This window comes from Gemmatimonas sp. (genome assembly GCF_044376735.1).
In the GTDB taxonomy this organism is placed as follows: Bacteria; Gemmatimonadota; Gemmatimonadetes; order Gemmatimonadales; family Gemmatimonadaceae; genus Gemmatimonas.
Genome location: NZ_JBILKJ010000020.1, coordinates 1 through 46,561, shown reverse-complemented (window position 1 = coordinate 46,561; position 46,561 = coordinate 1). Strand labels below are relative to the sequence as shown.

The following is a 46,561-nucleotide window of genomic DNA, read 5'->3' as shown; positions in this document are numbered from 1 at the left end:
ACTGCCAACGCTTCGCTACAGCTACTTCGATCCGTATCGCGGTGAGTACGTCTATGCGGAAACGGCACCGCGCGCGCTTGCGGTCGAAGATGGCTCGCTGGCCACGACGACTGAGGGGGATAACGTCTCGGTGGTGCCGCTCCGAGCGTGGCGTGGCGCGTCCAACGCGTCGCTCGCCGAACAGGTGGCCACGTGGCGCGTACCGCTCATCGTCGTGCTCGTGTTGGCCCCGCTCCCGTGGCTCGTGCTCACGATCGGCGCGCGCGTCGGCGGCGCCCGTCGCGCGCGCCAATCCGTGACCGTGACGGCGGCGCGGATGGACTCGCGCCGCACAACCGGCGATGACGCCGGTGAGCATGCACGCGACACCCGTCGCACACTACTCGATGCGCTCGCGCAGCGACTGCAGGTGTCGCCCCAAGCGCTCGTGTCGCGCCGCGACGTCGAACGCGCTGCCCGACGCCGTGGTGTCACGCGCGCCACGACCACGGCGTTACTCACGCTGCTCGACGCGCTGGCGGAGCAGGGATTCAGCGCGGCGCCACCGCAGGTGGCCAGCCGCGACGCCCTGATGGCACGAGCCCAAACGTTGCTCGCGCGCATCGACGCCGAGGCGGTCAGGCACGCGCGTTCGATCCGTGCGGCCAGGCACGCGCAGGCACGCTTCGCGTTGTACCTGGCGCTGGGTGCCGCCGCCGTCGGCGCCCCGCTGCGCACGATGGCGGCCCTCCAGCGTGCATCGGTATCGGCGCCGGTACAGCGACCTGCGCAAACCGTACCGGCGCCCCCCGTGCTGCCGGCAGTCGATTCTGGTCTAGCCCCCGGCGCGCTCGAGGCCACCGTCGCGCGCGCTACGGCGTTATACGAGCAGCGGCAGTATTCGCGCTCGGCGGAGCTGTTTGCCGAAGCGGCTGACGCGCGCCCCGCCGATGCAGATCTCCTGACCAACTGGGGCGCCGCCGCGTGGGCCGCCGGCGATACCGTCGCGGCGGTGATCGCGTGGCAGCGTGCCGCCCGTCTCGAGCCCGTTGCCGTCGACTTACAGGAGCGGCTCGCGTCCCTCCCCGCCGGCGCGCGCGGTGGCGTGGCGGAAGTGCCAATGATTCCGGTGCCGCCACTGGTGCTGGCGACCATCGTGGCCTGGCTGTTGGGATGGATACTGCTTGCCGTCGTGCGTGTTCGTCGACGTCGGGGCAACGTATCGGCGTGGATGGGATTCGCCTCGACCGTGGCCGTCTTCGCGCTGCTGCTCGCTGTCGGGACCGGGGCCGCGGCCGCCTGGGGGTATCGTGAACTCGATGCCACCGGTGTCCTCGTCGTTCGACGTCCGGACACCATGCGCACCGCCCCGGGCGATGACGCGAATGCCATGGGTGGTCTGGCCACGGGTGACGTCGTGCGCGTGGAAGCGGCCCGCGACGGATGGTTACAGGTCCTGCACGCCGATGGACGTCGCGGCTGGATCCCGGCGGGACGAACGACCCCGCTCGTATCGCCTGCGGTGATTCGGTAGCTTGCCGTATGTCCCGGATCGCCATTCTCTCCAGTGCTGTTGCCGACCAGATCGCGGCCGGTGAAGTCGTGGAGCGGCCCGCGTCGGTCGTCAAGGAACTCGTGGAGAACGCGCTCGATGCCGGTGCCACTACGGTCGATGTCACCATCGAGGAAGGTGGCCGCGCACTGATCCGCATCGCCGATGACGGCAGTGGCATGGATCGCGAGGATGCCGTGCTCTGTCTCTCGCGCCACGCCACATCGAAGATCACGGCGGCCGAGCAGCTCGTTGGCGTGCGGAGCTACGGCTTCCGCGGTGAAGCGTTGCCCGCGATCGCCTCCGTGTCCGAGGTGCTGATCGAGACGGCATCGGAAGACGGCGGCGGCACGCAGGTGCGCGCCGCGGCTGGTGCCGTGCTCGAAACACGCGACGCGACGCGTCGTCGTGGCACCACCGTCTCGGTGCAGCGCCTCTTCTACAACACGCCAGCGCGCCAGAAATTCCTGCGCAGCGCACGATCGGAATGGCGCGGCATCATGGACACCATGCACGCCATTGGCGCCCTGCGTCGTGACGTGCACTTCACCGTGCGACACGATGGCAAAGTCGCGCTCGACTTGCCGGCCGTACCCACGCTGCGCGCGCGACTCGCCGAGCTCTGGGGACATCGCGACGTGCAACGGTTCGTCGATATTGACGATGTCCAAGGGCCGATCCACATCACGGGTATGGTTGAGCGCCCGGCCGATGTCGGTACGGCCACACGTCGCGTGTTGCTCATCATCAATGGACGTGTCGTGCGCGATCACGGCATCGTGCGCGCCGCCGAAGCTGCCTACCGGTCCACACTGCCGTCCGGTGTGCGCCCGTCGCTCGTGCTGTCGCTGCACGTGCCGGGAGGGGATGTCGATGTGAACGTGCACCCGGCCAAATCCGAGGTGCGCCTTCGCGATCGATGGCCCACGGAGCGGGCCGTGGAGAATGCGGTCCGTCGCGCGCTCGGCCTGTTCGATGCCAGTGCCGGGATTGGCTGGCGTACCTGGGCGCCCGCCGCCGCCCCCGCATGGCGTGATGACGTGCACGGCATCGAGCCCGCGGCGCTACGTGCCACGCCGGCTGCCGAAGGACTGTTCGCCACACCGGAGGCGCCGGAACCCTATCCGTCGGCCCGCGGGAGCGACGCGCCGGCCGGGACGGCGGCGGCCGCCGTCGATTCCGGTGCGGCCGGGGTCATCGACGCGCCAATCGCGGTGCCCCCGCTGCTACAACTGCGGCGTATGTATCTCATGTTCGAGCATGAGGACGGCGTGATCCTCATCGATCAGCATTCGGCGCACGAACGCGTGCTGTACGAGGACTTCCTCGGCGTGCTCGAGCGCGGGGAAGCGCCATCGCAGCGGTTGCTCTTTCCCATGACACTGCACCTCGGTCCCGACGAAGCGGACGCATTCGAGGCGAACCGCGCGTCGTTCGAGAAGCTCGGGTTCGAGATGGAAGGATTCGGCGGACATTCGCTGCTCGTCAACGCCGTGCCCATGCCGCATCCGCGGTTTGATGCCGAACGGTGTCTGCGCGAAACGCTTGCCGCGCTCACGGGCGATCGCGCGGCTGGCGACGCCAAGCGACATGAGCGGCTCGCCGCCACGTTCGCCTGTAAAGCGGCCATCAAAGCGGGCGATGTCATGTCGCCGGGCGAGATGCGCGCCCTGTACGTCGCGCTGGCCAACACCAAGTTGCCGGCGCACGACGTGCACGGTCGCTCCACCATTGTCCGTTTGTCGTGGGACGAGCTCGACCGGCGTTTCGGCCGGAAGTGACCGTCGTGCACACCGGCCCGCCCGTTCTGTCGTCGGCCATGGGACGTCGGATCATCGTGGGCCCGACGGCCGCCGGAAAGTCGGCGCTGGCCATGCATCTCGCGCGGACGCGCGGCTTGGCGATCGTGAGTGCGGACTCACGGCAGGTCTATCAGGGCTTCGACATTGGCACCGCAAAACCCTCGCGCGCCGACCGACAGGCGATCCCGCACTACGGGGTGGACGTCGTGCCACCCACCGACCGCTACTCGGCGCATCGCTGGGCGGCCGATGCGGGTCACTGGTGCGACGAGGCCGTCTTGGCGGGAACGCCGCCGCTGATCGTCGGCGGGACCGGGCTGTACGTGCGGGCGCTGCTGTCGCCCTTGGATGCCGTGCCGGCACTCGATCCTGACCGACGCGAGGCACTGGCCGCTTGGCTGGCCGCGTGTTCGCTCGACGAACTCATGCGCTGGTGTCGTCGGCTCGACCCGGCGCGCGCCCATCTGGGCCGCACGCAACTGCTTCGGGCCGTGGAAACGGCGCTGCTTGCCGGAACACGTCTCAGCGATGCCCTCCGGCCAGACAGCGGCCCCTGCGCCGCACCAGATGCCAGCGCCGAAGGCTCGATATCGGCATCCACACGGTATCTTGTGGTGGATCCGGGCCCCGTGCTGGCCGACCGGATCACTCACCGCGTGCACCAGATGATCGCTGACGGATTCGTGCAGGAAGTTGAACGCTTGAAGCACACGATCGCCCCCGACGCACCGGCATGGTCGGCGAGCGGCTACCGGGTTGTGCGCGATGCGCTCGAGGGCACCGGCGGACCGCGCCCGCTCGATGCCGCCATCGATCGGGTGATCATCGAAACGCGGCAGTATGCCAAACGGCAGCGGACGTGGTTCCGGCATCAGCTGCCGGCGGAGCAGGTGACGCGCATCGACCCGGAGGCGCCTGACGCGCTCGAACAGGCGCTCGCCTGGTGGGATCACGAGGAATCCGTCGCGCACCACGCGATGCAGTCGAGGAACACATGAAGATCGGGATCACCTGCTATCCGACCTATGGTGGATCGGGCGCCGTCGCGACCGAACTCGGTATTGCCCTCGCCGCGCGCGGCCACGAAGTGCACTTCATCACCTATCAGCAGCCGTTCCGCCTGCCGAGTTTCCTGCCACGGGTCTGGTTTCACGAGGTGGATGTCGGGCGTTATCCGCTCTTCGAGTATCCGCCGTACGATCTGGCCCTCGCCGTGCGCATGCACGAAGTCGTGCGCGATCACCAGCTCGACATCCTGCACTGCCACTACGCCATTCCGCATGCCACCAGCGCGTGGATCGCGCGCGAGATGCTGCGTGAGGGGAACGCTGATGTGCGCGTCGTGACCACGCTGCATGGTACCGACATCACCATCGTCGGACAGGAACGCTCGTTCTACACCATCACGCGCTTTTCCATCGAAAAGTCCGACAGCGTGACCGCCGTGTCCGACTATCTGCGCGATGAGACCTATCGCGCCTTCGGGTGCGTGGGCTGTGAGGTCGACGTCATCCCGAACTTTATCAATCCGGCGCTGTACGATCGCAGCCGTCACCAGTTCCCGATCCCGGCCGAGATCACGACCGGACGAAAGGTGCTGATGCACATTTCGAATTTCCGTCCGGTCAAGCGCGTGCGCGATGTCGTACGCGTCTTTGCGGGGGTGAACGCGCACGTACCCTCCGTGATGGTGATGATTGGCGATGGTCCGGAGCGCGTCGAGGCCGAAGCGGAAGCCCGCGATCTCGGCATCGCCGAACACGTGCTGTTCCTCGGGAAGATCGACGCGATCGCCCCGCTCCTCGCGGGGGCCGACCTCTTTCTGCTCACCAGCGACCAGGAGTCGTTTGGCCTGAGTGCGCTCGAGGCCTTGGCGTCCGGCGTCCCGGTCATCGGCGCGCGGGCAGGTGGTCTCCCGGAAGTCGTCACCGACGGTGAAACTGGCTTCCTGTGTGAGGTCGGCGATGTGGACGCGATGGCGGCGGCCGGTGTGCGCCTGCTCACGGACGCCGTAATGTGGCAGCGCATGAGCACCGCGGCCGCGGCCGACGCGAGAACGCGCTTCTCCGAAGACGCGGTGGTCGCCCAGTACGAAGCGCTCTATGAGCGTACCCTCGCATCGGCGGTTGCCGGTCGATGAGTGCAGGTTTCTCCCGCGGGTGGATGACAGCGTGACGATCTTTCAGGCCGTGGTGCTCGGCGTTGTGCAGGGACTGGCCGAGTTGCTGCCGATTTCGAGCTCGGCCCATCTGGCGCTGACCCCCTACTTTCTCGGGTGGACCGATCCCGGTCTCGCCTTCGATGTTGCCCTCCATCTCGGTACCCTCATCGCGCTCGTGTGGTACTTCCGCGCCGAGTGGATCGATATGACGAAGAGCGCGTGGCATATCGCGTCCACCCGTCGTGTAGACACGGTGCATGACCGGCGTCTGGTCTATCTCGTGGTCGCCACGATCCCCGGCGGTGTCGGTGGCCTGCTGCTCAACGATCTGGCGGAAACCACCTTCCGTTCGCCGATGATCATCGGCACCACCCTCGTGGTGATGGGGGTGCTGCTCTGGGCCGTCGATCGCTGGAGCACGCGCGCCCGGATGATCGAGGAAGTCACCATGCGCGACGCCATCATCGTCGGCTGCGCGCAGGTGCTCGCGCTCATCCCCGGCGTGTCCCGCTCCGGTTCCACCATTACGGCGGGGCGCTTACTCCGGCTCGATCGCCCCAGCGCGGCGCGCTTCAGCTTCCTCATGAGCATGCCCATCACGCTTGCGGCCGTCGTCCTGAAGGTGCCGGAGGCGGTGCGCTCCGAGGGGATTTCGGCACCACTGGTCGCCGGTGTTGTGGCCGCCGCGATCAGCAGTTGGTTGGCGATTACCGTGCTCCTGCGCTATGTGAGCAAGCACAGCTTCGGTGTATTTGCCGTGTATCGGATCGTCCTCGCTGCCGTGGTCTTTGCGACGATCGCGACCCGCGCGTGATGCACGCGCCGTCCCCCACGCTCGCCAGCGAATGCGGGCTCGTCCTGCTCGAACACCGTCTTCGGGTCGGATCCACCATGGACGAGGCGCATCGCCTTGCCCAGGCCGGGGCGGAAGCGGGCACCCTCGTGCTCGCAGATGCGCAGGATGGCGGTCGTGGGCGCGGAGGCCGAACCTGGGCGTCCGAACCGGAGGCCGGCATCTGGATGACGCTCATCGAACGCCCGAGTGATCAACGCGCGCTCGACGTCCTCGCGTTGCGCACCGGTCTTGCCCTCGCCGAATCACTGCAGCCGTTCTGCGACGGACGCATCACGCTCAAGTGGCCCAACGATCTCTACATCGGGGCCGGGAAGCTGGCCGGCATTCTGATCGAGGCGCGCTGGCGTGAATCGCTCCCCGAATGGGTGGCGATCGGCGTCGGCGTGAACCGGCGCGTGCCCGACGCATTCCCCGGGGCGGCATCCGTCCGTGCGGACGAGCCGCGAGATGACCTGCTGCGCGCGATGCTGCCGGCCATGCGCAAGGCCGCCGCACAGGGCGGCAGCCTGACCGCCGAGGAGTGCGCGCAATGGGCCGCGCGGGATCTGGCGTACGGCCGCGACATTACCGAGCCACGAGTCGGACGGGCCATGGGGATCGATGCCACCGGTGCACTCCTGATCACCGAGCCGCGCGGCGCCCTGTATGCCGCGAGAAGCGGTTCGCTGGTGTTCGCCGGCGAGCCGTAAGCGGCGCCACCGCGCGGATTGTCGTCGCCGGGATTTCTCCGACAGACGATGCTGTCTTTCTGGCATGCCGCCCCGGGTGTGTCATGCCATTTCAGCGAGGGCGATGTCGATTCGGCAGCGGGAAGTGCTCTGTAACTGATTCTATCGCTTCATGTTACGAGATGACGACGGTGCCACGGTCCGCTTGACGGGTGTGGACGCGCCGCTTACCTTCCCATCGTTAGCACTCGACTCAGGTGAGTGCTAACATCGAGCTTGTTCCTCGTTCGATCCCTGACACATACGCAGGAGACACAGTTATGGCCTCTCAGAGTGCCGCCAAGGTCGCGCCGCTCGCGGATCGCGTCGTCGTGAAGCCGAGCGAAGAAGCGGAACAGATGCGCGGTGGACTGTACATCCCCGATACCGCCAAGGAAAAGCCGCAGCAGGGTTCTGTCGTGGCCGTTGGCCCGGGCCGCTTCGAGAAGGAGACCCGCGTCCCGATGGACGTGAAGGTCGGCGACAAGATCCTGTACGGGAAGTACAGCGGGACGGAAGTGACGATCGATGGTGAGCAGCTGCTCATCCTCCGCGAGTCGGATGTGCTCGCGGTCATCAGCTAATCGTCTTCGAACCACTCAACGGTAAATCGCAACTATGGCTGCCAAGGAACTGCATTTCAACGTAGACGCGCGCGCGGCACTCAAGCGTGGTGTCGATCAGCTCGCCGAGGCCGTGAAGGTCACGCTCGGACCCAAGGGCCGCAACGTCGTCATCGACAAGAAGTTCGGTGCCCCCACCGTGACCAAGGACGGCGTCACGGTCGCGAAGGAAATCGAACTCGCTGATCCGATCGAGAACATGGGCGCGCAGATGGTGAAGGAAGTCGCGACCAAGACGTCGGATCTCGCCGGTGACGGCACGACGACCGCCACGGTGCTCGCCCAGGCGATCTTCCGTGAAGGCCTCAAGAACGTGACCGCCGGCTCCAACCCGATGGCGCTCAAGCGCGGCATCGAGAAGGCCGTTGCGAGCATCGTCGAAGAGCTCAAGCGGATCTCCGTGCCCACCACGGGCCGCAAGGAAATCGCGCAGGTCGGTACCATCTCGGCGAACAACGACCCCGAGATCGGAAACCTCATCGCAGAAGCGATGGAAAAGGTCGGTAAGGACGGCGTGATCACCGTCGAAGAGGCCAAGGGCCTCGAGACGACGCTGGAGACGGTCGACGGTATGCAGTTCGACCGCGGCTACCTCTCGCCGTACTTCGTCACCGATCCGGAGAAGATGGAGGCGGTCCTCGAGAACGCCATGATCCTGATTCATGACAAGAAGATCTCGGCCATGAAGGATCTCCTCCCGGTGCTCGAGAAGGTGGCCCAGCTCGGTAAGCCCCTCCTCATCATCGCGGAAGACATCGAAGGCGAAGCCCTCGCGACGCTCGTCGTGAACAAGCTCCGTGGCACGCTGCGCGTCGTCGCCGTCAAGGCGCCGGGCTTCGGCGATCGTCGCAAGGCGATGCTGCAGGACATCGCGACGCTGACCAAGGGACAGGTCGTGTCCGACGAAGTCGGCTTCAAGCTCGAAAACGCGGTCCTCACCGACCTCGGCTCGGCCAAGCGGATCGTGATCGACAAGGACAACACCACGATCATCGACGGCGCCGGCGATACGAAGGACATCGAAGGACGCGTCAAGGAAATCCGTGGTGCCATCGAGAAGAGCACGTCGGATTACGATCGTGAGAAGCTCCAGGAGCGCCTCGCGAAGCTCGCCGGTGGTGTGGCCGTCATCAATGTCGGCGCCGCGACCGAAGCGGAAATGAAGGAGAAGAAGGCCCGCGTTGAAGACGCGCTGCACGCCACGCGTGCCGCGGTCGAAGAGGGCATCGTCCCGGGCGGCGGCGTCGCGCTGATCCGCGCGCAGCATGTGCTCAAGGACGTGAAGGTCGCCGAGCGCGACGAGCAGATCGGTGTTGACATCGTGCGTCGCGCGATCGAAGAGCCGCTCCGCATGATCGTGCAGAACGCCGGTGGTGAAGGCTCCATCGTCGTCGAGAAGATCCGCACGGCGAAGGAAACCAGCTTCGGCTACAACGCGCTGACCGACGTGTACGAAGACCTCGTGCAGGCCGGCGTCATTGACCCGACGAAGGTGACCCGCACCGCGTTGCAGAACGCGGCGTCGATCGCCGGGCTCCTGCTCACGACCGAAGCCTTGATCGTCGAGAAGAAGGAAGCGGCGGCACCTGCCGGTGGCCACAGCCACGGCGGTGGTGGCGGCATGGGCGGCATGTACTAAGCCGTTCAGGCTCTCGCAGGAAACCGAACGGGCGCCCGAGAGGGCGCCCGTTTTGCGTCCAGGGCCGCGATCGCCGGGCTAGAAGCCGAGCGACAACTGCGGCGCGCGCACCACGCGCGCCGTGTCACCCGACGACGTCATCGGCGGGAGCGGGAGCTGTTGCGACGCGGCCGCCACGGCATCTCGGGTCCACCCCGCTCGACGGAGCGCCTCCCGCGTTCGCTCAATCGCCAGGGCGGGCAGGTTGTTGGTCTCGCTGAGATGCGCGAGCAGCACACCGCGCAGCCCGCGATGCGCACACCTGCCCACGAATGCGGCGGCCGCACCGTTCGACAAGTGACCGAGTCCCCCGCTGATCCGCTGCTTCAGTATCCACGGATACGGGCCCTTCGCCAACATCTGTTCGTCGTGATTCGACTCCACGACCAACACATCGAGACGTTCGAACGCCGCGGGCAAGTGGTCAGGCACGCGTCCCACGTCCATCGCAATGCCGACGCGCGCGCCGCTGTGCGCATCCGTGATCACCAGCGCACGGCAGTCGCGCGCATCGTGCGGCACTGAGGTCGTCTCGATCAGAAACCCTTCGACGGTCGTGGCACTGCCGTCCACATAGGCCCGCGCGTCGAGCGGCCGTGAGGCGGCGTCGGACGCGGTACCCAGCGCGTCGAGGGTGCCGGCGGACCCGTACACCGGCCACCCCCAGCGCGCGCACGCCGCCGCCGCGCCACTGGCGTGATCGGTGTGCTCATGCGTCAGCAGCAACGCGGCCACTTCGTTGGCATGACGGCCGGCCGCCTGCAGACGACGCGCGAGCGACCGTGGGCCGAAGCCCGCGTCCACGAGGACCGCGCCGTTGGTGCCGTCGATCAGCATGGCGTTGCCGCGGCTCCCGCTGCCGAGCACCGTGACGCGAAGCATCGCGATCAGTCTCGCGGCCACCGCCGGTCGGCAGTACCCATCAGGTGAACGGCTGTCCACCACGCGCGCGCGTCATCGGTGAGTGCGACGTCGCGTCGCGCCATCATGCGCTCGGCCGTCTGTACGAACTTCGCCGCGTCGAAGGCCGCATACGGTTCCCGACCGCCCCAGGAAAACGGGGCAACCGCCTTCGGCGGCATCGTGTCAAACACATTGGCGCCGGCCCCGAGCACACAGCCGGTGGTCAACCGCAGTCCGATACCGGTCTTCACGTGATCGCCGAACAAGGTGCCGAGAAATTGCAGGCCTGTGTCGCGCACGCCATCGGGGGTCCAGAGGGCGACCGCGCCGTACGTGTTCTTCAGGTTGCTGGTGATCGTGCCGGCCCCCAAGTTGACCCACCGACCGAGCACGGAGTGCCCCACGAACCCGTCATGCCCCTTGTTCGCATGGCCGATGAAGATCGACGTCGACAGTTCGCCGTGTACACGACAGCGGTCACCGATCGACGACCCGGCGATACGGTCGGTGGTGATTACGCTGTCCCGGCCGACGTAGCACGGACCGATGATGCGCGTGAACGCCTGCACCTGTGACCCGCGTCGCAGCAGCACCGGCCCCGCACTCGTGTCGAACACCGACATCGGTTCAATCGTGGCGCCCGCTTCTGCATACACCGGGTGGCTGCCAAGCACGGTGGCCAATGCACTGGTGCCGCCGTGCAGCGTGGCCACCGTGAGTCGCGAGGCAAGCGCCGGAATGTCGCGTTGGAGCAGCGGCTGCAGGGTGCCGATCAGATCCCAGACGGCGTCCAGCCACACGCCGTCGAGCTCGAGTGCGTCGGCGGCATCACCGGTGCCGTCGGGGAGCGCCCGGTCGCCCGTCAGCGCGAAGGAACCATCCGCCAGCGCTGCGAGGGCGCGCTCGTCCCGCATCGCCACGTCCAGTCGGAGCGCGGCGATTCGGCCGCTGATCGTGACCACCAACGCCGTCGGCGCCGGGGCGGTCGTGCGACCATCGAGGAAAGGCAGCGCGCGCGTATTCACCAGCCAGGTGCCGGCGGGCAGCGCCTGACCGTTCAGGAACGGCGGTGCGTCGAACTCCGCGAAACCGTGGAGATGCGGTGCCGACACGAATCCACGGCTCTCCACCCCGAGCGCCATCTCCCATCGCTCGCGAATCAGCAGTGCGCCCGCCCGCATCTCGCCCAGCGGTCGGCTGGTGGCGAATGGCTCGAAGCGTCGGGCGACCGCGTCATCGAACAGCGCGATCACGACCCGCGCACCTCGGCGGGGAGCGCGTCGAGCAGCGTCTTGAGGTCGGCGGCCTTCTCGCGGGTCGTCACCATCACCAGCCCCTCACGCGCAACCACCACGAGGTCGTCTACGCCATAGAGCACCACCTGGGTGCCGTCGGCGTGCACCACGTTCCCCGTCGCCTGCAGGGCGAACGTGGGGCCGAGCATCGCGTTGTGCTGCGCGTCCAGCGCCCGGACGCGATGCAGCGCAGCCCAAGTCCCCACGTCATCCCATCCGAACTGCCCCGGGAGCACCAGGACACGGGCGCTCCGCTCGAGAACCCCCACGTCGATGGCCACGGATTCGACCCGTGAGAAATACGTCGCCAGATCATCGCCGGCCGCCGCGAGCGCCGGCTGCACCTCGGGCGTATGCACCCGAATCTCCTCGAGCAGATCACCCACGCACCACGCGAAAATGCCCGAGTTCCAGAGGAAGCCATCGGCGACCATCTGCGTCGCTCGCGCGCGGTCCGGCTTCTCCACAAAGCGCGCGACGCGCTGAACGCCCGCCCGTACCGGAGCTCCGGGCTGGATGTAGCCGAACCCTGGATCCGGGCGTGAGGGCACGATGCCGACCGTGACCAGTGCCCGCTCCTCGTACGCCACCCGGGCCGCCTCAGCCAGTGTGTCCCGGTAGGCGTCGACATCCCCGATCGCCCAGTCGGCATGTACGCAAATCATCACGGCGTCGGCGCCCGCCCGCTGCGCGATGACCCGCGCCGCCCACGCCAGCGCCGCGCACGTGCCCGCGGGTCGCGGTTCGGCGATCACATTCTCCGGGGGCAAGTCCGGCTCGAGCGCCAGCACCGCATCCCGGAGCGACGCGTTCGTCAGGACCAGTGTTTGCGACAGCGGGGCCAGCGGCCGCATCCGCTCGATCGTGTCCCGGAGCATCGGCGAGGCACTGACCAGCGGCAGCAACTGCTTCGGCCGCTCGGGCGTGGACAGCGGCCAGAAACGGGAGCCCACGCCACCGGCGAGGACCACGTTCCAGCGGTTCATGGGACCACCGGCGTAGGAGCGTGCGTCGGCAGCGCCGGCGCGGTCGGTGTGGTCTCCAGGTGCGCGCGGACCCGCTCCAGCAGACGCCGAGGGCTGAAAGGCTTCGTCATGATTTCGGAAACGCCAAGAGATTCGACTTCGCGCAATTGCGCATCCTGTCCTGCTGCCGTGAGGACGATGCACGGAACGGCCCGCCACCGATTGTCGGCGCGCAGGATGCGCAGGACTTCCGTCCCGGAGATCCCGGGTAGCATCAGGTCGAGCACCACCAGCGCGATCGCCGACGTCGACTCCAGTCGCGACAGGGCGTCGGTCCCGCGCTCCGCCAGCAGGACCACGTAGCCGGCTTGCTCCAGGCGCGTACGGATGATACGACCGATGTGCGGCTCATCGTCCACCACGAGCACGGTCACGCCGGTGGCCGGCTCAGCACGCATCGGGACGGGCGTGCGCGCTCAGACCAGCGAGGCGATCTGCGCCCGGAAGCGACGGAGATCGTACAGCAGCGCCGCCAGATTCGCCTCCGGGCGCAGGAGCACGAGGAGAAACGCGTCGGCGGACACCGCGGTCACGACGACGGTGCCGAGGGCGTACTCGAGCACCATGAGGCCGAAGTCGCCACGACCGCCAGCGGCGCCCATTTCGACGGCGGCGAGCGCCATCGGTGGCACGAAGGCCGCCAAGCCGTCGGGGTCGAACGCGGCATCGGTGGCGCCGTCGATCAGCAGACCGTCGCGCCCGAGAACGATAGCGGCGTCCACACCGTCGCGGTGGCGCAACGCACTGACGAGATCGCGAATGGTGGGCATGGCGGAACGCTGGTTGCGAAGCGGGGTGAAGTCAAGCGAGGATGCGCACGCGGTGGCGGCCGCAATGCGGCACCAAGCGCTTGCCCGGACACGAGTTGAGCGGTAACCTCCACATTCGCACCGCTATCGCTTCCGACCATGGGAGTCACCCTGCTCGCTCGTTTCCTCGGCGCGCCTCGAGTCGCTCGGCGCGCCATGTCGTTTCCGGCCCTGATCGTCGCGGCCGTCGCCCTCGTCGCCTGCGGCGACTCGAACACCCTGCTCAACGCAGCGTCGTCCGAGAACACCGCGCGCAATTACAGCGTGTACGCGCTCACCGGCACCGCATCGGCGCTCCCAGCCGCGTACAAGTTCACGTCCGAGCTCTTGGCCCGTCCCCAATTGCTGTCGAATGGCAGCGTCAACTTCGACGTGGCCTTCGATCTGACGGCCGACAATAAGGTCAAGCTACTGCCGGTCCGCGAGGTCGTGCCGCTTCCCCCCGCCGGTGTCGCGAGCGTCGGCATGCTCAAGTCGTCGACCGCCTACAGCGCCCTCGAGCGCGCGCCCGAGCGCGGCTACACGGTCGATTCCACGCTCGTCGTCGGCATCGGCGAAACGGTCGTTCTGCAGCTGCCCGGTTCCGGCTGCATTTACGGCGAGCCGTATTATGCGAAGCTCGTCGTCGATAGCATCATCGCCGCGCAGCGGCGCATCGTGGTCGGCTCACTGGTGAACCGCAATTGCGGTTTCCGTGGGCTGACGGTTGGTATCCCGAAGAACTGATTTGCGCATGCATGATATTCGGTTGTTGCGCGACCAGCTCGAGCACCTGCGCGATGGCATGCGTCGTCGCGGGAAGCTCGCTGAACTCGCGCCCATGCTCGACCGCGCCGAGTCTCTCGAGCGGGAGCGCCGCGCCGCGATCACCGAGCTCGAGGCCCAGCAGGCGCGTCGGAACAAGGTGACCGCGGAGGTTGGGCAGCGTCGCAAAGCAGGTCTCGACGCCACCGAACTCATGGCGGAGGGGCGGGCGATCGGCGAGCAGATCGCGACGCTCGAACAGCGTCGGGCCGAAACCGAGGCGGCCGTGTCGGTCATGCTCTACGAGCTCCCGAACATCACGCTGCCCGACGTCCCGGAGGGTGATGAGACCGCCAATACCGTCGTGCGTAGCTGGGGCACCCCGCGCACACCCGACGCGTCCATCGTGCCGCATTGGGAGAAGGGCGAGGCGTTCGGGATGATCGACCTCGCGCGTGGCGCGAAAATCAGCGGATCCGGCTTTATCGTGTATCGTGGCCGGGGCGCGCGTCTCGTGCGCGCCCTGATGAACATGATGCTCGATATCCACACCGAGGAACACGGCTACGAGGAGACCTGGGTCCCCCTCGTCGTCAATCGCGCCTCCATGACCGGCACCGGCAACTTCCCCAAGTTCGAGGAAGACGCCTACGCCGTCACTGAAGACGAGTTGTTCCTCATTCCGACCGCTGAAGTCCCGGTCACGAATCTCTACCGTGACGAGATTCTCGATGCGAGCGAGTTGCCGAAGCGCTTCTGTGCCTTCAGCGCGTGCTTCCGTCGTGAGGCTGGGGCGGCCGGCAAGGACACGCGCGGCCTGCTGCGCGTGCACGAATTCGACAAGGTCGAATTGGTTCGCTACGCCCATCCCGACTCGTCGCTGGACGAGCTGGAACTACTCACGGGTCAGGCGGAGACCATCCTGAAGCGGCTTGAACTGCCGTATCGCGTCGTGCTGCTCGCTGCGGGCGATACCGGCTTCTCGAGCGCCAAGACCTACGACCTCGAAGTCTTCGCGCCCGGTGTTGGGAAGTGGCTGGAAGTCTCGAGCTGCAGTCTCTTTACGGACTTCCAGGCGCGACGCGCCAACATTCGCTTTCGTCCGGCCCCCGGTGAGAAGCCGAAGCTGGTGCATACGCTCAACGGGTCGGCGCTCGCCTTCTCGCGGATCATCGCGAGCCTGCTCGAGCATCACCAGCAGCCCGATGGCTCCGTCCGCATTCCCGAGGCGCTGCAGCCGTACCTCGGGCGCGCCGAACTGCGCTAGGCGCGGTTTCCGATGCGTCGTCGCCGATGGCCCGTCGTTGTCATGGCGCTCGGCGTGCTCGGTCTGCTCACGTGGTACGTCGTGTATACCCAGAGCGTCGTGCGACAGCTTCGCGTCGCCGCGGCGGGACAAGGGCAGATGTACTCCCGGATCTTCCGGGCGCTGCAGGACACCAGCGCCACCCAGGATCCCACGGTGACCCTGCTGGAGCTCTCTCAGCAGATTCGTGAATCGGGGCTGCCCCTCGTCCTCACCGATCCCGACGGGCATGTGTCGGCCGTCGCGAACTTGCCGTTCGACGAACCGCTCGACGGCGTACGCACGAAGGCGTACGTGCATGAACTCGACCGCCGGAACGCGCCAATCCTGCAACCCGGCGTGGGCGGCGTGCACTACGGCGACAGCCCGATCGTGCGCGGCCTGCAGATCATTCCGGTGCTGCAGGCGATCGGCATCGGCTTGCTCGTCGCCTTCGGCATTTATGCGCTCGTCGAACGAGGGCGTGCTGATCGCGAGAAGCTGTGGGCCGGAATGGCACGCGAGGCGGCACATCAGCTCGGCACACCGCTGTCGGCCATGGCGGGATGGCTCGAACTCCTGCGCGACATGGTCACGACGGCCAGCGCGACCCGCGCCGTCGACGCGATGGAGCAGGATCTGCAGCGCTTGGAGCGGGTGTCACACCGGTTCGAGCGGATCGGCCGTCCGCCGCGCGACGAACAGGTCGATTGCGCGGCACTCGTCGATCGCCTGGCGGCGTACTTCGCCGCCCGCGCGCCCACCCTCGCGCGCACCGTCCGCATTCGCAGTGAGCACCCCGACGGCCCGTTGATGACCCGTGGTGACAAAGTGCTGTTGGAGTGGGTCATGGAGGTGCTGATCAAGAACGCCATCGATGCCCTCGCCGGCCGGGACGGGGAGGTCGTCGTGTCGGCGGTGCCGCTGCCGGAGGGTGGTGTGCGCATTCGCGTACAGGACGATGGCCCCGGCGTTCCCCGCAAGCTGCGCCAGCGCATCTTCGACGCCGGCTTCACCACCAAGGATCGCGGCTGGGGCATCGGGCTGTCACTCGCGCGGCGGATCGTGCAGGAGAATCACGAGGGGAAGCTGCTCCTCGCCGACACCGACCGCGGCGCAGCGTTCGACGTTATCTTGAACGGATGAACACGACGGCGTGGTCCGGTTCTCTGTTTGACGCGGTGCCTGTCGCACCCGCGCTCGATCTCGAAGCGCTCACACGTGGGCTCAATCCGGGGCAGCGCGAGGCCGTCTTCCACGACGACGGTCCGGCGCTCGTGCTCGCCGGTGCGGGCTCCGGCAAAACTAGAGTCCTCACCACCCGCATCGCCCGCCTGATAGGTGATCGCGGCGTGGCGCCCCACGAGATCTTGTCGGTCACCTTCACGAACAAGGCGGCCGGCGAGATGCGGGCGCGTATCGCCAAGTTCCTTGGCCACGAACCGAAGGGCATGTGGTGCGGAACATTCCACGCCCTCGGCGCCCGCATGCTCCGCGGGGTCGCGCCGATCGTGGGACGCGAGCAGAACTTCACGATCTACGATGAAGACGATACCATCGGCGCCGTCAAGCGCGTGATGGAGCGACGCAAGCTCAGCCCCACCCAGTTCGCGCCGAAGGCGATCCTGAGCGCGATCTCCAGTGCCAAGAATGCGCTCGTCTCGCCAAGCGAATACGCGCGCACCGCACGCGACACCTTCACCACCGCCGTCGCTGGCGTGTACACCGATCTCGAACACGCGCTGCAACAAGCCAACGCCGTCACGTTCGATGATCTGCTCGTGCTGCCCGTCCGCGCGCTCGAGCAGGACGAGGCGTTGCGGGCGCACTATCAGCGTCGCTTCAAGTATGTGCTCGTCGACGAGTATCAGGACACGAATGCCGCGCAGTTCCGCTTCGTTCAGCTCATGGGCGGCGGCTACCGCAACGTGATGGTCGTCGGCGACGACGACCAGTCCATCTACGGATGGCGTGGCGCGGACATTCGGAACATCCTCGACTTCGAGCGCGCCTTCCCGGGGGCGCGTATCGTGCGTCTCGAGGAGAACTACCGCTCCACGCCGAACATCCTCGCGCTCGCCAACGCCGTGATCGCGGAGAATACCGAACGGCGCGGGAAGACGCTGCGTGCCACACGGCCGGCCGGCGAGACGGTCACGCTCACGGAGACGCTCGACGAGCGTGACGAAGCCGACTTCATCGCCGACACGATCGCCGCACGCATGTCTCGCTCCGATCTCTCGAGGCGCGATTGCGCGGTGCTGTATCGCACCAACGCGCAGAGCCGCGCGATCGAAGACGCGTTCCGTCGTCGCAATATCCCCTATCGCCTCGTCGGCGCCGTTCGCTTTTATGATCGTCGCGAGATCCGCGACATTATGGCGTACCTCAAGCTGGTCGCGAATCCTGCCGACGATGAGGCTTTTCGTCGGGCCGTCAATGTGCCCAAGCGTGGCCTCGGTGACGCCACGATCACGCTACTCGTCGAGCGCGCGCAGCGGGAAGGCGTATCCCTGCTCACCATCGCGTCCCGCAGCGATGTGGTGGCCGAGTTGCGGCCCGCCGCGCGGACGGCGCTTGCCGACTTCGTGTCGCTCGTGCAGCGGCTGCGCGCCGCCGCGGTGGATTCGGCCGTCGACGAGTTGCTGCGCGATCTCGCCGCGTCGATCAAGTACGCCGATCACCTGCGCGCCGAAGGGCCCGAAGGGCAGGAGCGTATCGAGAACGTGCGCGAACTGATTGCCGGCGCCGCGGAAGTCGTGGCCGACGAAGGCGGTGAGGTGGGACTCACGCCGCTCGATCACTTCCTGCAGTCGTCCACGCTCGTGGCCGGTATCGACAAACTCGATCCCAACGCGGACGCCGTCACCTGCATGACCATGCACAACGCGAAGGGGTTGGAGTTCCCCCTCGTGTTCGTCTCCGGGCTCGAGGACGGACTCTTCCCACTCGCGCGGGCGGCCGAGGATCCGGGGCAGCTGGAGGAGGAGCGCCGGCTGTTCTACGTCGGCATCACGCGCGCCGAAACGAAGCTGTATCTCACCTGTGCCGAACAGCGACGCCGGAATGGCGAGATGATGTTCTCCATGCCGTCGCGCTTTCTCAAGCAGGTCACGATCTCGCTGGCGGAGCGACAGAAGACCGCCCGAGCCAAGGCCGAAGGCCGAGGGGGGTTCGCTTCCGTCGGCGGTGGCCAGTCTGGGCGCGACGCGGACGATTCGTGGGGACGCAGCAGCTACAGCGCCAACGGCGGTGGCGCCAAGCGCGCGGGCGGAGCGTATGGCAGCGCATCGTACGGCGCCGGTGGCACCTCGTTCGGCAAGTCGGCCGGCGCGTTCTCCTCGCCGGCGCGCCGTGATCGCCCCACCGAGCCCGAGGATGAATCGCAGGATGCGCCGATGTTCGCCGTCGGCGAGAAGGTGAGGCACGCGAAGTTCGGATCGGGCACCATCGCTGAACTCACCGGCAGTGGGCGCGACCTCAAGGTGCGGATCGATTTCGAAGACGAGGAGATCGGCCGGAAGACGTTGGTGCTGGCGCAGGCCAAACTCGAACGCGGGTGGGAGTAGGTGTCAGTTACGAATGAAGACGTCCTCCACGTGGCGCAGCTCGCGCGCCTCGCCATCGACGAGGCGCGTCTGCCCGGTGTGGTGGCTGAACTGAACGGCATCCTGCAGCACATCGATGCGCTGCAGCAGGCCACGATCCCCACCGACCTCGGCGAGCAGACCGTGGCCGGCATGCCCTTGCGGGCCGACGACGCGCCGCCGGTTGTACTTCAGCGTGCCCGGGAGGCGTTTGCACCAGCGACTCGCGACGGATTCTTTCTGGTGCCGCGACTGGCCACGCATGGTGAGGCGGGCGCATCGGCCGGCGCCATCGATGCCGAAGGCGACGCATGAGCGTGGAATCGTTGCAAGCGCATTCGGTCGAAGCGGCCTGGACACAATACGACGGGGTCGATGCCGGCCCCACCGGGCTGAACGCGTTCCTTTCGGTCGATCGGGAAGGATCGCTCGCGGCCTCGGTGTCGATCGCCGCCGAACCACACACGCGTAATGGCCACGCGGCAGAACTCGCCGGCGTGCCGGTCGCCGTCAAGGACAATCTCGCGACCCTCGTGCTGCCGACCACCTGTGGTTCCCGCCTGCTCGAGGGCTACGTGAGCCCGTACGAGGCGACCGCGGTGCGCAAGCTGCGTGACGCCGGGGCCATCGTGATTGGCAAGACGAACATGGATGAATTCGCCATGGGGTCGTCCACCGAGAACAGTGCATTCGGCCCAACGAAGAATCCCGTCGACCGCTCCCGGGTTCCCGGCGGGTCCTCCGGCGGGTCGGCGGCGGCGGTGGCGGCGGGTGTGGTCCGCCTCGCGCTCGGTTCCGAAACCGGCGGCTCCGTCCGGCAGCCCGCGGCGTTCTGTGGAATCGTCGGCGTGAAGCCCACGTACGGGCGCGTCAGTCGATTCGGCTTGGTCGCCTATGCCTCGTCGCTCGATCACGTCGGCGTGTTTGCGCAGAACGTCGTCGACGCCGCGCTTGGCCTCGAGATCATCGCCGGCCACGACCCGTACGATGCCACCTGTTCCTCGCGGCCCGTGCCTGCTTTGCGGCAGGCGGCGGTCATGGCCGACAGCAAGCTGCCGCTCGCTGGACTCGTGGTCGGTCGGCCGGTCGAGTACTTCACCGACGCCCTCGATCCCCGTATTCGCGCCCACTGCGACGCCTCCCTCGAGCGCCTGAGGGCGCTCGGTGCTGACGTGCGCGACGTGTCGCTCCCGCATACGTCGCTCGCGATTCCAGTGTACTACGTGCTCGCGGCGGCCGAGGCATCCAGCAACCTCGCGCGATACGACGGTGTCCGATACGGGCGACGGGGAAACGCCGACGGCCTGCGCGAAATGTATGAACGGACGCGTTCGGGCGGCTTTGGTGCCGAAGTGACCCGCCGAATTCTGCTGGGCACCTACGTGCTGAGCGCGGGCTACTACGATGCGTACTATCGTCGCGCCCAGACCGTCCGTGCGCTCATTACACGCGATTTCGAGCGCGTCTTCGCCGAGGGGGTGCAGGTGTTGTTCACGCCCACGGCACCGACGCCCGCGTTCCGAATCGGTGCGGTGTCCGATCCGTACGACATGTATCTCAGCGACATCTACACGGTGACAGCCAACCTTGCCGGTATTCCGGCCATGTCGCAGCCCATTGGGCGCGTTGACGGCCTGCCCGTCGGCGGCCAGTTCATGGCGGCGCGCTTCGATGAAGCCACGATGTTCAAGGCGGCCGCGGCGCTCGAGGATGCGTTGGCCCGGGAGGCCGACGCATGAGCAGCGAACGACAGGCCACCGGCACGGCCGTCGACTGGGAGCTGGTCATCGGGCTCGAGGTCCACTGCCAGCTGAAAACACGCAGCAAGATCTTCTGCGGCTGCCCAACGTCGTTCGGCGACACGCCAAATCGTAACACCTGTCCGGTGTGCCTCGGCTTACCCGGAGCGCTTCCGGTGTTGAACGCGCACGCCGTCGAACTCGCCACGCGGGCATCACTCGCGCTTGGCTGTACCGTCCACAACACGTCGGTCTTCGCGCGCAAGAACTACTTCTATCCCGACTTGCCGAAGGGCTATCAGATCTCGCAGTTCGACCAACCCATCGCGACGGGCGGAACGATCGTCGTGGAGGACACGGCCACGCCGCCGCGCGCGATTCGCGTGCATCGGGTGCACATGGAGGAGGATGCCGGCAAGTCGGTGCACGATCGCTTCCGCGATGCCACGGCGATCGACCTGAATCGCGCCGGTACGCCACTCATCGAGATCGTGTCCGAGCCGGAGATTCACTCCGCCGCCGACGCCGTCAGTTATCTCCGTCGCCTCAAGCAGATCCTCGAGTATACCGAGGTCTCCGATGCCAACATGGAGGAAGGCTCGCTGCGCGTGGATGTGAACATCTCGATCCGCCCGCGCGGTCAGCAGACGCTCGGCACCAAGACGGAAGTCAAGAATCTCAATTCATTCTCGTCCGCCGAGCGCGCCATCGACGTCGAGTTCGCACGCCAGCGCGCCATCCTCGAGAGCGGTGGGCGGGTCGAGCAGCAAACCTTGCTGTACGACGAGAAGCGCAATCAGGTGCGCTCCGCGCGCAGCAAGGAAGGCAGTCACGATTACCGGTACTTCCCCGAACCGGATCTACCGCCTCTCGTGCTCACCGACGAGTTCGTGCAGCGCCAGCATGGCGCGCTCCCCGAGTTGCCCGCCGCCAAGCGCGATCGGTTTGCGTCGCAGTACGGTCTGGGCGCCGCTGACATCGATCAGCTCATTGTGAACCGCACGCTGGCCGACCGGTTCGAGGCCGTCGCCTCGTCGTCGGGCGATGCACGGCGCGCTGCCAACTGGATGCTCGGCCCCGTCCTCGCCGCGGTGAACGCGTCGGGCGGGCTGCTGCTCGATCATGCCGTCGATCCTGTCCGTCTCGGTGCGCTCATCACGCTCGAGGCGAAGGGGGACGTCTCCAACACGGCGGCCCGTCAGATCTTCGCGGTAATGGAGCGCGAACCGGCTGGGCCGCTGGAAATCGCTACGCGCGATGGGTTGCTACTGGTATCGGACGACTCGGCACTCGTAGCTTGGATCGACGAAGTCTTCGCGGAATCACCGACCGAGGCGGCACGCTTTATCGCCGGTGAGCGCAAGCTGCAGGGCGTGCTGGTCGGTCAGGTCATGAAGAAGTCGAAAGGGGCCGCCGACCCCAGAAAGGTCAATCAGCTGCTGGCCGCTCGCGCGGAGTGAACAGCGGTGTTGGCAGCGACGCCGCGTGCCGAAGGGCCGTTTCCGGCATGCCGAACAAGCGATCGGCTTCCAGCGCCGCGCGGACATCGCCTCCCTCTCGCCTCGCCTGACGACGGACCTTTTTCGCGTCGCGCAGTGGACCGTCACCCGACGGATCGAAGCGAAACGCATCGCTCTGGTCCCAGCGATTGAACACGTCGACGAGATAGTCGAAGGAACGCGCCATGTAGCGCCCGACCTCGGCATCGCTCAAGTCCCAGCGGCTCTTCTCCGAGACGAGCTGAAAGATGCGCTGCCACGATTCGCTGTCGGTCACATACACCATACCGCGGAAGATGCGACGGTTGGTCTGGGTGCCGAAGAGCGTTGGGCTCAGGATTCGATCCAGATGGTGATCCGCCGTCGAGTGATCGACCGACAACAGCTCGCGAGCTCGACGCGGCCACGGATCGCCCAGATGCGTATCGATTCGGCTTTCCCAGTAGCTGTGGCCGAGCGCGGTCGTGCTTGACGTCACGGCCAGCTGACGCGGTACGAAGAAGTTGTGGGCGACAACGTCCGCTGCCAGATGTGCGAGATAGCCGAGGCCGAAGGCGCGCAACGAGGGCGGTTCCGCCTCGTCGTGGATCTCGAGCCCTACCCGCCACGAATGACAGTGGCGGCCGACTTCGGCGTACTTCTTGGCGATGCTGGTGTCCGCCGCAATGGACCCGTACAGAAAGTCGGTGGGATAGGCGGCCAACAGCTCCCCGATCGCCGACGGCACGAGCGAGAGGTTCCGAAGGAGCGCGTCACCCAGGAACACGTGGGTCCCCGGAGTCCAAGCCCAGGCGTCCGTTGGGAACAGAATCAGCGCGACTACGACCGCAAGCCCCCCGGTTATCCAGACCCGGCGGCCGAACGGCTCGGCGCATTTAGTCGTCGTCGGCATCCACAGGGGTAGGAGTACGACGCGGCCGGGGGCGGCTCAGCGCCGCCGTCATCGCCCCCGCGCCCACCCGCACGCCGCGGATCGCCGATGCGGCCGCGAGTGCGGTGTCTTCCAACTCGTCCTGCAGCACATCCAGCACCGCGTTGACATCGTCCACGCGCCGCGCGGTCCGGTCGGCAGCGTCGAGCAGTTGCTCGCTCAGCGCTTCGGCCGCATCGTTGACTCGCTCCACATCGCTCCGGAGCATCGACACGATGCCCCTCGCATCGCCCACCATCGCCGTCGCGCTCGCCAGCAGCGGCGTCGTCTCCGTGGCAAGGCGATCGATGGTTGCGTTGAACTTCCGCAGACCGGCGCGCATCGACAGGAGCAACAGAATCGTCGCGATCAGTACCCCGACGCCGAGGATGAGCACGACGATCTGGAGCACGCCGCTCGTCCACTCGAGCACGCCGCGCTCGGCGATCGTGCGCGTGATGATGGTGTCGGGGAGCATAGCGGCCTGCAGCAGCCGCGCCGGCAGCGCACTGGCAAAGAGCATACACGTGATCTAAGGGCTGCCGGCGGGGTCGGGAAGGGGGGAATCGCTGACGGACGGACTCCGCATTCGGTCCCGCAGGCCGGGGACGTGCGTGACGATCTATCCGATGCTATCCTTCCGATCGCCCGACCACTCCCTTCCATCGCCGCGTTCAACCCCACGTGCATGTCCGCCGTTCAGTTTATTGTCGAAGGGGGTCAGCGTCTTCACGGCTCGATCCGTCCCGCTGGGAACAAGAATGCCGCCCTGCCCATCGTGGCGGCCACGCTCCTGACCGATCAGCCGGTACAGCTGCACAACGTGCCTCGCATTCGGGATATCGAGACGCTCGTCGAACTCGTGCGCACCACTGGTGCGGATTGCGAGTGGAACGGCCCGAATGCGCTGCGCGTACACGCGAAGTCGGTGCAAGCCGCCGATCTCGATCCGCAAATGTGCGCGCGAATCCGCGCCTCCATCCTCCTGGCCGCTCCGCTGCTCGCACGCTGCGGCACCGTCACGCTGTCGCCGCCCGGCGGCGACGTCATCGGCCGCCGCCGGCTCGATACCCATTTCCACGTGCTACAGGCGCTTGGGGCCGAGTACGAATTGGGCGAGCGGTTCCGCTTTACCGCCAAGGCGCTCGTTGGCGCGGACGTCTTTCTCGATGAGCCCAGCGTCACGGCGACCGAGAACGCGCTGATGGCGGCCGTCGCGGCCAAGGGACGCACGATCCTCCGCAACGCGGCGAGCGAACCCCATGTGCAGGATCTCGCCCGCTTCCTCGTCGCACTCGGCGCACGCATCGACGGCATTGGTTCGAACGTGTACACGATTGAAGGCGGCCTGCCGCTGGGGAGTGCAACGCACGAGATCGGCCCTGACCACATCGAAGTGGGATCGTTCATCGGACTCGCGGCGGTAACCCGCTCGGCACTCCGGATTGAACGGGCCGGCGTCGAGCACCTACGCAGCACACTCATGGGGTTCGAACGCCTCGGCATCTCCTGCCTGATCGACGGCGATGATCTCATCGTACCCGCCGAGCAGTCGCGCGTGATCCAAAGCGACCTCGGCGGACATGTGCCGAAGCTTGAGGATCAGCCGTGGCCCGCGTTCCCGGCCGATGTCATGTCCATTGCGATTGTCACCGCGACCCAGTGTGAAGGCATGATCCTCATGCACGAAAAGATGTTCGAGTCGCGCCTCTACTTCACCGATAAGCTCGTCAGTATGGGCGCCCGTATCGTGCTCTGCGATCCGCACCGCGCCATTGTGTCCGGTCCCACCAAACTCCGGGGCAGCACGGTGGAGTCACCTGACATCCGCGCCGGCATGGCCATGTTGCTGGCGGCCCTCTGTGCCGACGGCACGAGCGTCATCAACAATGCTCAGCAGATCGAGCGTGGCTACGAGCGGATCGAGGAGCGACTCGGCGCGCTCGGCGCCCGCATCCGTCGCGTCGAACTCAGCGCCCGCTGATTCGGCGGGATCGATGAGCCTGATGCCGCTCGGATCCGCGTTGCCGGTTCCAGGGATGCCCGATGGCGTCTGGGCGTGGACCACGACCCGCGCCGACGGGTCGTTCGGGATGGGATCGCCGGAATCGGTCGGTGATGTCATGGACCGATGGGCGCGCCTGCAGGACGGACTTGCCGCCCTCCACATCGACCGGCTGGCGACCGCCCACCAGGTACATGGGGCGATCGTGGAACAGCACGGCGGTGGTTGGCGGGGATGGCTGCGCCTGCGGGGAGTGGATGGGCACGTCACCAGCACGCCGGGAACAGCGCTGGCCGTGACAATCGCGGATTGTACGCCGGTGTTCGTGGCGCACCCCGGTGGGGCGGTCGCCGCACTGCACGCGGGCTGGCGGGGAACGGCCGCCCGCATTCTGGACGTCGGACTCGATGCGCTCGGCGCGATGGGCTTTCCCGCCGATGAGTGTGTCGTGCACCTCGGTGCATCGATTTGCGGCGGGTGCTACGAAGTTGGCCCTGAAGTCCTGCGAGCGGTCCGTGGAATTCCGGCAACAGGAAAAGGTCAGCTCGATGTTCGTGAGGTGCTCCTCGATCAGGCTCGGCGGCGCGGCATCGACCAGATTTCCGTCAGTCCTGCCTGTACGCGCTGTCACAGCGACCGCTTCTTTAGCCATCGGGGCGGAGATCTGGGACGGCAGTTGGGCGTCATTGCGCTCCAGTCATCTTGACCTTGTAAGGGGCGGGGCGTAGGTTGCGAGTCTAGGTAGTAACTCCTTCGTGACTTTCGCCCGCCAAGCGCGGGTGGGTGAAGTGTGGGGATGGTCCCCACACTTTTTTGTTCTTCGGTGGTTGGTTTTTTCTGGAGACGTGCAGGTGGGCGAGATCGTCGAACCCATTGTCGCACAAGAGCTTGACACGCTTGGTTTCGATCTGGTGGAGTTGCGGCGCGCGGGCTCTCGCTCTCGTCCCGTGCTCGAGATCCGTATCGACCGGCGTGACGGCACGAAGGTGACGATCGAAGACTGTGCCAAGGCGTCCCGCGCGGTTGAAGCGCGATTGGAGGCTCAGGCGTTGGTCGGAGAGCAGTATGTGTTGGAGGTTTCTTCGCCGGGCGCAGACCGGCCGTTGAAAACCGCGGCCGATTGGCGCCGGTTCGTCGGACGTCGGGCCACGGTCACGAGCGGCGCGCTGGCGGGGGGTAAACAGGAAGTCGAGATCCTTGCGCTCGATGGCGAGGAAGGCGCTGAAATCGCGCTGGTGCGTGATCCGAAGGGTCGGGAGTTCCAACTTCCGCTTGTCGAGGTCGCCCAAGCGCGATTGGCGTTTCACTGGAAACGATAGGGGAGACGGATGGCCGGATCAGCGGAAATTCTCGCAGCGTTCCGTGAACTGTCGAATCTGAAGCAGATCACACGCGAGGAGCTGCACGGGCTTCTCCAGGACGGCATTCATGCCGCTCTGGCCAAGAAGCACGGGGCCAACGTGCAGGCCGAAGTCGAGATCAACGAGGAGAAGGGCGCCATCCGCATCGTGCTACTCAAGACGGTGGTGGACGAGGTAACCGATCCTGCTCGTGAGGTTCCGATCGAAGAGGCGCGGTTCATGGATCCCGAGTTTCAGCTCGGGGACGTCATGGAAATCGAGGTCGACTTCAATGAGTTCGGCCGGACCGCGGTGCAGGCCGCGAAGCAGCGGATCGTTCAGCGTGTCCGCGAAGGCGAGCGCACGCGCATCCGCGATGAGTTCGCCGGCCGCGTCGGTGACCTCCTCTCTGGGGAAGTCCAGCAAATTGAGCGTGGCAAGCTGGTGGTCATGCTCAACAAGTTCCGCGAAGCGGAAGCAATCATTCCGTATCGCGAGCAAAACCATCGCGAGCACTACCATCAGGGCGAGCCGGTCCGGGCTGTCCTCAAGCGGGTCGAAGACACGCCCAAGGGACCGCGTCTGATTCTCAGCCGCTCCGATGCGCTATTCGTGCAGGCGTTGTTCAAGCTCGAGGTGCCCGAGATTCAGCAAGGCATCGTTGAGATCAAGGCTGGCGCCCGGGAAGTCGGAAGCCGTACCAAGATCGCGGTCACGTCCCGTGATGACGCCGTCGATCCGGTGGGCGCCTGCGTCGGTCTCAAGGGTTCGCGCGTGCAGGCGGTCGTGAACGAACTCGGTGGCGAGCGTATCGACATCGTCCCCTGGTCGCCTGATCCGGAACGGTTCGCCAAGCTGGCGCTTGCGCCGGCCCGCGTGGCGCGCGTCTTCAGTGACGCGATGTCGCGCACCATTCAGGCCGTCGTGGACGAGGACCAGCTTTCGCTGGCGATCGGCCGGAACGGACAGAACGTGCGGCTCGCCTCCGAGCTCACCGGTTGGAAGATCGATCTGTATTCGAGCCGGGAGTGGATGGAGAAGGGCGGTGAAGCGCCGCTCTTCGCCCCGCTGCCAGAGGAAGAAGAAGCCGATGTGCCGCTCAACGAGATCGAAGGGCTCGAGATCGGCACCGTCGCTGTCTTGGCGGAAGCCGGTCTTCGTACCCTCAACGATATCCTCGATCTCGACCGGGACGACCTGCTGCGTTTGCCCGGGATCGCTCCCGCCGAGGCCGATCGGATCATGGCCATCATCGATGAGCTGACCATGGAAGACGAAGCGGGGAGTTCTAGCGAGTGAGTGAGGAGCCCCGCGTGCTCCCGCTGCTCGATGACGCCGTACGCCGCAAGGTGCTCGGACTGCTTGGGCTCGGCGCGCGCGGTCGGCTGATTGTGGTCGGCGCGGAGCGCGTCGCCATCGACGCGGGAAAAGGCAAAGTGGTGCTGGCGGTGGTTGCGAGTGATGTCTCGCGCCACTCGCTGGAGAAGGTCGTGCCGGTCCTTCGGGCCCGTCGCATCGAAACGTTGGAGTGGCCGAGTGCGGCCGAGCTGGGCGGTGCTGTCGGGCGGGATACGACAGCGGCGATCGGGATTGTAGATCAAGCGCTGGCGCGCGGTATCCGTGGCGCCGTGGCCGGGGCAACCCCGGCAGGCGACGCGACGCGCGTTTCGCGTTAGGAGGACGGGTTGAGCAAGCTTCGTGTGCATGACATGGCGGGTGAGTTCGGTATCTCGGCTGACGAGGTGATCGCGCTCCTGCGCCAGATGGACGTCCCGGTTCGCAGCCACTTGTCGCTGCTTACCGATGATCAGGTTTCTCGTATTCGCGCCCGATGGGAGCGTGAGAAACGTGTGCGCGCTGAAAAGGCGCAGCCCGCCCCGTCAGCCGCACCGCGGCGTCGCCGCACGGGGGCTGCTGCGGCACCCGATCTGCCCGCCCCGGTGGTCGAGGCCGACGCGCCCGCCCCGTCGGTGCGTCGCCGTCGCGCCGCGGAGGTCGACGCCCGCGCCGACGATGCGCACGCCGATGATGCGGCGAACACCGAATCCCTGATCGTGAGCGCCCATCCCGAGGCCCCGAAGCCGACGGAAGCCACGGGCGAGGTCAGCATCCCGGCTGCCGTCGCGCCCATCGAGGCTGCGACCCCGCAGCCTCCCGACGTCCGTGCGGACATCGAACCGGTGTCCGTCGAGCGTGCCGCTGAACTCTCGGCCGCTGCCGCCGTCGAGCCCGTACCCGCTCGGCCGGAACCGCCGGCCGTCGAGGTGCCCGCCGCGCCGAAACCCAAGCCCGTCGCTGTCGAACGGCAGGAAGCGGCACCCATCGAGCGCACCGCGCCGGTGTCGCCGAAGCCTGAGCCCGACGCGATGCGTCCCGCGGCGCCCACCGCCCCGGGTGGTGCCGTGTCGGCAGTGGTCGCTCCCGCCGCCGTGTCGCCCGTGGCGCCGCCCGTACCGGCGGTTCCGTCGGCCCCGCTGCCGGCCGATCGCCCGCGTCCGCGTCCCGTCGTGCCTGGCGCTCCGCGCCCCGGTCGAACTGGGGGGGCGCCGAATTTTGGTGGCGCGCGTCCGATTGCGTCCGCGGCGCCCGGTGGTGGACTCGGGCAGGGGCAGCGTCGTGACGATCGGCGCCCGGGCGGCCCGCAGGGCGGGCAGAGTGGTGCGCCTGGTGGCGGCCAAGGTGCTCCGCCTTCGCAGGGTGCCCAAGGAACGGGTATGGCCGCGAGCGCCTCCAGCCAGCAACGTCGCGGCAAGAAGGGCAAGCGGGGAGCCGTCGATCAGGAAGCGGTGTCGGCCAATATCACGAAGACGATGACCGCCATGCGCGGCGCGCCTACGCGTGGCCGTGGTGGACGTCGCTTCGGGTCCGACATGCGGGCGGAGATGGAGGAGCAGCGCGTTGCCGCCGCCGAGCGCGAGCGCAAGACGGTACGCGTGAACGAGTTCATTACGGTATCCGAACTCGCGCAGATCCTCGGCGTGTCCGCCACCCAGATCGTGGGCTTCGCGTTCAAGACGCTCGGCCTCATGGTCACAATCAATCAGCGGCTCGATTTCGACCAGATCGAGCTCATCGCCGGCGAGTTCGGTTTCCAAGCCGTCAAGGAAAGCGATTACGCCGCCGACCTGCAGGAAGAGCAGATCGAGGACGCGCCGGAAGATCTCCGTCCGCGCCCGCCCGTCGTCACGATCATGGGTCACGTCGACCATGGGAAAACGTCGCTGCTCGACTACATCCGGAAGGCCAACGTGGTCGCGGGCGAAGCCGGCGGCATCACGCAGCACATTGGCGCGTATCACGTCGAGGTCGCCGGCAAGCGCCTCATCACGTTCCTCGACACCCCGGGTCACGAGGCGTTTACCGCCATGCGTGCCCGTGGTGCGCAGGTCACCGACATCGTCGTCATCGTCATCGCCGCTGATGACCAGGTCATGCCCCAAACCGTCGAAGCGATCTCGCATGCGAAGAGCGCCGGCGTCCCGATCATCATTGCCATCAACAAGGTCGACCTTCCCACGGCGCAAATCGCCAAGGTGAAGCAGGACCTGCTTCAGCACGAAGTCGTCCTCGAAGAATTCGGCGGCACGGTGCTGCATTCCGAGATCTCGGCCAAGAAGGGAACGGGCGTCGACGAACTCCTCGATCAGATCCTGCTGCAGGCGGACATTCTCGAGCTCAAGGCCAATCCGTCGCGCCGTGCGGTCGGGTCGGTGGTCGAAGCCCAGCTCGACCAGGGTAAGGGACCGGTCGCGACCGTGCTCGTGCAGAATGGTACGCTCAAGGTCGGTGATGACTACATCTGTGGCATCTACTCCGGCCGTGTGCGCGCCATGCTCGACGAGCGGGGCAAGCCCGTCAAGTCAGCTGGCCCCGCGATTCCGGTGCAGATTCTGGGACTCAGCGGTGTGCCGATGGCCGGCGATCAGCTGCTCGTCGTCGAGGACGCCTCCGAAGCGCGCGATATCGCGCAGCGACGTGAACGGCTCGATCGTGAAGCGAAGAGCCGTCGCAGCACGCGTGGGTTGGTGTCGCTCGAAGACTTCATGTCGCAGACCAGCGCCGGCCAGAAGCGTTCGTTGCGCTTGGTCATCAAGGCCGACCAGGGCGGCCCGGCCGAGGCATTGGCCGATGCGCTCGGGCAGCTCTCCAACCCCGAAGTGCAGGTGGAAATCCTGCACCGCGGTGTCGGTGCGATCGCCGAGACGGACATCCTGCTCGCGAAGGCGTCGGGAGCCATCATTATCGGCTTCCACGTCCGCCCGGACAACAACGCCCGCGCGGCAGCCGAGCGCGAAGGCGTGGACATCAAGCTCTATCGCATCATCTACGAGGCGGTGGCCGACGTGAAGGCTGCCCTCGAAGGCATGTTGCGGCCGGAGTCGCGCGAAGTGGTCTTCGGCGAAGCCGAGGTACGCGAAACGTTCAAGGTCGCGCGTATTGGCACCATCGCCGGTTGCATCGTGCGCTCGGGCAACATGAACCGGAAGGGACGTATGCGCGTCATCCGGGACGGCGTCGAGATCTACGACGGCGGCATCGCGTCACTGCGTCGGTTCAAGGACGACGTGAACGAGGTGAAGGAAGGCTACGAGTGCGGTATCGGCATCGAGAACTTCAACGACGTCAAGATCGGCGACGTCTTCGAATGCTACCGCACGGAAGAAGTGGCTCGTACGCTCGACCAGGCGTCAAAGTCCTGAGGAGGCAGTATGGGCGAACCGCGGCGACCTGACCGTGTAGCCGAATCGATTCGCGAACAAGTGGCGACCTTCCTCGCAGAAGGCGCCAAGGATCCGCGCATTCGTGGCTTCGTCACCGTTACGGCGGTGGAGATGACACGCGACCTTCGGCACGCCAACGTGTTCGTGAGCGTGATGGGAGACGAGGCAGCGATTAAGGCCACCTTTCAAGGGCTGGCCAGCGTCGCGTCGCACCTACGTTCCATGCTCGGCAAGACCCTGCGCTTGCGCAATGCGCCGGAGATTCATTTCAAGGCCGACGAAAGCGTTGCGCACGCGTCGCGCATCGAGCAGCTCCTGGCGCAGATCCGTACCGATCGTGATGCCACGGCTGATGCCGCGGCCAACGAATTGGCGGCCGAGGATCTATCTGGCCCGTCGGGGCCCGCGTCCTCCGCCGAGTGACTACGACCCGCTCAGCGTGATGGCGCGCTGACGCGGGCGTGGGCGACACGTCATGATCTCGTCAGGATTGCTGTACGTCGACAAGCCGGCGGGGATCACCTCGCACGATGTCGTCAGCGTCGTCCGACGCGCGGCCCGCTCCAAGCGGGTCGGGCACGCTGGCACGCTCGATCCCTTTGCGACCGGCCTCCTCGTGCTGGCCGTGAATTCGGCCACGCGTCTCCTGCCGTACGTCATGGGTGAACCCAAGGTGTACGACGCGGTGATTCGCTTCGGGCACGAAACGGATACCGACGATGCGACGGGTGAGGTCACCCGGAAAGCGATTTCGCCTGACGCTGAGCTCCTCGCCAATCCCGGTGACGCGCCGCTGCGCGAGGCCATCACCGCACTGACCGGTCGGCTCGCGCAGGTGCCTCCCGCCTTTTCTGCCAAGCATATCAACGGGGAGCGGGCGTATGCACTGGCGCGCCGGGGGGAACGTGTCGAGCTTGCTCCCGTCGACGTGCACGTCACGAGTTGGGAATGGCTGGCGAGTACCGCTGGCTCCCTCACCGTGCGGGTGACCTGTGGTGGCGGTACCTACATTCGGGCTCTCGCGCGAGACTTGGGGCGCGCGCTCGGCAGTGCGGCGCACTGTGAAAGCCTGCGACGCGTGGCCAGCGGCGCGGCACGGGTCGACGACGCGGAGCCGCTCGATCGGCTGGAGCCCGGCAGCATCGTCGATGGCCGCGTGCTGTTGCGCTCACCATTGTCGGCCCTTGGCGCCGTCGCGCACGAATCGCTCGACGAGGCCGGACTGGCCGCGCTCCGGGTGGGCCGTCGGATGGCCGCGACAGTGCCGGGCGCTCGGGGCGCACTCCTTTGGCAGGGGACGGTCGTTGCCATCGCCGAGCGCGCGGCCGGCGACTGGTGGCAGCCTCGCGTCGTGATGCTGGGCGACGAGGCTACGGCATGACATCGGTGTGGGCCGATGCCGTCGGTTTACCGATCGGCGAGTCCGGTGCGGTCGTCACCGTTGGCACGTTCGATGGCGTGCATCGAGGCCACCATGATGTCCTGGCCCGCCTCGCCGCCCTCGCTGTCGAGACCGATCGGCCCAGCGTGGTGGTTACGTTCGAGCCCCATCCGCTGGAGGTCGTCCGTCCGTCGGTCGCCCCGCCACTCCTTACGTTGCACGACGAGAAGCTCGAGATGTTCGCCCAGTGCGGCGTGTCCTACGTGGCGGTGCTCCCGTTCACGCCCACGCTCGCTTCGTATGAGGCGCATGAGTTCGTGGACGCGGTCTTGTGCGAGCGCTTCCGGGTCGCCGAGCTGCTCGTCGGGCATGACCACGGATTCGGGCGCGGACGTCTTGGCGACATCGACGTGCTGCAGTCGCTCGGTGCCTCGCGCGGGTTCGGCGTGACGGTACTCCCCCCCGTGCACGCGGCGGACGGACAGGCCATTTCGTCCACGGCGATCCGCACCGCGATCCTTCAGGGCGATCTGCACACCGCGGCCGCTGGACTGGGGCGCCCGTACAGTCTCGCTGGCACCGTGATCCGGGGGGACCAACGCGGGCGGTTGATCGGCTATCCGACCCTGAACATGCCGTCTCCTCCCGCCCGGAAACTGCTCCCGCCCGACGGCGTGTACGCGGTCCGGGTGCAGACGCCCCAGGGACCCTTCGGCGGCATGCTCAACCTCGGGCCACGACCCACCTTCGGGGACGCGTCCCGCCGGATAGAGACCCATGTCTTTGATGCGACGTACGACTGGTACGGCGCCCCGATCCGCCTCGACCTGATCGCACGGATTCGGGACACCCAGTCCTTCGATGGCGTCGATGCCTTGCGCGCGCAGCTGGCCCGTGATGAGGCGGTGGCGCGAGAGACTCTGAAGGAACTGGCTACCGCCACGACGTCCGCACCCCTAAGTTAAGAGGCTAGGCGTATTTTACGCCGTTTCTCGCGTCGCTCCCCCGACGTGCTGACATTACCTCTGGCCACCGGCATCGATGGCGAACCTGAAGTACCGCATCCTGCTCATCGTGGGACTCTTCGCGGCCTCCGTGTGGGCCCTCTTTCCGCGCACCGTTGTCGAACGGGTGAAGCGCGATGGCGTTTTCGTGTATGACACGGTGCGTCGCGTGCCGCTCAAGCGAGGTCTCGACCTTCAGGGTGGCATGCACCTGACGCTCGAGGTCGACGAGTCCAAGCAGGCGGTCGCCAATAAGTCCGAGGCCCTCGACCGGGCACTCAAGGTCGTGCGTCAGCGCATCGACGAGTTTGGCGTGTCCGAACCCGTGGTGCAGAAGGCCGGCAGCGAGCGCATCATCGTGGAACTCCCCGGCATCGACGACCCCGAACGCGCACAGGACGTCGTGCAGAAGTCGGCGTTCCTCGAGTTCCAGATCACCGACAAGACGCAGGCGTTGGAAAAGGTGATGCCGCGCTTTGACGAGATCGCGAAGAGCGCTGGGCTCTCGGCGGCATCCGAAGCGAAGACGGGGGGCGACACCACGAAGAAGGCTGGCGCGACCTCGCTGCTTACGCAGAAGTCGGATTCCTCCAAGGACTCGACGGGTAAGGTGGTGGCCACCGCGGGCGCCGATTCGGCGACCGCGACCCCAGCTGCCGTCGTTGGCGGTTTGTTCAGCACCAACGTGCAGCCTGGACAGATCCCCGGTCAGTACATCGTGCCGGAAGCGTCGTATGCGGCCATCGAGCGCGCGCTTGCTTTGCCGGCCATCCAGGGCGCCATGCCGCCGGGTAAGGTCATGCGCTGGGGTGTCGACTCGCTCGTGTCCGGCACGCAGCGGTTCTTCGCCCTGTATGTGCTCGACTCGCGTCCGATCATCACGGGAGAAGTGCTCACCGACGCGCGTCCGTCCAGCGATCCGGTGGAAGGGAACGTCGTGCAGTTCACGCTGAACAACGAAGGCGCGCGTCGCTTCAAGGTCGAGACCGGCAAGCACGTCAAGGACAACATGGCCATCGTCCTCGACCAGCGCGTCGTGACGGCGCCGGTGCTCAACAGCGCGATCGGCCGGAATGGCCAGATCACGCTTGGTGGCGGGACGCTGCAGGCTGCGCAGGACCTGGCGCTCGTCCTGCGCGCGGGTGCGCTGCCGGTGCCGCTGAAGGTGGCGGAAGTGCGCAGCATCGGCGCCAGCCTCGGAGCCGACTCGATCAACAACGGCGCGCTCGCGCTCGCGGTGGCGTTCGCGCTGATCGTGGTCATCATGATCGGGTACTACCGTTTCGCCGGCATGCTGGCGGTCGCGGCACTGCTGCTCTATCTCGTGTACACACTGGCCGTGCTGGCCGGTTTCCACGCCGTACTCACGTTGCCCGGATTGGCTGGCTTCGTGCTCTCCATCGGCATCGCCGTCGATGCCAACGTGCTGATCTTCGAGCGCATCCGTGAAGAGCTCGACCATGGCAAGTCGAACCGACTCGCCATCGACGAGGGCTTTCGCCACGCGATGAGTGCCATCATCGACACCTCGGCCACCACGATTCTCTCTGGCATGGTGCTGTATCAGTACGGCACCGGACCGGTGCGCGGCTTCGCGGTCACGCTCATCGCAGGCCTCGTGGCCTCTCTGTTCACGTCGATCTTCGTGAGCAAGACCTTCTTCATGATCTGGCTCGGCCGCACGCGCGGCAACCAGACGCTGAGCATCTGAGGACGCCATGCTGCGAATCTTTCACAACACGAAGTATGAGTTCGTCAAGCATTGGCGCCTCGCTGCCGTCCTGACGATCGCGTTTATCGTGCTGGGTCTCGTGACCTTCGGTATCACTGGCGGCGTGAAGTACAGCATCGACTTCACCGGCGGTACGCTCATGCAGGTCCAGTTCAAGCAGGCGCCCGATGTCGCCGTCGTGCGAAGCACCCTCGATAAGGCGGGCATCACGGGCAGCGAAATCCAGCAGTACGGCACGGCCACGGAGTATACGATCCGCGCCCGTGACGAAAAGCAGGTGGAAGCGCAGGATGCTGGCGCCGAGGGTATTTCGAAGGTGATTTCCTCAGCCCTGGAACAACAGTTCGGCGCGGGCAACGTCACGGTGGTGCGCACCGAAGCGGTCGGGCCAAAGGTCGGCAGTGAGTTGCGCGCCGGCGCCTTCACCGCCATGCTCATCGCCTCGCTGTTTACGCTCATGTATCTCGCGATCCGCTTCGACTGGCGATTCGGCGCCGCGGCCGTACTCTCCACGGCGCACGATATCTTGCTCACGTTGGCGTTCATCAAGATGTTCAACGTCGAGGTGTCACTCACTGTGGTCGCGGCCATTCTCACGCTGCTCGGCTACTCCGCGAACGACACGATCATCATTTTTGATCGCGTTCGCGAAGATCTGAAGAAGCGATCGAAGGGCGAGTCCCTCGCGCAGGTACTCGACCGTGCTATTAACGAAACGTTGCCGCGTTCCGTCATGACGCACGCCACCGTACTTGCATCCACGCTCGCGCTGCTGTTGCTCGCCGGCGAGATCATCCGCCCGTTCGCCTTGGTCATGACGTTTGGCGTGTTCGTCGCCACCTTCTCGTCGATCTACGTGGCTGGTCCTTTCCTGATCTGGATCGAGTCGAAGTATCCCCGGACCACCTCCGACTCCACGAGCCGGGCTGTCAACGCGGGTACTGATGCCGCGGCCGGCAAGGGTTCGCGGAAGGCGGAGCGAGTCGCCGCGCGGTAACGCGCATGACCGTCTTCGCTGATAGTCATGTGCATCTGGCCGACCCCGCGTTCGCTGACGAAGCGGACGCGGTGATCCAGCGGGCCCGCGCAGAAGGTGCGCGGGCCCTTGTCTGTATCGGCGAGTCAGCCGCGACCGCGCGCCGCGCCAGACTATTGGCTGAGCGTCACGCCGGCTTCGTGTTCTTTACCGCCGGAGTTCATCCCCACGATGCAGCCTCGTGGGATGACGCAAGTGATCCGCAGGCGATTCGCGAGGCGGTCGCTCACGGTGCGGTGGCCGTCGGCGAGTGCGGCCTCGATACGCACTATGCTCATGCGCCGCGCGACAGGCAGATTCACGCCCTCGACGCACAGCTCGCGCTCGCCGCGGAATTGCAGAAGCCGATGGTGTTGCACACGCGAGAGGCCGAAGCAGATACCGCCGAATTCCTGAAACGGGCAGAGGCCGCGCGGGTGCGAGGCGTCCTCCACTGCTACACTGGCTCGGTGGCGCTCGCCGAGGCCGCCCTCTCCGTCGGTTGGTATGTCTCGTTCAGCGGCATCATCACGTTCAAGAGCTGGTCCGACGAGGCGCTCCTGCAAATGGTGCCGGGCGACCGCCTGCTCGTGGAGTCCGACGCGCCGTATCTTGCACCCGTTCCGCATCGTGGGAAGCGCAACGAATCAGCCTTCGTGACCCGCACGCTGGCCCGATTGGCCGTCGTCCGCGGGCAGGAGATCGACGATCTCGGCTGGCAGACGCTGCGCAATACCAAGATGCTCTTCGACCTGCCGGATGCGGTCGCGGACGCCGCCCTGCCGCCGGCCGCCGTGTCGGCACCGTTCTGATCACCCTTTAGCGCATTACACACATGTCCATCGAGACGCTGCACACCGACCATGCCCCGAAAGCGATCGGCCCGTACGCACAGGCGGTGCGAGCCAATGGGTTTCTGTTTACCGCCGGCCAGATCCCGCTGGATCCCGTCTCCATGGAGATCGAAACCGGTGACGTAACGGCGCAGACGGAGCGTGTTCTCTCGAATCTGTCCGCTGTACTCCACGAGGCTGGCGTGACCTGGAACGACGTGGTCAAAACCACCGTCTTTCTGAGAACCATGGACGACTTCGTTTCGATGAATACCGTGTACGCGCGTGTGCTCGGCGATGCCCGTCCGGCGCGCTCGACGGTCGCCGTTGCGGGGCTGCCACGAAATGTGAGCGTCGAGATCGAACTCGTTGCGGCTCTCCCGTCGCGCTGAGGAGTACCAGAAGAATGCTTCGACTGATTCCACGTGCGCTCGTTGGTCTCACGCTGCTGATTCCGGCGGGCTTGCCGCTGGCAGCGCAGCAGCGCGATTCCGTGTCAGCGAAGCCTGTTTCGCCCGTCGTCGTGCCCCCGGCTGCCGTGATGGCCCCACTCACACAGCGCGGTCGCTTCACGCCGCCGCTAACGCCGAAGCGGGCCTTCATGTACTCCGCCGCACTGCCAGGGTTCGGCCAGTCGCGCCTCGATCGCGGTACCTCCGGCGCGCTCTTCGCCAGTATCGAACTCGCGGCAATCGTGATGATGCGCCGGAGCCAGACGGATCTGCGTGAAGCGCGTCGCTATCTCATCGACTCCCTGCCGGATCAGTACGTGGTTTCACAAGATTCGCTCGTCAAGAACGGCGTCTTCACCAATGGCATTACCCGTGACCTGGTGAGAACACGGCGCTTGCACGTTGAAGATTGGCTTGCCGTCGTCGCCTTCAATCATCTGTTTGCCGGTGCCGATGCCTTCGTCTCGGCGCAGTTGTGGGACGTGCCCGTGGAGTTGTCGGCCTATCCGCGCCCATCGGGGGCCGTGTTTGCCGCCACCGTTCGCTTCTGAGCCCGATGCGGGCGTCGCAGCAGGCACCGATCGGCATGTTCGATTCGGGCATCGGCGGGCTCACCGTCGCGAACGCCCTCTCGCGACGCCTGCCTTCGGAATCGCTGCTCTATTTCGGAGATACGGCACGGGTCCCTTACGGGCCGAAAAGCCCCGACACCGTGCGACGCTATGCGCTGCAGATCGGCGAATGGCTGGTGCGCGAGGGGGTGAAGTGCGTCGTGGTTGCCTGTAACACGGCCACCGCACACGCACTCGATGTGCTCCAGTCCTCGCTCCCCGTGCCGGTCGTCGGTGTGGTCGAGCCGGGGGCTCGTGCAGCGGTGCGCGCCAGCCGCATAGGACCGATTGGCGTCATCGGTACCAGCGGCACCATTGCGTCTGGTGCATACACCCGGGCCATTCACCGGCTGTCATCACACGCCACCGTGCTGGCGGCCCCGTGTCCGCTCTTTGTGCCGCTCGTCGAAGAGGGGTGGGGCGATCACCCGGCCACGCGACTCATCGTCCGCGAGTATCTGGCGCCGATGCGGGACGCCCGGGTAGACACGCTGGTGCTCGGATGCACCCACTATCCGCTATTGGCGCCCGTCCTTGCCGCCGAGATGGGGCCTGCGGTCCGGCTCATCGACAGCGCTGAAGAAACGGCCGTCGAGGTCGAACGCATCCTCGCCGATCGCGGACTGCTGAACAATGCCGCCGGAGGGCACGCGCCAGAACCGAGGCACCGCTTCGTCGCGTCAGATGCGCCGGGGCACTTCCTCGCGCTCGGCCGTCGCTTCCTCGACGCTCCGCTCACCGCGGTGGAGTACCACGTCTTCACCTGAGTCGCGCCACGCGACCAGGGAGATCTGATCGTGCTCGATCAGCAGGTACTGTTGATCGAGATACCATGCGCCGGCGTTCGCGTACCACCCACCGCCCGCACGACGCAACATCGGAACGTGCGAGTGCCCGTGAATCACCAGATTCGGTCCGTCGGGAGTGGATAACGACTGCGATGCCACCGCGAGGAGACCTCGGCCCTCGTCGCCGGCGCGCCGAGTGCGGCTCGTGTGCGAGGAGGCCAGCGCGACGCGCGACGCCAGATTGGGATGCAGCATGCCGAAGGCGCGAATCGCCAGCGGATGGCGCAGCACACGACGGAGCCGCCGGTACGGCGCGTCTTCGACCTCGCGAAGCCCGTCTCCGTGGGCGAGTTCGGCCCGCCATGCCCCGATCGCGCCGGACCATGGGTGCAGGGTGTAGTGCGCACCTGTTTCGGCCATGAGGGCATCACCGCCCCAGCAATCATGATTCCCACCGATCCAAAGCACCGGGATACCGGCGTCGTGAAGGTCGGCGAGCGCGGCCAGTACCCGAAACCCTGTGCGCGGCATGGCGTGCCGCCAGGCGAACCAGAAATCGAACAGGTCTCCCATGATCACCAGCGCGCGAGCGCGCGCGGGCACATTGCGCAGCAACCGCAGCAGGGCACGCTCGGCGTCCGCCGAGGCAACGCCGAGGTGCGCGTCGCCGATGACCAGTGTCGGGGTATGGAGCACAGTTTGAGTCTAACCGTTTCGGGACGAGGCCACAAACGCACCGGGTCGCCGCTTGGCGCCTGTGCGGGGCAGGGGCATCTTCCCAGTTCCCCGTTTCGCTGGCTCGTGCCGGTGTCTCCAATGGCTGCCATGGTGTCCGAAACCATTTCCGAACTGCGCGTCCGCTACGCCGAGACCGACCAGATGGGCGTCGTGTATCACGCCAATTATCTGGTGTGGTGTGAGCTCGGTCGTACCGACTTCATTCGGGCCCTCGGGAAGTCCTACGCCGACTTGGAACGCGAAGGCGTGCTGCTCGCGGTGTCCGACGTCACCATGCGCTTTCACGCATCGGCCCGCTATGACGATCCGATCCGCGTGTATACGCGGCTCACATCGGCGGGGTCACGCGGGCTTGCCTTCTCCTATCGGGTAACGCGCGCCGATACCGACACCCTCCTCGTCTCGGCGACCACGGCGCTGGTCTCGATCGACAAGTCGGGTCGCCTCGCCGCGATGCCCCGGGAAGTTCGCGCTGTGCTCGAGGCGGCCGTCATGCCGGCGATCCATGCGCGCTGATCTCGCGGTGCGGCGGCGACTGCTGGCGACCGGCGTGGTGACCCTCAGCCTGGTAGGTGCCGGGTGTGTGAGCGCCAGTGCTGGCAGCCGAGGCGGTACCGGTTCACTGCGCATGGCGGCGCTGGACGTGCGCCACGATGCGCGGCTGATGGCGATGCTCGACGTCCGCCGCGCCGATACGCTCCTGATCGACACGCTGCTGCGTGATGCCGATCCCGATCGCCGAGCCCGAACGGCGCTGGCGATCGGACAGCTGCGGATGCGTGCCCGCTTCCCACAGCTGCGTCGATTGCTGACCGATGGCGATACGCTCATTGCAGCGAATGCCGCGTTCGCGCTCGGTGTCGCCAAGGATACACAAGCGGTGGCCGCCCTGGCGCGCGCGATCGGTGGGGCGCCGGATCCCGTCGCCCGGGAAGCGGCGTGGGCGTTGGGGGAGATTGGCGAGCCGTCGCGCACCGTGCTGGCGGTGGCATTGGGAGATGGACTCGCCGCACCGCTCCGCGCAAGCTCCGCCTCGTTGCGTACTGCCCACGTCCGCGCGGCGTTGGTCCTCGCGACCGTTAAATTGCGCCCGGCGCCCATCGCACTCGTCGTGCCCTGGCTCGCCGACAGTTCGGCGCAGGTGGTACGTTCCGCCGCGTATGTGATTGGGCGACTGCGGGCACCGGCGGGCGTACGCGCCCTACTCACGGTGCGCGCCCACCCCGATGAGGAGGTCCGGCAATACGTGGCACGCGCCATGACCCGGAACACGGTCGGCGATTCCCTGGCCGGGCCGGCTCGCGAGGCGCTGAACGCGTTCCTGCGAGACCCTGACTGGCGTGTGCGTGCGAACGCTGCCGGGAGCGTGTCGACCTTCGGGGCGTCCGCGCTTGTCGCCGTGGAACGCGGACTGGCTGACTCGGTCGTCAACGTCCGCATGGCCGCCGCCGACAGTCTGTCCGTCGTCTTCGGTCGCGATACCCTGCGCTGGCGTCGCGCGTGGGATCGCGACACGCTGCTGGCCGTACGCCGACTGATGCTGGGGCAGGCGCGACGCCTCACGCTGCCGCTCTTCGACGCCGAAGTGGCGACGTGGGAACGACACGCCGATTGGCGCTATCGCATCGCGGCGCTCGAGCATCGTTCTCGCGCCACAGCGGCCGACGACGTACTCGCTGCGGAGGCCTTCATTGGCGATGCCGATCCGCGGGTTCGCACCGCGGCGCTCCAGCGCGTGGTGAATGCGACTGACGATCGCGTCGCGGAGCGCATTCGCCGGCTCGCGGGGCAAGCCAGCGTCGATCGTGACTCGATTGTGCGTTCGTTGGGCCGGCGAGTACTCGCGCCGCGAGAGGCCGCCGCCTCGTCCTCGAGGCGGGTGATGCCGGACTCGCTGGTCGCGCGCCCACTGGTCGAGTACGAGGCACTGGTCCGCCGGTGGGGCGCGGTCGGTAGCCGGCAGCCCGTGGCCATCATCGAGACAGACTACGGTATCGTCACCCTCAGGCTCTATGGACGCGAAGCACCCTTGGTGGTCGAGGCCTTCGTGCGGTTGGCAGAACAGGGATTCTACCGGAACACCATCTTCCATCGGGTGGTACCGAACTTCGTGGTGCAGGACGGCGATCCTCGCGGTGACGGAACGGGTGGACCAGGGTTCGCCCTCCGCGAGAGCTTCTCTCGGCAACGGCACGAACGCGGCTGCCTCGGCCTCGCCACGTCAGGGCCAGATACCGGCGGAAGCCAGTACTACCTCTGCCACTCTAGTCAGCCGCATCTCGATGGGGCGTACACCGTGTTCGGAACAGTACTCTCCGGATTCGACGTCATGGATCGCATTGTGCAAGGTGACCGCATGCTGCGTATCCGCATCCAGTGATTCGCCCAACGTGCCGACGCCACCCGTAATCATGCCAGCACCGTCCCGCCTACCGACTCGCATCCGGACACCCGTCGCGGTGATCGCGGTCGTCGCGGCGTCACTGGCCGCGTGTGCCCCCACGGCGCGTCCGCTGGTTGGGGTACCGACCCGCGCCATCCTGCCGCCGACGCACATGGCGGCGGGGGCTCAGGTGCTCCGCTTCACCTGGGTGTACAAGGACGACACGTTCGAGGCGAACGGTGACGGGGCGGTGCGCGCGCAGGCACCGGATCGGGCGCGACTCGACTTTTTCCTCAAGAATGGGATGGCGGGCGGCTACGCCATTCTGCTCGGTGACTCGTTGTTCGTCCCCGGCATCGATCTGGTCAAGCGCCTGTTGCCACCTGTGCCACTGCTGTGGTCCAGTCTCGGACGATTGGCCTTGCCCCCCACCCGTGACACGACCGCGCGCACCGATGGCGACACCCTGCGTGCCGATCTGGGCGTGCTTCGGGGGCGCGACGCCTCTGGTGCCGACGGGCGCGCCTGGCGCCTGGCCTTTGGCGGTACGGCGCTCGCTCGGGTCGAACGGATTGAAGACGGCAAGGTCATCGAGTGGATGTCCAGGCGACGCGGGGCCAACGGGCAATGGCTCTTGCAGTATGTTCATGAGCGAGGCAAGCGGCGTTTGGCCATTGCCGTGACCGATACCACGACTGTCGAGGGATTCGATGACGCCATCTGGCGCCGTCCGTAGGATCGTGCGTGCCGGGCGGAGCGCACTTGCGCTCATGCTTGCGCTGTCGCTGGTGGGTGGCTGCTACGGATTCTCCGGCGGTGGCGGACTGCCCAAGCAGCTGAAAACCGTGGCGATCGAGCCGTTCGATAACCAGACCGCAGTGCCTGAACTCCAGCGCGAAGTCTTCGAGCAGCTGCGCGCGACACTCCGCGATCGCCTCAACTTGCGCGAGGCACCCGCCGCGCGCGCTGATGTCGTTGTGCGCGGTGCGTTGGTGAAGTACGACGTCGACCTGCCCGCCGGCGTCAGCGCTGATGGACGGCAGACAACCTCCACGCGGCGACGGTTGCTCATCGTGCTTGACGTCGAAATCATCGATCAGACGACCGGCCGCACGCTGCTCGCCAAGAAGGGACTGCAGCGCGAAGGGCAGTACGCCGAAGGAGGTGAAGCTGCCGGGCGCAAGAACGCGCTCGAAAGCTTGATCAATGATCTTGTGGAAGGAGTCCAGTCGCAGTGGTGACGCGCGAGGCCCCGCGGTACCCGTCGTCGAAGGTCATGACGCTGGACGCGGCTGCGATCTGGCGGCGCAGCGTGCACGGTGCCGTGGTATTCACCAACGGCGTCTTCGATCTACTGCATCCAGGGCACGTCGAGGTCCTCGACCGCGCGCGGCGCGAGGGGACGGCGTTGGTTGTTGGCGTGAACAGCGACGCATCGGTCAGGCGACTGAAAGGCCCCGAGCGGCCGATTCGCACGGCGGCCGAGCGGGCCAGCGTACTGGCGGCGCTCGAGGCCGTCGATGCGGTCGTGCTCTTCGAGGAAGACACGCCGATCGAACTCGTGCGCGCGATCGAGCCGGATGTCATCGTGAAGGGCGGCGATTACTCGCCGGATACCATCGTTGGCGCAGATCTTGTGACCGCGCGCGGAGGACGCGTGGTGGTCATTCAACTGGTCGACGGACACTCTACTACTTCCACCATCGAGAAACTGCGTGGCTGACGCTGCCGTGAATGGATCCGACGCAACGAACGACGAGCGCCCATTGCTCTCCACGCGCGTGGGACGCGCGAACGACGCCACGCGTCCGGTCCGCCTCGAGCGTGGCGCCGTGCCCTACGCCGAAGGTTCGTGCCTCGTGTCGTTCGGTGAGACACGCGTGCTCTGTGCCGCGTCGGTAGAGACCGGCGTTCCGGGGTGGCGGCGTGGGTCGGGTGAAGGTTGGGTCACCGCTGAGTATGCGATGCTGCCGCGCGCGACCAAAACGCGATCGTCGCGTGAGCGTCAGCAGGTCGGTGGACGCACGCAGGAAATTCAGCGATTGGTTGGCCGGAGCGTACGCGCCATGCTCGACGACTTCCGGTTCGGCGAGTTCACTGTGAAGGTGGACTGTGACGTGCTTCAGGCCGACGGAGGCACGCGCACGGCGGCGATCACGGGGGCCTGCGTGGCGGTGCACGACGCGTTCACGTGGATGGTGCAGACCGGCCGCATTCCTGTGTCTCCGGTGCGTCGACGCGTCGCCGCCATCAGCATCGGTCTCATCGATGACCAGCCGCGATTGGATCTCGACTATGAGGAAGACGTACGCGCCGGCGTGGATATGAACGTGGTGATGAGCAGTGAGGGGCGCTTCGTCGAGGTACAGGGTACAGGCGAACACGGCACCTTTGCTCGTGAACAGCTCGATGCGCTGTTGTCGATTGCCGTGCGCGGCATCGAGACGCTCGACGCCTTGCAGGTGCGGGTGCTGGCCGAGCCGTTCACGCCGCTGCGGTGAGTGAGCTGATCCCCTCGCCGCTGCCCGCTGGGGGCGCGGCGACGACAGGCCGCGTCGTGCTCGCGACCCGCAGCGTGGGCAAGGTGCGCGAGCTGGTCCCACTGATGGCCTCAGTCGGCGTGGAGGTCGTGACGCTCGCCGACCTCGGCCTACCGGAGTTGCCGGAAGAAGACGCGCTCGAAGCATTCGACACCTTCGAAGCGAACGCGCTCGCCAAGGCGCGGTACTTCGCGCGGCGGACCGGCGCGACCGTACTGGCGGACGACTCGGGATTGGCGGTGGATGCGCTCAGTGGACGGCCGGGCGTGCAGAGCAAGCGCTGGTCCGGTCGGAACGATTTGCATGGTGCCGCGCTCGATGCGGCGAACAACGCATTCCTTCAGGAGGCGCTTCGCGCGGCCGAGCGAGACGCCCATCTGGATGCCCAGCGCTCGAAATCGTGGTCGCGTCGGGGGCGGTATGTCTGCGCCGCGGCCTGCGTCTGGTACGACGGCACGCACTGGTGCGAGGCGGTCGCGCGAGGAGAGACGTCGGGCGAACTCCTTGCGGTCGAACGGGGGACCGGCGGTTTCGGGTATGATCCGTTTTTTCTGTCTGATGATCTGGGGGCGACCTTCGCGGAGGTAGGGCACGCCGAGAAGGTGCGTGTCAGTCATCGCGGTCGTGCCTTCGCGGCGCTGTTGCAGTGCGAGGCTGTTCGCACCTACTTCGAACATCGGGCAATGCGTTGAGCGCGGGGAGTTGGTACGCGCGCGCGAAAGCGAACGACGCGCCGGCCAGTGCGGTACCGGGGTGGTGTGTCTAGAAAGTGGCAACGGATTTTCGAGCCCCCGTTGACCTCGGCGCACCCGCGGGATAACATACGCGGCCGCTGATCTGCGGGGCGTAGCGTAGCCCGGTATCGCGCCTGCTTTGGGAGCAGGAGGTCGCCGGTTCGAATCCGGCCGCCCCGATCTCGTGGTAGGACATGTCAGGTGGGGCGGATCCTTCGTGGATCTAGGGTCTGGACCCCGTGTAGGGGCCAGCGGCAGAGCAGGCGCCAGTAGCTCAGATGGATAGAGCGGCAGCCTTCTAAGCTGTTGGTCGGGGGTTCGAGTCCCTCCTGGCGCGTCACGTTGGTCTTGCACGCGGTATCGAGCACAGGATCGCACCCTTAGCTCAATGGTAGAGCAGCTGACTCTTAATCAGTAGGTTCTAGGTTCGAGTCCTAGAGGGTGCACTTTTGGTCGGGCTGGTGTTATGCTACCGGTCCGGATGGAAGCGGTTCGTTGCAGTGCTTCGATGTTCGCATCGGGCACCGTTTGAGGTTCGGCGCAGTAAGGCTCTCTGAGTTTCTGCTGTCGTTGTCAGGCTGGTTGGTTCTTGGTCAGTTGGTTGCTGGTGATGTTGTCTGGCAGGCTCCATTGGGAGCTCTGCGCTGCACGCTCATCGTTGCATCGACCGAATACGAGTTCTCTTCTGGATACTGCCGGGTATTTCACCCGGACCTCGCCGACGCGTAAATGCGTTGGCCTGCGACGACCGCCTTCAGCGGTCGTCTTTTTTTTTTCGCTGGAGCGTAGTGCACTTAGTGGACGGTTTGAGGGGTTGCGGAATACTGATCGAGCTCGCATACTTCCGACCCCGCCGTACAAACGGTGCAATTTTGCTAGCGGCGGGTGTTCGAAGTCAGTCTTGGGCAGCCGTAGTCAGCGCCTGTACGTCGCGCGGCTCGGTTGAGAGAATCGGGGTTGACTAAAGGCATCGAACTAAGTATGTTTCGAGGCTGCCACCTAAGTGGTGGCGGAAGTGAAAACGGTAACTGACGCAACCGCAAGCGGTTGCGCGGATATAGCAGGGACGAGTCATCGCTGTTTGACAATCGAAGTTCGAGATCGATGGATGTGCGGGACGGTATCGTTGA

The 46,561-nt window shown here is 66.4% G+C and carries 45 protein-coding genes and 3 tRNA genes; 40 read left to right on the top strand and 8 right to left on the bottom strand.

Annotated elements, in window-relative coordinates; genetic code table 11:
- From ACIRA7_RS05300 to groL, 8 genes are all read left to right on the top strand, one after another.
- On the top strand, positions 1–1,513 hold a 1,513-nt coding region (locus ACIRA7_RS05300), incomplete at its 5' end, for an SH3 domain-containing protein (RefSeq protein WP_396219788.1).
- Between the two features lie 8 nt (positions 1,514–1,521).
- On the top strand, positions 1,522–3,312 hold the full coding sequence (mutL, locus tag ACIRA7_RS05295; RefSeq protein ID WP_396219787.1) for a DNA mismatch repair endonuclease MutL: 1,791 nt from the start codon (positions 1,522–1,524) through the stop codon (positions 3,310–3,312).
- Positions 3,309–4,331 (top strand): tRNA (adenosine(37)-N6)-dimethylallyltransferase MiaA, encoded by a 1,023-nt coding sequence (gene miaA, locus ACIRA7_RS05290; protein WP_396219786.1) that lies wholly within the window; start codon positions 3,309–3,311, stop codon positions 4,329–4,331. Before mutL ends, miaA begins: the two co-directional genes overlap by 4 nt.
- Positions 4,328–5,473: an N-acetyl-alpha-D-glucosaminyl L-malate synthase BshA gene (gene bshA, locus ACIRA7_RS05285; RefSeq protein WP_396219785.1), complete on the top strand. Its 1,146-nt coding sequence runs from the start codon at positions 4,328–4,330 to the stop codon at positions 5,471–5,473. The genes miaA and bshA overlap by 4 nt, the downstream gene beginning before the upstream one ends.
- A 31-nt stretch (positions 5,474–5,504) precedes the next feature.
- Positions 5,505–6,308, top strand: a complete 804-nt coding sequence (gene uppP, locus ACIRA7_RS05280) for an undecaprenyl-diphosphatase UppP (RefSeq protein ID WP_396219784.1) — start codon at positions 5,505–5,507, stop codon at positions 6,306–6,308.
- Positions 6,308–7,039 (top strand): biotin--[acetyl-CoA-carboxylase] ligase, encoded by a 732-nt coding sequence (locus ACIRA7_RS05275; RefSeq protein ID WP_396219783.1) that lies wholly within the window; start codon positions 6,308–6,310, stop codon positions 7,037–7,039. The genes uppP and ACIRA7_RS05275 overlap by 1 nt, the downstream gene beginning before the upstream one ends.
- A 299-nt stretch (positions 7,040–7,338) precedes the next feature.
- Positions 7,339–7,641: a co-chaperone GroES gene (gene groES, locus ACIRA7_RS05270; RefSeq protein WP_396219782.1), complete on the top strand. Its 303-nt coding sequence runs from the start codon at positions 7,339–7,341 to the stop codon at positions 7,639–7,641.
- 34 nt (positions 7,642–7,675) lie between these two features.
- Positions 7,676–9,319, top strand: coding sequence for a chaperonin GroEL (gene groL, locus ACIRA7_RS05265; RefSeq protein WP_396219781.1), 1,644 nt, complete (start codon positions 7,676–7,678; stop codon positions 9,317–9,319).
- 78 nt (positions 9,320–9,397) lie between these two features.
- Here the strand turns inward: groL and ACIRA7_RS05260 are convergent, their stop codons facing one another.
- From ACIRA7_RS05260 to ACIRA7_RS05240, 5 genes are read right to left on the bottom strand one after another with little or no spacing between them, the layout of a single operon-like run.
- Complete coding sequence (locus ACIRA7_RS05260; protein ID WP_396219780.1) at positions 9,398–10,240, bottom strand: MBL fold metallo-hydrolase; 843 nt, start codon at positions 10,238–10,240, stop codon at positions 9,398–9,400.
- A gap of 5 nt (positions 10,241–10,245) precedes the next feature.
- On the bottom strand, positions 10,246–11,514 hold the full coding sequence (locus tag ACIRA7_RS05255) for a putative sugar nucleotidyl transferase (protein WP_396219779.1): 1,269 nt from the start codon (positions 11,512–11,514) through the stop codon (positions 10,246–10,248).
- Complete coding sequence (locus ACIRA7_RS05250; protein ID WP_396219778.1) at positions 11,511–12,542, bottom strand: mannose-1-phosphate guanylyltransferase; 1,032 nt, start codon at positions 12,540–12,542, stop codon at positions 11,511–11,513. The genes ACIRA7_RS05255 and ACIRA7_RS05250 overlap by 4 nt, the downstream gene beginning before the upstream one ends.
- The gene (locus tag ACIRA7_RS05245) at positions 12,539–12,979 is read right to left on the bottom strand and encodes a response regulator transcription factor (protein WP_396219777.1); all 441 of its coding nucleotides are present in this window, start codon (positions 12,977–12,979) and stop codon (positions 12,539–12,541) included. The genes ACIRA7_RS05250 and ACIRA7_RS05245 overlap by 4 nt, the downstream gene beginning before the upstream one ends.
- An 18-nt stretch (positions 12,980–12,997) precedes the next feature.
- The gene (locus ACIRA7_RS05240; protein WP_396219776.1) at positions 12,998–13,351 is read right to left on the bottom strand and encodes a roadblock/LC7 domain-containing protein; all 354 of its coding nucleotides are present in this window, start codon (positions 13,349–13,351) and stop codon (positions 12,998–13,000) included.
- 138 nt (positions 13,352–13,489) lie between these two features.
- On the opposite strand from ACIRA7_RS05240, the gene ACIRA7_RS05235 reads away from it, so the two are divergent.
- From ACIRA7_RS05235 to gatB, 7 genes are read left to right on the top strand one after another with little or no spacing between them, the layout of a single operon-like run.
- The gene (locus tag ACIRA7_RS05235) at positions 13,490–14,116 is read left to right on the top strand and encodes a hypothetical protein (protein ID WP_396219774.1); all 627 of its coding nucleotides are present in this window, start codon (positions 13,490–13,492) and stop codon (positions 14,114–14,116) included.
- 7 nt (positions 14,117–14,123) lie between these two features.
- On the top strand, positions 14,124–15,401 hold the full coding sequence (gene serS, locus ACIRA7_RS05230; RefSeq protein ID WP_396219773.1) for a serine--tRNA ligase: 1,278 nt from the start codon (positions 14,124–14,126) through the stop codon (positions 15,399–15,401).
- 12 nt (positions 15,402–15,413) lie between these two features.
- A complete protein-coding gene (locus ACIRA7_RS05225) occupies positions 15,414–16,565 on the top strand; it encodes a sensor histidine kinase (protein WP_396219770.1) in 1,152 nt (383 codons plus the stop codon).
- Between the two features lie 35 nt (positions 16,566–16,600).
- Positions 16,601–18,988 (top strand): ATP-dependent helicase, encoded by a 2,388-nt coding sequence (locus tag ACIRA7_RS05220; protein ID WP_396219769.1) that lies wholly within the window; start codon positions 16,601–16,603, stop codon positions 18,986–18,988.
- On the top strand, positions 18,989–19,321 hold the full coding sequence (locus ACIRA7_RS05215) for an aspartyl/glutamyl-tRNA amidotransferase subunit C (protein WP_396219768.1): 333 nt from the start codon (positions 18,989–18,991) through the stop codon (positions 19,319–19,321).
- A complete protein-coding gene (gene gatA / locus ACIRA7_RS05210; RefSeq protein ID WP_396219767.1) occupies positions 19,318–20,745 on the top strand; it encodes an Asp-tRNA(Asn)/Glu-tRNA(Gln) amidotransferase subunit GatA in 1,428 nt (475 codons plus the stop codon). Before ACIRA7_RS05215 ends, gatA begins: the two co-directional genes overlap by 4 nt.
- Complete coding sequence (gene gatB, locus ACIRA7_RS05205) at positions 20,742–22,205, top strand: Asp-tRNA(Asn)/Glu-tRNA(Gln) amidotransferase subunit GatB (RefSeq protein ID WP_396219766.1); 1,464 nt, start codon at positions 20,742–20,744, stop codon at positions 22,203–22,205. The genes gatA and gatB overlap by 4 nt, the downstream gene beginning before the upstream one ends.
- Here the strand turns inward: gatB and ACIRA7_RS05200 are convergent.
- Together ACIRA7_RS05200 and ACIRA7_RS05195 are read right to left on the bottom strand one after the other, a co-directional pair.
- The gene (locus tag ACIRA7_RS05200; RefSeq protein ID WP_396219765.1) at positions 22,174–23,010 is read right to left on the bottom strand and encodes a zinc dependent phospholipase C family protein; all 837 of its coding nucleotides are present in this window, start codon (positions 23,008–23,010) and stop codon (positions 22,174–22,176) included. The two genes, gatB and ACIRA7_RS05200, sit on opposite strands and share 32 nt — an antisense overlap.
- Before the next feature lie 109 nt (positions 23,011–23,119).
- Entirely contained in the window at positions 23,120–23,677 is a 558-nt protein-coding gene (locus tag ACIRA7_RS05195; protein WP_396219764.1) for a hypothetical protein, read from the bottom strand.
- 165 nt (positions 23,678–23,842) lie between these two features.
- On the opposite strand from ACIRA7_RS05195, the gene murA reads away from it, so the two are divergent.
- The 15 genes from murA (at position 23,843) to murI (ending at position 39,015) form a co-directional block, all read left to right on the top strand.
- Positions 23,843–25,138 carry a UDP-N-acetylglucosamine 1-carboxyvinyltransferase gene (gene murA, locus ACIRA7_RS05190; protein ID WP_396219763.1) on the top strand — a complete coding sequence of 432 codons (1,296 nt, stop codon included), beginning with the start codon at positions 23,843–23,845 and terminating at the stop codon, positions 25,136–25,138.
- Positions 25,139–25,160: 22 nt separating this feature from the next.
- Positions 25,161–25,865 (top strand): polyphenol oxidase family protein, encoded by a 705-nt coding sequence (locus tag ACIRA7_RS05185; protein WP_396219762.1) that lies wholly within the window; start codon positions 25,161–25,163, stop codon positions 25,863–25,865.
- Between the two features lie 73 nt (positions 25,866–25,938).
- A complete protein-coding gene (rimP, locus tag ACIRA7_RS05180) occupies positions 25,939–26,478 on the top strand; it encodes a ribosome maturation factor RimP (protein ID WP_396219761.1) in 540 nt (179 codons plus the stop codon).
- Between the two features lie 9 nt (positions 26,479–26,487).
- A complete protein-coding gene (gene nusA, locus ACIRA7_RS05175) occupies positions 26,488–27,798 on the top strand; it encodes a transcription termination factor NusA (RefSeq protein ID WP_396219760.1) in 1,311 nt (436 codons plus the stop codon).
- Entirely contained in the window at positions 27,795–28,175 is a 381-nt protein-coding gene (locus tag ACIRA7_RS05170) for a L7Ae/L30e/S12e/Gadd45 family ribosomal protein (RefSeq protein ID WP_396219759.1), read from the top strand. The genes nusA and ACIRA7_RS05170 overlap by 4 nt, the downstream gene beginning before the upstream one ends.
- Before the next feature lie 9 nt (positions 28,176–28,184).
- On the top strand, positions 28,185–31,199 hold the full coding sequence (gene infB / locus ACIRA7_RS05165; RefSeq protein WP_396219758.1) for a translation initiation factor IF-2: 3,015 nt from the start codon (positions 28,185–28,187) through the stop codon (positions 31,197–31,199).
- A gap of 9 nt (positions 31,200–31,208) precedes the next feature.
- On the top strand, positions 31,209–31,643 hold the full coding sequence (rbfA, locus tag ACIRA7_RS05160; protein WP_396219757.1) for a 30S ribosome-binding factor RbfA: 435 nt from the start codon (positions 31,209–31,211) through the stop codon (positions 31,641–31,643).
- Positions 31,644–31,695: 52 nt separating this feature from the next.
- On the top strand, positions 31,696–32,601 hold the full coding sequence (gene truB / locus ACIRA7_RS05155) for a tRNA pseudouridine(55) synthase TruB (protein WP_396219756.1): 906 nt from the start codon (positions 31,696–31,698) through the stop codon (positions 32,599–32,601).
- Positions 32,598–33,566, top strand: a complete 969-nt coding sequence (locus ACIRA7_RS05150; protein WP_396219755.1) for a bifunctional riboflavin kinase/FAD synthetase — start codon at positions 32,598–32,600, stop codon at positions 33,564–33,566. Before truB ends, ACIRA7_RS05150 begins: the two co-directional genes overlap by 4 nt.
- Positions 33,567–33,642: 76 nt before the next feature.
- Complete coding sequence (gene secD / locus ACIRA7_RS05145) at positions 33,643–35,316, top strand: protein translocase subunit SecD (RefSeq protein ID WP_396219754.1); 1,674 nt, start codon at positions 33,643–33,645, stop codon at positions 35,314–35,316.
- A gap of 7 nt (positions 35,317–35,323) precedes the next feature.
- Positions 35,324–36,334, top strand: coding sequence for a protein translocase subunit SecF (secF, locus tag ACIRA7_RS05140; protein WP_396219753.1), 1,011 nt, complete (start codon positions 35,324–35,326; stop codon positions 36,332–36,334).
- A gap of 5 nt (positions 36,335–36,339) precedes the next feature.
- A complete protein-coding gene (locus ACIRA7_RS05135; protein WP_396219752.1) occupies positions 36,340–37,164 on the top strand; it encodes a TatD family hydrolase in 825 nt (274 codons plus the stop codon).
- 23 nt (positions 37,165–37,187) lie between these two features.
- Entirely contained in the window at positions 37,188–37,577 is a 390-nt protein-coding gene (locus ACIRA7_RS05130; protein WP_396219751.1) for a RidA family protein, read from the top strand.
- Positions 37,578–37,591: 14 nt separating this feature from the next.
- Positions 37,592–38,188 carry a hypothetical protein gene (locus tag ACIRA7_RS05125; protein ID WP_396219750.1) on the top strand — a complete coding sequence of 199 codons (597 nt, stop codon included), beginning with the start codon at positions 37,592–37,594 and terminating at the stop codon, positions 38,186–38,188.
- A 5-nt stretch (positions 38,189–38,193) separates the two neighbouring features.
- The gene (gene murI / locus ACIRA7_RS05120; protein ID WP_396219748.1) at positions 38,194–39,015 is read left to right on the top strand and encodes a glutamate racemase; all 822 of its coding nucleotides are present in this window, start codon (positions 38,194–38,196) and stop codon (positions 39,013–39,015) included.
- Here murI and ACIRA7_RS05115 read toward each other — a convergent pair.
- Positions 38,929–39,732 (bottom strand): UDP-2,3-diacylglucosamine diphosphatase, encoded by an 804-nt coding sequence (locus tag ACIRA7_RS05115; protein WP_396219747.1) that lies wholly within the window; start codon positions 39,730–39,732, stop codon positions 38,929–38,931. The genes murI and ACIRA7_RS05115 overlap by 87 nt on opposite strands.
- Before the next feature lie 129 nt (positions 39,733–39,861).
- Between ACIRA7_RS05115 and ACIRA7_RS05110 the strand changes: the two genes are divergently transcribed.
- From ACIRA7_RS05110 to ACIRA7_RS05065, 10 genes are all read left to right on the top strand, one after another.
- Complete coding sequence (locus tag ACIRA7_RS05110) at positions 39,862–40,290, top strand: acyl-CoA thioesterase (protein ID WP_396219746.1); 429 nt, start codon at positions 39,862–39,864, stop codon at positions 40,288–40,290.
- Positions 40,280–42,154 (top strand): peptidylprolyl isomerase, encoded by a 1,875-nt coding sequence (locus ACIRA7_RS05105; protein ID WP_396219745.1) that lies wholly within the window; start codon positions 40,280–40,282, stop codon positions 42,152–42,154. Before ACIRA7_RS05110 ends, ACIRA7_RS05105 begins: the two co-directional genes overlap by 11 nt.
- A 31-nt stretch (positions 42,155–42,185) precedes the next feature.
- Positions 42,186–42,893 carry a hypothetical protein gene (locus tag ACIRA7_RS05100; RefSeq protein ID WP_396219744.1) on the top strand — a complete coding sequence of 236 codons (708 nt, stop codon included), beginning with the start codon at positions 42,186–42,188 and terminating at the stop codon, positions 42,891–42,893.
- A gap of 34 nt (positions 42,894–42,927) precedes the next feature.
- Positions 42,928–43,398, top strand: a complete 471-nt coding sequence (gene lptE / locus ACIRA7_RS05095; protein WP_396219743.1) for an LPS assembly lipoprotein LptE — start codon at positions 42,928–42,930, stop codon at positions 43,396–43,398.
- Complete coding sequence (gene rfaE2, locus ACIRA7_RS05090) at positions 43,395–43,880, top strand: D-glycero-beta-D-manno-heptose 1-phosphate adenylyltransferase (RefSeq protein WP_396219742.1); 486 nt, start codon at positions 43,395–43,397, stop codon at positions 43,878–43,880. Before lptE ends, rfaE2 begins: the two co-directional genes overlap by 4 nt.
- 43 nt (positions 43,881–43,923) lie before the next feature.
- Positions 43,924–44,658 (top strand): ribonuclease PH, encoded by a 735-nt coding sequence (gene rph / locus ACIRA7_RS05085; RefSeq protein WP_396219789.1) that lies wholly within the window; start codon positions 43,924–43,926, stop codon positions 44,656–44,658.
- Positions 44,655–45,389, top strand: coding sequence for a non-canonical purine NTP pyrophosphatase (locus tag ACIRA7_RS05080; RefSeq protein ID WP_396219741.1), 735 nt, complete (start codon positions 44,655–44,657; stop codon positions 45,387–45,389). Before rph ends, ACIRA7_RS05080 begins: the two co-directional genes overlap by 4 nt.
- Positions 45,390–45,537: 148 nt before the next feature.
- A tRNA-Pro gene (locus tag ACIRA7_RS05075) sits at positions 45,538–45,611 on the top strand.
- Positions 45,612–45,694: 83 nt separating this feature from the next.
- Positions 45,695–45,768 (top strand) — tRNA-Arg (locus tag ACIRA7_RS05070).
- A 37-nt stretch (positions 45,769–45,805) separates the two neighbouring features.
- Positions 45,806–45,877, top strand: a tRNA-Lys gene (locus tag ACIRA7_RS05065).
- The last annotated feature ends 684 nt before the right edge of the window (positions 45,878–46,561 follow it).

Excerpts from the sequence above, each read along its gene's own strand:
- mutL (WP_396219787.1), top strand. The coding sequence starts at position 1,522 with ATGTCCCGGATCGCCATTCTCTCCAGTGCTGTTGCCGACCAGATCGCG.
- bshA (WP_396219785.1), top strand. The coding sequence starts at position 4,328 with ATGAAGATCGGGATCACCTGCTATCCGACCTATGGTGGATCGGGCGCC.
- ACIRA7_RS05275 (WP_396219783.1), top strand. The coding sequence starts at position 6,308 with ATGCACGCGCCGTCCCCCACGCTCGCCAGCGAATGCGGGCTCGTCCTG.
- groES (WP_396219782.1), top strand. The coding sequence starts at position 7,339 with ATGGCCTCTCAGAGTGCCGCCAAGGTCGCGCCGCTCGCGGATCGCGTC.
- groL (WP_396219781.1), top strand. The coding sequence starts at position 7,676 with ATGGCTGCCAAGGAACTGCATTTCAACGTAGACGCGCGCGCGGCACTC.
- ACIRA7_RS05260 (WP_396219780.1), bottom strand. The coding sequence starts at position 10,240 with ATGCTTCGCGTCACGGTGCTCGGCAGCGGGAGCCGCGGCAACGCCATG.
- ACIRA7_RS05250 (WP_396219778.1), bottom strand. The coding sequence starts at position 12,542 with ATGAACCGCTGGAACGTGGTCCTCGCCGGTGGCGTGGGCTCCCGTTTC.
- ACIRA7_RS05245 (WP_396219777.1), bottom strand. The coding sequence starts at position 12,979 with ATGCGTGCTGAGCCGGCCACCGGCGTGACCGTGCTCGTGGTGGACGAT.
- ACIRA7_RS05240 (WP_396219776.1), bottom strand. The coding sequence starts at position 13,351 with ATGCCCACCATTCGCGATCTCGTCAGTGCGTTGCGCCACCGCGACGGT.
- ACIRA7_RS05235 (WP_396219774.1), top strand. The coding sequence starts at position 13,490 with ATGGGAGTCACCCTGCTCGCTCGTTTCCTCGGCGCGCCTCGAGTCGCT.
- serS (WP_396219773.1), top strand. The coding sequence starts at position 14,124 with ATGCATGATATTCGGTTGTTGCGCGACCAGCTCGAGCACCTGCGCGAT.
- ACIRA7_RS05225 (WP_396219770.1), top strand. The coding sequence starts at position 15,414 with ATGCGTCGTCGCCGATGGCCCGTCGTTGTCATGGCGCTCGGCGTGCTC.
- gatA (WP_396219767.1), top strand. The coding sequence starts at position 19,318 with ATGAGCGTGGAATCGTTGCAAGCGCATTCGGTCGAAGCGGCCTGGACA.
- gatB (WP_396219766.1), top strand. The coding sequence starts at position 20,742 with ATGAGCAGCGAACGACAGGCCACCGGCACGGCCGTCGACTGGGAGCTG.
- ACIRA7_RS05195 (WP_396219764.1), bottom strand. The coding sequence starts at position 23,677 with ATGCTCTTTGCCAGTGCGCTGCCGGCGCGGCTGCTGCAGGCCGCTATG.
- murA (WP_396219763.1), top strand. The coding sequence starts at position 23,843 with ATGTCCGCCGTTCAGTTTATTGTCGAAGGGGGTCAGCGTCTTCACGGC.
- ACIRA7_RS05185 (WP_396219762.1), top strand. The coding sequence starts at position 25,161 with ATGCCGCTCGGATCCGCGTTGCCGGTTCCAGGGATGCCCGATGGCGTC.
- nusA (WP_396219760.1), top strand. The coding sequence starts at position 26,488 with ATGGCCGGATCAGCGGAAATTCTCGCAGCGTTCCGTGAACTGTCGAAT.
- rbfA (WP_396219757.1), top strand. The coding sequence starts at position 31,209 with ATGGGCGAACCGCGGCGACCTGACCGTGTAGCCGAATCGATTCGCGAA.
- truB (WP_396219756.1), top strand. The coding sequence starts at position 31,696 with ATGATCTCGTCAGGATTGCTGTACGTCGACAAGCCGGCGGGGATCACC.
- ACIRA7_RS05150 (WP_396219755.1), top strand. The coding sequence starts at position 32,598 with ATGACATCGGTGTGGGCCGATGCCGTCGGTTTACCGATCGGCGAGTCC.
- secD (WP_396219754.1), top strand. The coding sequence starts at position 33,643 with ATGGCGAACCTGAAGTACCGCATCCTGCTCATCGTGGGACTCTTCGCG.
- secF (WP_396219753.1), top strand. The coding sequence starts at position 35,324 with ATGCTGCGAATCTTTCACAACACGAAGTATGAGTTCGTCAAGCATTGG.
- ACIRA7_RS05135 (WP_396219752.1), top strand. The coding sequence starts at position 36,340 with ATGACCGTCTTCGCTGATAGTCATGTGCATCTGGCCGACCCCGCGTTC.
- ACIRA7_RS05130 (WP_396219751.1), top strand. The coding sequence starts at position 37,188 with ATGTCCATCGAGACGCTGCACACCGACCATGCCCCGAAAGCGATCGGC.
- ACIRA7_RS05125 (WP_396219750.1), top strand. The coding sequence starts at position 37,592 with ATGCTTCGACTGATTCCACGTGCGCTCGTTGGTCTCACGCTGCTGATT.
- murI (WP_396219748.1), top strand. The coding sequence starts at position 38,194 with ATGCGGGCGTCGCAGCAGGCACCGATCGGCATGTTCGATTCGGGCATC.
- ACIRA7_RS05110 (WP_396219746.1), top strand. The coding sequence starts at position 39,862 with ATGGTGTCCGAAACCATTTCCGAACTGCGCGTCCGCTACGCCGAGACC.
- ACIRA7_RS05105 (WP_396219745.1), top strand. The coding sequence starts at position 40,280 with ATGCGCGCTGATCTCGCGGTGCGGCGGCGACTGCTGGCGACCGGCGTG.
- ACIRA7_RS05100 (WP_396219744.1), top strand. The coding sequence starts at position 42,186 with ATGCCAGCACCGTCCCGCCTACCGACTCGCATCCGGACACCCGTCGCG.
- lptE (WP_396219743.1), top strand. The coding sequence starts at position 42,928 with ATGCTTGCGCTGTCGCTGGTGGGTGGCTGCTACGGATTCTCCGGCGGT.